At 50.0% G+C, this 57,671-nt stretch carries 60 protein-coding genes (1 of these 60 running past the window's edge); 27 read left to right on the forward strand and 33 right to left on the reverse strand.

What is annotated here, in order from left to right:
* Window positions 1-440: 440 nt before the first annotated feature.
* Window positions 441-1,358, reverse strand: coding sequence for a hypothetical protein (locus HZB62_11700; protein MBI5075812.1), 918 nt, complete (start codon window positions 1,356-1,358; stop codon window positions 441-443).
* Window positions 1,346-1,699: a hypothetical protein gene (locus tag HZB62_11705; GenBank protein ID MBI5075813.1), complete on the reverse strand. Its 354-nt coding sequence runs from the start codon at window positions 1,697-1,699 to the stop codon at window positions 1,346-1,348. Before HZB62_11705 ends, HZB62_11700 begins: the two co-directional genes overlap by 13 nt.
* Window positions 1,700-2,073: 374 nt before the next feature.
* Here HZB62_11705 and HZB62_11710 point away from each other — a divergent pair, with 374 nt between their 5' ends.
* The 6 genes from HZB62_11710 (at window position 2,074) to HZB62_11735 (ending at window position 7,753) form a co-directional block, all read left to right on the forward strand.
* Window positions 2,074-3,075 (forward strand): chromate resistance protein, encoded by a 1,002-nt coding sequence (locus tag HZB62_11710; GenBank protein MBI5075814.1) that lies wholly within the window; start codon window positions 2,074-2,076, stop codon window positions 3,073-3,075.
* Between the two features lie 12 nt (window positions 3,076-3,087).
* Entirely contained in the window at window positions 3,088-4,362 is a 1,275-nt protein-coding gene (gene chrA, locus HZB62_11715; GenBank protein MBI5075815.1) for a chromate efflux transporter, read from the forward strand.
* A 27-nt stretch (window positions 4,363-4,389) separates the two neighbouring features.
* A complete protein-coding gene (locus tag HZB62_11720; protein MBI5075816.1) occupies window positions 4,390-5,244 on the forward strand; it encodes a universal stress protein in 855 nt (284 codons plus the stop codon).
* Window positions 5,245-5,256: 12 nt separating this feature from the next.
* A complete protein-coding gene (locus HZB62_11725; protein ID MBI5075817.1) occupies window positions 5,257-5,811 on the forward strand; it encodes a hypothetical protein in 555 nt (184 codons plus the stop codon).
* A gap of 152 nt (window positions 5,812-5,963) precedes the next feature.
* Window positions 5,964-7,166 (forward strand): MFS transporter, encoded by a 1,203-nt coding sequence (locus tag HZB62_11730; GenBank protein MBI5075818.1) that lies wholly within the window; start codon window positions 5,964-5,966, stop codon window positions 7,164-7,166.
* Window positions 7,167-7,177: 11 nt separating this feature from the next.
* A complete protein-coding gene (locus HZB62_11735; GenBank protein MBI5075819.1) occupies window positions 7,178-7,753 on the forward strand; it encodes an HDIG domain-containing protein in 576 nt (191 codons plus the stop codon).
* 95 nt (window positions 7,754-7,848) lie between these two features.
* Here the strand turns inward: HZB62_11735 and HZB62_11740 are convergent, their stop codons facing one another.
* Both HZB62_11740 and HZB62_11745 read right to left on the reverse strand, forming a co-directional pair.
* Entirely contained in the window at window positions 7,849-8,220 is a 372-nt protein-coding gene (locus HZB62_11740) for a pyridoxamine 5'-phosphate oxidase family protein (protein MBI5075820.1), read from the reverse strand.
* Between the two features lie 386 nt (window positions 8,221-8,606).
* The gene (locus HZB62_11745) at window positions 8,607-8,825 is read right to left on the reverse strand and encodes a hypothetical protein (GenBank protein MBI5075821.1); all 219 of its coding nucleotides are present in this window, start codon (window positions 8,823-8,825) and stop codon (window positions 8,607-8,609) included.
* Between the two features lie 127 nt (window positions 8,826-8,952).
* On the opposite strand from HZB62_11745, the gene HZB62_11750 reads away from it, so the two are divergent.
* The gene (locus HZB62_11750) at window positions 8,953-10,155 is read left to right on the forward strand and encodes an MFS transporter (protein ID MBI5075822.1); all 1,203 of its coding nucleotides are present in this window, start codon (window positions 8,953-8,955) and stop codon (window positions 10,153-10,155) included.
* On the opposite strand, the gene HZB62_11755 is transcribed toward HZB62_11750, so the two are convergent.
* On the reverse strand, window positions 10,156-10,821 hold the full coding sequence (locus HZB62_11755; protein MBI5075823.1) for a cation transporter: 666 nt from the start codon (window positions 10,819-10,821) through the stop codon (window positions 10,156-10,158). It lies immediately after the preceding gene.
* Between the two features lie 562 nt (window positions 10,822-11,383).
* On the opposite strand from HZB62_11755, the gene HZB62_11760 reads away from it, so the two are divergent.
* From HZB62_11760 to HZB62_11790, 7 genes are all read left to right on the forward strand, one after another.
* Window positions 11,384-12,637 (forward strand): TolC family protein, encoded by a 1,254-nt coding sequence (locus HZB62_11760; protein ID MBI5075824.1) that lies wholly within the window; start codon window positions 11,384-11,386, stop codon window positions 12,635-12,637.
* 101 nt (window positions 12,638-12,738) lie between these two features.
* Entirely contained in the window at window positions 12,739-14,055 is a 1,317-nt protein-coding gene (locus tag HZB62_11765) for an efflux RND transporter periplasmic adaptor subunit (GenBank protein ID MBI5075825.1), read from the forward strand.
* A gap of 139 nt (window positions 14,056-14,194) precedes the next feature.
* On the forward strand, window positions 14,195-17,299 hold the full coding sequence (locus HZB62_11770) for an efflux RND transporter permease subunit (protein MBI5075826.1): 3,105 nt from the start codon (window positions 14,195-14,197) through the stop codon (window positions 17,297-17,299).
* Window positions 17,300-17,354: 55 nt separating this feature from the next.
* Entirely contained in the window at window positions 17,355-17,696 is a 342-nt protein-coding gene (locus HZB62_11775; protein MBI5075827.1) for a P-II family nitrogen regulator, read from the forward strand.
* Between the two features lie 25 nt (window positions 17,697-17,721).
* A complete protein-coding gene (locus tag HZB62_11780; GenBank protein MBI5075828.1) occupies window positions 17,722-18,327 on the forward strand; it encodes a hypothetical protein in 606 nt (201 codons plus the stop codon).
* A gap of 29 nt (window positions 18,328-18,356) precedes the next feature.
* The gene (locus HZB62_11785; GenBank protein MBI5075829.1) at window positions 18,357-20,270 is read left to right on the forward strand and encodes an NAD(P)-binding protein; all 1,914 of its coding nucleotides are present in this window, start codon (window positions 18,357-18,359) and stop codon (window positions 20,268-20,270) included.
* A gap of 183 nt (window positions 20,271-20,453) precedes the next feature.
* The gene (locus HZB62_11790; GenBank protein ID MBI5075830.1) at window positions 20,454-22,322 is read left to right on the forward strand and encodes an NAD(P)-binding protein; all 1,869 of its coding nucleotides are present in this window, start codon (window positions 20,454-20,456) and stop codon (window positions 22,320-22,322) included.
* Window positions 22,323-22,430: 108 nt separating this feature from the next.
* Here the strand turns inward: HZB62_11790 and HZB62_11795 are convergent, their stop codons facing one another.
* The 3 genes from HZB62_11795 to HZB62_11805 all read right to left on the reverse strand — a co-directional run bounded on the left by HZB62_11795 (window position 22,431) and on the right by HZB62_11805 (window position 24,661).
* The gene (locus tag HZB62_11795; GenBank protein MBI5075831.1) at window positions 22,431-22,778 is read right to left on the reverse strand and encodes a hypothetical protein; all 348 of its coding nucleotides are present in this window, start codon (window positions 22,776-22,778) and stop codon (window positions 22,431-22,433) included.
* 17 nt (window positions 22,779-22,795) lie between these two features.
* Window positions 22,796-23,968 (reverse strand): HupE/UreJ family protein, encoded by a 1,173-nt coding sequence (locus HZB62_11800; protein MBI5075832.1) that lies wholly within the window; start codon window positions 23,966-23,968, stop codon window positions 22,796-22,798.
* A 267-nt stretch (window positions 23,969-24,235) separates the two neighbouring features.
* On the reverse strand, window positions 24,236-24,661 hold the full coding sequence (locus tag HZB62_11805; GenBank protein MBI5075833.1) for a hypothetical protein: 426 nt from the start codon (window positions 24,659-24,661) through the stop codon (window positions 24,236-24,238).
* A gap of 115 nt (window positions 24,662-24,776) precedes the next feature.
* Between HZB62_11805 and HZB62_11810 the strand changes: the two genes are divergently transcribed.
* The 6 genes from HZB62_11810 to HZB62_11835 all read left to right on the forward strand — a co-directional run bounded on the left by HZB62_11810 (window position 24,777) and on the right by HZB62_11835 (window position 31,522).
* The gene (locus HZB62_11810) at window positions 24,777-25,187 is read left to right on the forward strand and encodes a hypothetical protein (protein MBI5075834.1); all 411 of its coding nucleotides are present in this window, start codon (window positions 24,777-24,779) and stop codon (window positions 25,185-25,187) included.
* Between the two features lie 71 nt (window positions 25,188-25,258).
* Entirely contained in the window at window positions 25,259-26,179 is a 921-nt protein-coding gene (locus HZB62_11815; protein MBI5075835.1) for a fused MFS/spermidine synthase, read from the forward strand.
* A gap of 12 nt (window positions 26,180-26,191) precedes the next feature.
* Window positions 26,192-26,797, forward strand: a complete 606-nt coding sequence (locus tag HZB62_11820) for a fused MFS/spermidine synthase (GenBank protein MBI5075836.1) — start codon at window positions 26,192-26,194, stop codon at window positions 26,795-26,797.
* Window positions 26,798-26,956: 159 nt separating this feature from the next.
* The gene (locus HZB62_11825) at window positions 26,957-29,830 is read left to right on the forward strand and encodes a PAS domain S-box protein (GenBank protein ID MBI5075837.1); all 2,874 of its coding nucleotides are present in this window, start codon (window positions 26,957-26,959) and stop codon (window positions 29,828-29,830) included.
* 10 nt (window positions 29,831-29,840) lie between these two features.
* Entirely contained in the window at window positions 29,841-30,782 is a 942-nt protein-coding gene (locus HZB62_11830; protein ID MBI5075838.1) for an ABC transporter substrate-binding protein, read from the forward strand.
* 137 nt (window positions 30,783-30,919) lie between these two features.
* Window positions 30,920-31,522, forward strand: coding sequence for a hypothetical protein (locus HZB62_11835; protein ID MBI5075839.1), 603 nt, complete (start codon window positions 30,920-30,922; stop codon window positions 31,520-31,522).
* Between the two features lie 57 nt (window positions 31,523-31,579).
* Here the strand turns inward: HZB62_11835 and HZB62_11840 are convergent, their stop codons facing one another.
* The 14 genes from HZB62_11840 to HZB62_11905 form a co-directional block, all read right to left on the reverse strand.
* Complete coding sequence (locus HZB62_11840; GenBank protein ID MBI5075840.1) at window positions 31,580-31,966, reverse strand: hypothetical protein; 387 nt, start codon at window positions 31,964-31,966, stop codon at window positions 31,580-31,582.
* Window positions 31,967-32,088: 122 nt separating this feature from the next.
* Entirely contained in the window at window positions 32,089-32,976 is an 888-nt protein-coding gene (locus tag HZB62_11845) for a nitrous oxide reductase accessory protein NosL (protein ID MBI5075841.1), read from the reverse strand.
* Entirely contained in the window at window positions 32,973-33,527 is a 555-nt protein-coding gene (locus tag HZB62_11850; protein MBI5075842.1) for a nucleotidyltransferase family protein, read from the reverse strand. Before HZB62_11850 ends, HZB62_11845 begins: the two co-directional genes overlap by 4 nt.
* Window positions 33,478-34,335: an XdhC family protein gene (locus HZB62_11855; GenBank protein ID MBI5075843.1), complete on the reverse strand. Its 858-nt coding sequence runs from the start codon at window positions 34,333-34,335 to the stop codon at window positions 33,478-33,480. The genes HZB62_11850 and HZB62_11855 overlap by 50 nt, the downstream gene beginning before the upstream one ends.
* A gap of 91 nt (window positions 34,336-34,426) precedes the next feature.
* A complete protein-coding gene (locus tag HZB62_11860; GenBank protein ID MBI5075844.1) occupies window positions 34,427-36,589 on the reverse strand; it encodes a xanthine dehydrogenase family protein molybdopterin-binding subunit in 2,163 nt (720 codons plus the stop codon).
* Window positions 36,586-37,038, reverse strand: a complete 453-nt coding sequence (locus HZB62_11865) for a (2Fe-2S)-binding protein (GenBank protein ID MBI5075845.1) — start codon at window positions 37,036-37,038, stop codon at window positions 36,586-36,588. The genes HZB62_11860 and HZB62_11865 overlap by 4 nt, the downstream gene beginning before the upstream one ends.
* 317 nt (window positions 37,039-37,355) lie before the next feature.
* Window positions 37,356-38,009, reverse strand: coding sequence for a cysteine hydrolase (locus HZB62_11870; protein ID MBI5075846.1), 654 nt, complete (start codon window positions 38,007-38,009; stop codon window positions 37,356-37,358).
* 86 nt (window positions 38,010-38,095) lie between these two features.
* Window positions 38,096-38,407 carry a hypothetical protein gene (locus HZB62_11875; protein ID MBI5075847.1) on the reverse strand — a complete coding sequence of 104 codons (312 nt, stop codon included), beginning with the start codon at window positions 38,405-38,407 and terminating at the stop codon, window positions 38,096-38,098.
* Between the two features lie 212 nt (window positions 38,408-38,619).
* Window positions 38,620-39,021 (reverse strand): putative toxin-antitoxin system toxin component, PIN family, encoded by a 402-nt coding sequence (locus HZB62_11880; protein ID MBI5075848.1) that lies wholly within the window; start codon window positions 39,019-39,021, stop codon window positions 38,620-38,622.
* Window positions 39,018-39,236: a ribbon-helix-helix protein, CopG family gene (locus tag HZB62_11885; GenBank protein MBI5075849.1), complete on the reverse strand. Its 219-nt coding sequence runs from the start codon at window positions 39,234-39,236 to the stop codon at window positions 39,018-39,020. The genes HZB62_11880 and HZB62_11885 overlap by 4 nt, the downstream gene beginning before the upstream one ends.
* Window positions 39,237-39,286: 50 nt before the next feature.
* Window positions 39,287-40,159 carry an RluA family pseudouridine synthase gene (locus HZB62_11890; GenBank protein MBI5075850.1) on the reverse strand — a complete coding sequence of 291 codons (873 nt, stop codon included), beginning with the start codon at window positions 40,157-40,159 and terminating at the stop codon, window positions 39,287-39,289.
* Window positions 40,156-41,205 (reverse strand): 23S rRNA (adenine(2503)-C(2))-methyltransferase RlmN, encoded by a 1,050-nt coding sequence (gene rlmN / locus HZB62_11895; protein ID MBI5075851.1) that lies wholly within the window; start codon window positions 41,203-41,205, stop codon window positions 40,156-40,158. The genes HZB62_11890 and rlmN overlap by 4 nt, the downstream gene beginning before the upstream one ends.
* A 17-nt stretch (window positions 41,206-41,222) precedes the next feature.
* On the reverse strand, window positions 41,223-41,804 hold the full coding sequence (locus HZB62_11900) for a response regulator (GenBank protein ID MBI5075852.1): 582 nt from the start codon (window positions 41,802-41,804) through the stop codon (window positions 41,223-41,225).
* 44 nt (window positions 41,805-41,848) lie between these two features.
* Window positions 41,849-42,289, reverse strand: coding sequence for an FKBP-type peptidyl-prolyl cis-trans isomerase (locus HZB62_11905; GenBank protein ID MBI5075853.1), 441 nt, complete (start codon window positions 42,287-42,289; stop codon window positions 41,849-41,851).
* A 326-nt stretch (window positions 42,290-42,615) separates the two neighbouring features.
* Here HZB62_11905 and HZB62_11910 point away from each other — a divergent pair, with 326 nt between their 5' ends.
* From HZB62_11910 to HZB62_11940, 7 genes are read left to right on the forward strand one after another with little or no spacing between them, the layout of a single operon-like run.
* The gene (locus HZB62_11910; protein MBI5075854.1) at window positions 42,616-43,515 is read left to right on the forward strand and encodes an ACP S-malonyltransferase; all 900 of its coding nucleotides are present in this window, start codon (window positions 42,616-42,618) and stop codon (window positions 43,513-43,515) included.
* Window positions 43,500-44,234, forward strand: coding sequence for a 3-oxoacyl-[acyl-carrier-protein] reductase (gene fabG / locus HZB62_11915; GenBank protein ID MBI5075855.1), 735 nt, complete (start codon window positions 43,500-43,502; stop codon window positions 44,232-44,234). Before HZB62_11910 ends, fabG begins: the two co-directional genes overlap by 16 nt.
* Window positions 44,234-44,494 (forward strand): acyl carrier protein, encoded by a 261-nt coding sequence (locus tag HZB62_11920; GenBank protein MBI5075856.1) that lies wholly within the window; start codon window positions 44,234-44,236, stop codon window positions 44,492-44,494. The genes fabG and HZB62_11920 overlap by 1 nt, the downstream gene beginning before the upstream one ends.
* 7 nt (window positions 44,495-44,501) lie before the next feature.
* Window positions 44,502-44,900, forward strand: coding sequence for a hypothetical protein (locus HZB62_11925; GenBank protein MBI5075857.1), 399 nt, complete (start codon window positions 44,502-44,504; stop codon window positions 44,898-44,900).
* Window positions 44,878-47,265 (forward strand): MMPL family transporter, encoded by a 2,388-nt coding sequence (locus HZB62_11930; GenBank protein MBI5075858.1) that lies wholly within the window; start codon window positions 44,878-44,880, stop codon window positions 47,263-47,265. Before HZB62_11925 ends, HZB62_11930 begins: the two co-directional genes overlap by 23 nt.
* Window positions 47,262-47,945: a glycosyltransferase family 2 protein gene (locus tag HZB62_11935; GenBank protein MBI5075859.1), complete on the forward strand. Its 684-nt coding sequence runs from the start codon at window positions 47,262-47,264 to the stop codon at window positions 47,943-47,945. Before HZB62_11930 ends, HZB62_11935 begins: the two co-directional genes overlap by 4 nt.
* Window positions 47,942-48,373, forward strand: a complete 432-nt coding sequence (locus HZB62_11940) for a hypothetical protein (protein MBI5075860.1) — start codon at window positions 47,942-47,944, stop codon at window positions 48,371-48,373. The genes HZB62_11935 and HZB62_11940 overlap by 4 nt, the downstream gene beginning before the upstream one ends.
* 109 nt (window positions 48,374-48,482) lie before the next feature.
* Here HZB62_11940 and HZB62_11945 read toward each other — a convergent pair whose 3' ends face one another.
* The 11 genes from HZB62_11945 to HZB62_11995 form a co-directional block, all read right to left on the reverse strand.
* Window positions 48,483-48,737 carry a type II toxin-antitoxin system RelE/ParE family toxin gene (locus tag HZB62_11945; protein MBI5075861.1) on the reverse strand — a complete coding sequence of 85 codons (255 nt, stop codon included), beginning with the start codon at window positions 48,735-48,737 and terminating at the stop codon, window positions 48,483-48,485.
* Complete coding sequence (locus tag HZB62_11950) at window positions 48,730-48,957, reverse strand: hypothetical protein (protein ID MBI5075862.1); 228 nt, start codon at window positions 48,955-48,957, stop codon at window positions 48,730-48,732. The genes HZB62_11945 and HZB62_11950 overlap by 8 nt, the downstream gene beginning before the upstream one ends.
* 670 nt (window positions 48,958-49,627) lie before the next feature.
* Window positions 49,628-50,785 carry a hypothetical protein gene (locus tag HZB62_11955; protein MBI5075863.1) on the reverse strand — a complete coding sequence of 386 codons (1,158 nt, stop codon included), beginning with the start codon at window positions 50,783-50,785 and terminating at the stop codon, window positions 49,628-49,630.
* Window positions 50,786-50,889: 104 nt separating this feature from the next.
* Entirely contained in the window at window positions 50,890-51,651 is a 762-nt protein-coding gene (locus HZB62_11960; protein ID MBI5075864.1) for a hypothetical protein, read from the reverse strand.
* 14 nt (window positions 51,652-51,665) lie between these two features.
* Window positions 51,666-51,875 (reverse strand): RNA-binding S4 domain-containing protein, encoded by a 210-nt coding sequence (locus tag HZB62_11965; GenBank protein ID MBI5075865.1) that lies wholly within the window; start codon window positions 51,873-51,875, stop codon window positions 51,666-51,668.
* A 25-nt stretch (window positions 51,876-51,900) separates the two neighbouring features.
* Window positions 51,901-52,671 carry a GDYXXLXY domain-containing protein gene (locus HZB62_11970; GenBank protein MBI5075866.1) on the reverse strand — a complete coding sequence of 257 codons (771 nt, stop codon included), beginning with the start codon at window positions 52,669-52,671 and terminating at the stop codon, window positions 51,901-51,903.
* Complete coding sequence (locus tag HZB62_11975) at window positions 52,671-53,945, reverse strand: DUF2157 domain-containing protein (GenBank protein MBI5075867.1); 1,275 nt, start codon at window positions 53,943-53,945, stop codon at window positions 52,671-52,673. The genes HZB62_11970 and HZB62_11975 overlap by 1 nt, the downstream gene beginning before the upstream one ends.
* 45 nt (window positions 53,946-53,990) lie before the next feature.
* Complete coding sequence (locus HZB62_11980) at window positions 53,991-54,185, reverse strand: YwbE family protein (protein MBI5075868.1); 195 nt, start codon at window positions 54,183-54,185, stop codon at window positions 53,991-53,993.
* A 14-nt stretch (window positions 54,186-54,199) separates the two neighbouring features.
* Window positions 54,200-54,952, reverse strand: coding sequence for a PilZ domain-containing protein (locus tag HZB62_11985; protein MBI5075869.1), 753 nt, complete (start codon window positions 54,950-54,952; stop codon window positions 54,200-54,202).
* A 35-nt stretch (window positions 54,953-54,987) separates the two neighbouring features.
* Window positions 54,988-55,740, reverse strand: coding sequence for a sulfite exporter TauE/SafE family protein (locus HZB62_11990; protein MBI5075870.1), 753 nt, complete (start codon window positions 55,738-55,740; stop codon window positions 54,988-54,990).
* A gap of 152 nt (window positions 55,741-55,892) precedes the next feature.
* On the reverse strand, window positions 55,893-57,671 hold the final stretch of the coding sequence (locus tag HZB62_11995) for a hypothetical protein (GenBank protein MBI5075871.1). 7,131 nt of this gene lie beyond the right edge of the window; only the last 1,779 of its 8,910 coding nucleotides appear in the window; the start codon falls outside the window, past its right edge — the gene reads right to left on this strand; the stop codon is at window positions 55,893-55,895.

Raw genomic sequence — 57,671 nt, forward strand, 5'->3', positions numbered from 1 at the left:
ACGTCATACGTTGCTCTTGACTGCTTCTCTGTCTCGGTGATACCCTTCTTCATGGTGGTGGCTCCTTCCTTTGTTGTTTGGTCGCAACTTGAAAGGATACACCGCCTTCTATCTATTTACACACTTTTTGATTGTATCTCCCCGTAGATGCTTTTATGGTATCTACCTGTATATGCTTTTCCAGCACTGCTCACCATAATCCCACCCGTTGCGTCTGTTACTAAGCAGTTCATAAGTATGAAGAAATTCAATTATAAAATCCCTCCTTCCCTCCCTTTGCTAAAGGGAGGAACTATTCCCCTCTTTGGCAAAGAGGGATGAGGGGAGATTTGTGAATAATGTCCACTTACTTTTGAACTTATCAGTAAGTCAAAATTAATTAACTCTATCAAGATGTTATCGTGAGGTCAAGGGGAAATTGCCTGGAGTTTCCTGAGTTTTCATCCGAACTCGAACTGGAGCTGGAAATCATCCATGCCGGCAGGGGACAATCCTCGTAATGCTGTTTTGTCAGGGAACAAGAGATTGAATATTCCGTCAGCTATGGCATAGTTGAAGAAGCTCGGCACACCGAAGAACCGTTTGGATATCAAAAAGACCCTCTCTACCAGCAATTTCAGTTTTATATTCTGCCCAAGATACACTGCTGCAAAATACGACACTGCAAGCACCAGCACCACGATGTTTCGTATGCTGATATAGCTCCTTACCCGTATATCCTCAAGGTTATAGCACTGCTTGATATACCGGAACGACTCATCACATTTCCACCGGGCCAGATAGTATTCAACGATCTTCCAGATGCTTTCCTTCTTCCGCATATTCACCTGACAGCTTGTCAGCAGCATCATAGGCTTCAGGCCAAACCCCTTTACCACAACAAGAAAGAGCTTATGATCATAGTCGGGAAGTTTTATCGCAACGGCATTGTATCGGACAGCCCGCCGCTTTTCTTTGCCGTCGTCGTAGACAACGATAACACTCTCATGAGGCATAGGCAATGTCATAGCCATATCCAGACAGTGTTTCCGCTTTCCCTTATGAATAAGGTCCCGTTCCTTCAGGCGGATCACAAATCTTGCTGGGGTATCCTTGCTCAGGTAATGCTTGTAGATCACTCCCCGATCGCCGCCGCGGTCTATGGCATGAATGCCCTTGTCCCCGATATGACTCTCTACTGTCCTTATCGCATGAAGGAGTTCAGTGTTTTCGCTCTTGACCGCATCATAGGCATACGCCTCACAATACAGCGGAATCACACGGGTGCTTTCGATATCCGCTGCCACGATCTTGCACAGATGATATCCATTGCCTACTTCATGCTCACTGCCGTCATACACCTTCCCTAAAAACTCCATTTTCCTGGCATATTTCTTCCGGATGTCGCCGGGTCTATGGCTATGACCATGTCATCGCTTACCTTTGCTGCTCCAAGGCGGCATATCTGTTCGTTGATCTCTTCGGTAAAATCCTCGTCATCAAGATTCCGTGACAACCGGTCTTCCGTCTTGATCAAGGCCTGCTCTTCTTTGAGAGTCCTGGCTATATTGCTCAGCTTTACGTCTTTTGCTGCCTGTATCCCATACAGCATCTCCTTGATAAGCTTCCGCTTGGCTTTGTTGAATCCCGTAGAGATGATTCCTGAGTATTTCGATAGCTGTCCCTTCAGATTGGCTGCTGTCTTAGAGTTATCGCTCATGGCTCCTCCATCTCAGCCACAGTCAAGGCTTTCCTTATGATAGAGCATCTGAAACTCAGGAATCTCCATTTTTACAAAAAATGCATCAGGCAAGATGCTGATTCAGTGTTTACCCTTCTATTTCAACAGCTTAGACCTTTGTGACAGGAAAAACTCAGGAAACTCCAGGAAATTGCAGACCCGAGGAACCCGTCAGTTATGAGGGGTCTTTTTCAAGAAACCCCTCCTTGCCAAGGAGGGGAATGGGGAGGTTTTGATTGATTTCCCAATACCCCTCCCAACCTCCCCTTGCAAAGGAGAGGAGGCGCACCCCTCATAACTGAAGCGTTTATATTTTGCTTGACATGCCATGTAACACGTGTTACCTTTGTATCATGAATAACACAAAACGAAAGACCAAGCAAACACCCTGCTGGCTCCTCTTCTTCTACAGCGTCCCTTCCCGGCCGGTGAGCAACAGGATGAGGATATGGAGAAAGCTGGCAAAGGCCGGGGCTGTCCAGATGAAGGGGGCTGTGTACATACTGCCTTTCAATGAGGAGCACTATGAGTTCCTTCAGTGGCTCGTCTCTGAGATCGCCGGCATGCAGGGTGAGGCCGCGGTCGTCAGCATCGAGAAGATCGATACCATGAAGGATGAAGAAATTATAGCCTCTTTCGATCAGCAGAGGGCAGGCGAGTACAGATCTTTGCAGAAGTCCCTTGATGATCTTGGCCGAAGGCTGAGCAGCATACAAAAGGGCTCAAGGTCCCAGAACGTGAAAGGGATATCAGATCAATTTGCAAAGCTCAAAAAAGAGTATGAAGAAATTAAAAAGATCGATTTCTTTTCCTCTCAGGAGGGGGCAACCTTAGGCGAAAAGATAAAGCGCATCCATGCTGATCTCAAGAGTGTTTCAGGCGCTGAAATAAAGCCGGAAAGGCCTGCCGCGCTGATAGTAAGATCGCCTGCTGATTATCACGGCAGAACGTGGATAACGAGAAAACGGCCGTTCATCGACAGAATGGCATCAGCCTGGCTCATCAAGAGGTTTATAGACCGTGCTGCTGCCTTTGATTTTATTGATGAAAAGGATATGGAGGCGGTCAGCAAAAGCTTTGTAACCTTTGATATCCGCGGAGGAGAGTTCACCCACAGCAATGACATGTGCACCTTTGAGGTGCTCATGAGATCCTTTGGCCTCAGGGATAAAACACTCAAAAAGATGTCTGAAATCATCCACGATCTCGACATGAAGGATGACAAGTTCCACGCGGTCGAGGCAAAAGGCATGGAGAATATCCTTGAAGGCATACGCCGCACCGCAAAGAATGACCGTGATGCTCTTGAGAAGGGCATGACCGTGTTCGAGATGCTGTATGCATCAAAAGGCTGAGGAGAAAGACAAATGAGCCTGGTTCAGAAACCGTCTTTCAAAGAGGCATTTTTCTACTGGCTGAAACTCGGCTTCATAAGTTTCGGCGGACCGACCGGCCAGATCGCGATGATGCACAAGGAAGTGGTTGAGAAAAAGAGATGGATGCCGGAAGACCAGTTTCTGCACGCTCTGAACTTCTGCATGCTCCTGCCCGGTCCTGAGGCACAGCAGCTGGCAACGTACATAGGCTGGACACTCAACAGGACCCGGGGCGCCCTTACCGCCGGGATACTCTTTGTGCTGCCGTCGGTCTTTCTTCTCTGGGGACTGAGCTGGGTTTACACTGTATACGGGACCATACCGTCCGTTGCAGCCCTCCTGTACGGCCTGAAACCTGCTGTGATGGCTATCGTAGCAGAGGCAGTGATCAGGATAGGCAGGAAGTCCCTGAAGAGCAGCGGACTTGTTCTTCTTGGTGCGCTGTCTTTTATTGCCATCTATTTTATAAATGTCCCGTTCCCGGTGATCGTCTTCGGCGCCGGTGTAATCGGATATCTGTTGAATAAGCAATTAACCGGCAGTTCAAAAGCACCCGGCCCCGCAGCTGCCGAGACTGTTTTGCCAGCTGCGTCAGGAGGCTGGTCCAGAACGCTCAGAATCGCGACCTTCGGGATTATCCTCTGGTTCTCCCCGGTCATTCTGCTCGGTACATGGCTTGGATGGGACTCGATCCTTGTTAATATCGGCATCCTCTTCAGCAAGGCAGCCCTCGTGACCTTTGGAGGCGCATACGCAGTGCTCGGATATATCGGCCAGCAGGCGGTGACCCACTATGCCTGGCTCACACCGGAGCAGATGATGGACGGTCTTGCACTTGCCGAGACCACGCCCGGTCCGCTCATCATGGTGAATCAGTTCGTGGCCTATGTTACTGCGTACCTTCACGCGCCCGGGATATCCCCTGCCATAGCAGGTGCGATCGGAGGGCTGTTAGCCACATGGGTGACGTTTGTGCCCTCGATGCTCTGGATATTCATCGGTGCGCCCTATATAGAGGCCTTGCGCCAAAATGCAAAGCTCTCATCCGCCCTGACAGCCATAACAGCGGCAGTTGTCGGCGTAGTGCTCAATCTGGGAGTGAACTTTTCTCACCACACGCTCGTCTCTGATGCCGGACGTTTCGAGTGGTATGCACTTGCAGCATCGATCGTCACCTTCATCGGTATGACAAAGTTCAAGTGGGGAATGATCCCGGTGATCATCGGCTCTGCGCTGGCCGGATATGTATGGAAAGCAGTTTTATGAAAACCCTAATAATCAGGAGGAATTACCATGGATAGTGCAAAAATGTGTCCTATCGTAAGCGAAAGGATTCTGGTTGCAACAGACGGCTCCGAATATAGCAAGGGAGCTATTCGGGAGGCCATCGGCTTTGCGAAGATATGTTCAAGCAGGCTTTACATCATGTCTGTTGTGGAAGTGATAGCAGATGGAGAAACATCAACACAGCAGGTTGAGCAGGAGATGGAGGCAGCGGCCCAGAAACATCTTGATGCAGTGAAGGCTCAGGCGCTGAATGATGGTGTAACGTGTGAAACATTCATTTCTTATGGCGATCCCCATCAGAACATCGTGGACGAAGCTGCAAGGAGAAAGATCGATCTGATATTTATCGGCAGGCGCGGGACAACAGGGATGAAAAAACTGCTTATGGGAGAAGTGGCTTCAAAGGTGATCGGCCATGCCGATTGCAAGGTCATTGTTGTGCCAAAGGCTGCTGTAATCGGCCCCAGGACTCTCCTCATTGCAACAGACGGTTCTGGACACAGTATCGCCGCTGCTCGCGAAACGGTCAAGATCGCGAAGAGATGCGGCAGTAACATTATTGTGCTCTCCTCCATGCGCTCAGAAGACGAACTGCCGGCTGCAAAGGCCAACATTGACCAGGTCCTCTCAATGGCAAAGCAGGAGGAGATTCCAGCTGAAGGTATAACACCCCTGGGCCGGTCTAAAGATGTGATTGTCGAAACTGCCGGAGGTCGGGGCGCAGATCTGATCGTTATGGGCATACCGGTGAAGTCGGCCTTTCAGAAGATTTTTTCCGGGAGTGCCACGGAACAGGTGATAGGCAAGGCTGGATGTGCTGTATTGATCGTAAAAGGCGATGACTCGCCGGCTACCAACTAAAGGAGGCTTATTATGAAAGAAGTGACCGAGATGGCAGTAAAACTGATGGCAGCGTCGGCGCGGACAGCGCCGAAGGCTGGCGGCAAGGACTTTCTCGAGATCGTGGTGATCACAAAGGATGAGGACCTGAAAGCAATCGCAGAGTCGATGAAGGCATACGCGCCGAAGAGCACGAACGAGGCCTTCTGGCTGAGGGACGCCTCGAACATCGAAAATTCCCAGGCACTCCTCCTGGTCGGTCTGGCAAAACCGGTGACTGCGGGATATGACTGCGGCGCCTGCGGTTATCCAACCTGCGGTGAATTTGCAAAGAACAAGCAGATGACAGACAAGGAGATGGGGTACACCGGTCCGCACTGCGTGATGAGGATGATTGACATCGGCGTTGCCCTCTCGTCAGCAGCAAAGACCGCGAGCATATTGAATGTGGACAACCGGGTGCAGCAGCGGGTCGGAGCTGCGGCACGTGCGATCGGCCTGATCAAGGGTGAGGTGGTCATGGGCATTCCGGTCAGCATAACCGGCAAGAGCATCTATTACGACCGGCAGACAGCAGCGAAACACTGAGATGAAATGACCAAGCCGAAAATGATGAAGTCATTTATTTTTATAATCCCTCCTAACCTCCCTTTGCTAAAGGGAGGCACTGCCCCTCTTGGGCAAAGAGGGGCAAGGGGAGATTTATTGATTAATGCAAACTCGACTATGAGAATCCTGTCATGAACATACTCTCGCCATTTACTGCACTCTGCACGGTCGGCTTCTTTGCCCGGCTTTCCTATGCCCTTGCAAGGAGCCCGGTGCTCCCCCTCTTCGCGCTCTATTTAGGCGCTGGGCCTGAAGCGATCGGCTTTGCGGTCGGCATCTCAACCGTTACCGGGATATTTTTCAAGCTGCCGGCAGGAGCTCTTTCAGACGTGATCGGCCGGAAGCGCACCATGTTGATCGGCCTGGTCTTCTTTGCTGTGATGCCCTTCACCTATCTTCTGGTGAAAGATTACAGCCTGCTGGTCATCATCAGGTTCATACACGGCCTTGCAACCGCTATCTATGGCCCCGTAGCCATGGCAGTTGTCGCAGATATAGCAGGCAAAAACAAAGGCGAGATGCTTTCATGGTTTTCGTCAGTGACCATTATCGGCAATCTTCTGGGAGCACCGCTTGGAGGCTTTATCCTTCATAGCGCATTAGGCGCTGCCGGACCATCCCTGCTCGAATTTCGCTATGCTTATCTTGCAAGCGGCATCGCCGGAGTGCTTTCCCTTGTCGTGGCCCTGTCAGTGCTGAGGGGAGACAAGGTGCAGGAGAAAGGCAGGGGATTGAAGGAGGCATACAAGAAATTCACTTCAGGCATAAAAGAGGTGATCAGCGACAGGAATGTTGTGATCACCTCCGCGATGGAGGGTCTCCAGAACCTGACCGTCGGAGCATTAGAGGCCTTTCTGCCCATCTATGCGGTGACAGTAGCAGGACTGAATGAGTTTCAGGCCGGGCTTCTCTGGGGAGTTCAGGTTATTGTGACCATACTCTCAAAGCCGATCATGGGAAAGACTTCTGACAGGCACGGAAGAAAATCCCTTATATCAGTCGGGATGGTCCTCTGTGCAGTTTCGTTTGGTGCAATACCCCTGCTTCAGAGCTTTTACTCACTCATGCTTGCGGCCATCATCTTCGGACTCGGAGAATCCTTTGTGACATCATCCTCTGCCGCACTTGTTGCGGATATCTGCAAAGAAAAACATTTCGGAACGGCCATGGGAACCTTCGGAACGATCTTTGATATCGGCCATGCAGCTGGTCCCATACTCGCCGGATTTCTCCTGGCCAGCCACAGTTATCTCTTTTCGTTCTGGGTGATGGCAGCGCTGCTGCTTCTGGCAACACCTGTATTTGTGATGACCGTCAAGGTTCAAGAATCATAGAGGAGGTATATATGACAGATCGTGTACTGGCATCAGACATCGAGATACTGAAAAAGACAGGAGTTTCCGAAGATGACATTCAGCACTGCATCAAGGTGGCACAAAAGGCCATGGAGATAGCAGTAAAAACCGGGGCAGAGATAAGCATGGATCTTGTCGCCAGGGGCGCACTGTTCCATGACCTCGGCAAAGCCAGGACCCACGGTATGGACCACGGAATGATCGGGGCAGAGATCGGAAAAGAGCTTGGTCTTCCGAAACCCCTGACCGACATCATGGAAAAGCATATCCGCGGGGGCCTTACCGAGCCTGAGGCAAGAGAACTGAACCTGCCAATAAAAGACTATACCCTCAGAAAACTGGAAGAACGGATCGTGATCTATGCTGACCGGCTGGTGGATATCATAACCGATGGGATTGTCCAGATCAATGAGGAAAAAGAGGCTGAGGACCGGTTCGAGGAGATACTGAAGACCATCCCGAAATACGGCAAGAACGAGATAACCCTTGAACGGTATCTTAGGTATCACCGGGAGATACAGGGGTTGATAGAGAAAAAGGATACGCCAGGTTCAGGCCAGGATTAAGATATCAGGATTAATACTATTCAGAATGCAGACCGGATCAGTGCTGATTCAATATTGGCTAACCCGCTCACATAGTACAGACTGTCCAGACACGTTCACCAGGTTTGAGTAGCAGAATCGATGGTAACGGCCAAAGTGGCTCGCAGCCAACTGAACTTCTCTTTCATGAAATCATAATCAGGTCCGGATGTTATGAAGGCGGCCTTTCCCTTGATCAGGAAGCCGGCACCTGCCCCGTGCAAGCCCTCAACCTTGCTGCTCCCCAGCGTAATCAGCACATTAGGGTTGTGGACAATGTTAGCCTCTGTCTTATGCATGTAACCCGCAGGAATGAACAATCGTCCGTCTGATGATATTCTGATGTAGCTGTTCCAGGTGTTGACCATATGCGGCCCATCCTTTCCCAATGTCGCAATGGCAACTACCCCATCTTTTTTCATAATTTCCAGCAGTTTTTCCGGGATCATCGTGACTACCTCCTGTTTGTTGGGTTTGTTGTTCTGTTTAACGTTAAGGTAAGCGGCTTGACCGCTTGTACGCTTGGTTGGGATCTCATATGTGCGCCGCGAATGATCCCAATTGTCGTATCACAGTTGTCGCAATAGTTTATCGTAATCAGAATGAATGCCAATCCAGAACCAGATTATATCTGCTTCCTGAATGATCCCGATGGCTCTATAGTCTTTGGAAATTCTTACTGAATAGACAGGGCGTGTAGAATGGACTTGTTTGAAATGCAAACTTGGATAATACGGGTCTTCCTGAAATTGTTTATAAGCCTCCTTTGCCTGTTTTTGTATAAGTTCCGGCAATGTGGCATAGCACTTCCAAAAAGCCTCTGTAGTTCTTGAGTTCACAGGCTATCAATGTTCAGCGATCTTGTTTTGCCTTTCTTGTGCGCTGCCAGAGCCTCGTCAGCGAGTTTATCAAGGACATCCTCCGATTCGGCAAACATTAGCTCCCACTTCTTTTCTGCCTCTAATTCTTCAAGCAGCCATTTTGCAATCGCGTTCTGATCCACAACCGGCAATCTGGACGCTTCTTTAAAGGCTTTTTCAAGCATTTTAGTCATTTGTTCACCTCCTGCTCTTGTTTTTATTCTATCACGCCTTTCTCGTTCAATAATAGGTCCTCAAGCCGAGTATCTATTAACCTAACGCCTTTGCCGCCTTGAATGTATCAATATGATATCCTTAATAATGCATAAAGACCATGAGCTTGCCACTCCCTTCTTCATACTCTGCATCACCGGCTTTCTGGCGATCTTCAGCTCGACGATCTCAAAGAGCCCGGTGCTGCCGCTCTTTGCGACGCATCTCGGCGCAGGGCCCTCAGGGGTCGGCATGGTGGCCGCTGTCTCTGCCTTCACCGGGATCATTGCGAGCATCCCTGCAGGCATGCTCTCTGACCGATGGGGCAGGAAGCGGATGCTGGTCATCTCATCCGTGGTATTTGGCACAGCGCCTTTTCTCTATCTGTTCGTTACCACTATATGGCAATTGGCGATCGTCCGGTTTTATCACGGCTTTGCAACAGCCTTATTTATCCCTGTCTCTATGGCCCTCATCTCGGACATGTTCAGCAATAAACGTGGAGAACGACTCGGCTGGTTCTCGACATCAACACTTCTTGGCAGATTTGGAGCTCCGATCGCAGGAGGGACCCTATTGGGCGTCTTTGCTGGTGATCCTGATGTCAGTTTCAGGGCAGTCTATCTTGTCTGCGGAGCTGCAGGGGCATTAACACTGCTGCTTTCTTTCAGGATACCGGCAACTCATGAGAAAAGCAGAACTCAGCAGAGCTGGACTGAAACCCTGCTGGCCTTCAGGTCAGTGGTATCCCATCGCGCCATACTTATTACCGCTTTGGTCGAGGCAGCGATCCTCTTTGCGTACGGCACCTTCGAGACATTTATCCCTCTTTATGCGAGAGAGCATGGCATCAGCACATACGAGATCGGCATATTTCTCTCATCCCAGGTTATCACGCTGGCGATCACAAAACCCGTCATGGGGAGATTTTCAGACAGGCATGGAAGGAGACCTCAGATCATCGCAGGAGCGCTGTTAGGTGCACTCTCCATAGCAGCCTTTTCCCTTGCCTCATCATTTCTGCCCATGCTCGCCTTCAGCATACTCTTCGGCCTGAGCCTTTCTGTTGTCACATCCGCGACGTCCGCATATATAGCAGATCTTTCCCGAAAAGAGACCCACGGTTCAGCCATGGGCCTCCTCGGATCTGTCATGGACATCGGCCACACCACAGGGCCTCTTGCAGCAGGGATCGTAGCCTCATCCTTTGGCTACAGGATCTCTTTTGTGAGCGCTTCCGTTGTTTTGATCCTGGCCTCTTCATTATTCTCAGTTACGATGCTTAACTCCCGTCACGAAACTAACCCGTAATTATTCGCAGCCGCCCTGACACGAGCACGTTAAAATACCCTTTGACTTTTCGAGCGCCTCACGTCCTTCTCTGAACGACAGAAGAGCGATGCCGAGTGCACCGAAGGAATCGAGCATGCCTATGCCTGTGAGTTCATAACCTATGCTTGAAATTAGGAGAACACCGGAAAGGTACATGCATGCCCGCGTACAATTGGCATCAGCGATAAGCGCCTGGGAATTGAACTGTCTGCCGATCTTCAACTTATAATGAATGAGCAGCCACATCGAAAGGATCGAGATGCCTGCTACTATTATGCCCCAGAAAGTGGTCACAGGCCTGTTCCCCTGGTAGAGATTGACAGAGGCAGTTGCGATCAGTCCGGCAGTCAGGATATAGAAAGCAGCCCCGGTGACCCTCAGTGCTGTTCTTTCAAAGGCATCATGACTTTCACTGCCCGTCTGCCTCATCCGACGGATCATGTGCCAAATCCCGAACCCTGAGATCACTTCAACAAAGGAATCGATGCCGAAGCCGAAAAGTGCGATCGTTCCGTCTTCATACCCGAAGAAGACAGAGACAATGCCTTCGATGAGATTATAGAAAATAGTAATGAGTGCGAGGGCGTTTGCCCAGCGGTAAAAAGTGTTTTGCTGTGCGTCCGGACGGAATGTAATTGTTTCCATACAGTTATCGTAACATATGACTTTGCATGCGGATCCGGATATTGACTGTTTGTTCAAGATTCCGTTAGATTAAACCATGAACAGGGCACTGCATCTGAGATCTATACCGGCAGGAATTATACTGATATTATTCCTCGTCGCGTCGTTCTTTGGGTCCGAGGGAACGCTCCTCTGCTTCGGAAAAGACGGGCATGTTGCGGTAGAGTTCGTTGATACCTGCAATGGGTCGGGATTCGGATCGCAGCTTGCGGAAACGGAAAGCGATTCCTGCGGACCCTGTAAAGATGTCCAATTCTTCAGCAGCCCGGCTTATACAAGAAGTGCTTCACATAGTACGCAGACACTCCCACTGATCTCTTCATCTCCAGTGTTGCCATCATTGCCGCTGGATGAGTATTCCAATAACCCTGTAATTCTTCCATTATCTTCTCATCATAAAGCTCTCGCCAGTCTGCATTCCGTTATTCTTCTGATCTGAGAAGCCTCCTTTCCCCGTCCCGCTATATTTGAACGGGGACGTCTGTTTTTTATTCGCTTAGTCCACTAAGGAGGCTACTATCTCATGAATCGAATTTACTCTATTGTTATTGTTTTATATGCGTTATGCATCAGCGCATCGCCTGCTGCTGCAATCGAACCAAAAGACTTGACGCTTGAGCAGGCGGTCGCCCTCGCCCTTGGGAAAAACCCTGACCTCCAGAATCTCAGGCTCGAAGAAGAATCCGCAAAGGGTCTAAATGAAAGGGCGCGGCTTCTGCTCATCAATAACCCTACAATCGAAGGCAATGTCTCGAAGAAAGACAGGCCAGAAGAGGAAGGCGGCGGCAAGTTCACAAACTATGGATTCAAACTCTCCCAGGAATTCGAGGTCGCAGGGCAACGCGGGACAAGGATCGATGTTGCTGAAAAAGAGCTTGCAAAAGTGAAGTCGGAAATAAGGGACAGAGTGAGAATTTTGATTGCAGATGTGAAAGACGCCTTCACTAAGACGCTCGCGCTAACGAAAAAGGGTAGCCTTGCGCGGGAGATCGTAAACTTGCAGGAGGAACTCCTCGGATACACAAAGATCAAGTTCCAGGCCGGAGATGTCTCGGGACTGGATGTTAATCTTGCAGAAGTTGAACTGAGCAAGGCAAAAAAAGAGCTTCTTCTGGCGCAGCGGGAATACAGGGAATCTCTGCTTGCGTTGCAGGGGATCATCGGCTTATCGCCTGATATGTCCTTTGCTATACAAGGCGATCTGCCATCAGAAGTCCCGCAGCTGCCTGACAGAGACGCCCTGAAAACGTTGGCTCTTTCCCATCGGCCTGACTCAAAGGCGAGTGTATTTGAGATGGAAAAGACAGAGTCTGCGCTGAAACTGGTAAAGAAGGAAGCCTTTCCGAATATAACGCTGTCAGGGTTTTATGACAGAGATGAACGTCGAAATGTTGCAGGCCTGGAGATTTCGATCCCCCTTCCCTTCTTTGACAGGAAGCAGGCTGAAAAGAAGGAGGCCTTTGCAAAAGCAGAAGGGGCAAAGATAAAAGCAGCGGGCCTGAAAAAGACCATTGAGAGAGAGATTGATCAGGCCTTCAATGACATCACATCTGCCATCGAGGAACTGTCACTCTTTAGAAAAGAGATACTGGTGAAAGCAGCCGAAAACCTTAAGCTGCTGAACCTCGCATTCAGGGAAGGGAAGATCGGTTTCTTTGAAGTGCGGCTCGCGCAGAAGGACACCAACGAGGCACAGTTAGCCTATATTGAAGCACAGACGAGAACACAACTCGCTCTAAATGCGATTGAAAAGACCACGGGAGGTGCAGTGAAATGATTATACGGAAAAAAACTAAAGGGCCGAGAATTAAAACTACATCAATTCATAAAATCCCTCCTATCCTCCCTTTGTCAAAGGGAGGAATTAGTGACCCCTCTTTGACAAAGAGGGGCGAGGAGAGATTTGTTCAATGCAAATCCTATGTCAAGACTGTCAATAACTTTAGATACAATCTGCTTGCGATACTTCTTATTGTTCTGGGTGCAGCGGTATTGACCGCAGGATGCGGAAAAAAGGAAGCGCCAAAAGAAGATAAAAAAGCAGCGGTCGAGGAGAAGAAAGAAGCCGGACACGAAGGCGAACGCAAAGATGAACATGAGGGTGAGCACGAAGGCGAAGGGCCCGACGTTGTGACGCTGTCGCCTGAAAAGCAGAAGACCTCGGGAATAGAGGTAAAGCAAGTTGCGCTTGAACATGCTGCTGTTCCCTTATCCGCAACTGCTGCTATTGAGATGAATATGGACCGGTCTGCGAAGATCAGCCCAAGGGTGACAGGAAAGGCTGTCAGGATCATCGCATCACAGGGCGACAGGGTAAAGGCAGGACAGGCCCTTGCCTGGCTCGACAGCGTGGAGCTTGACCAGACCTGGGCAGATCATATCAAGGCACAAGGCAGGGTTGAGCTTGCGAAGAGGAACCTCCAGCGCGAGGAAACCCTGTTTGAGAAGAAGGTATCGCCTGAAAAGGATGTCCTGAAAGCGAGGCAGGAACTGGGAGAGGCAGAGGCTGACCTCAACCTTGCAAAGGAACGCTTCAGGCTGCTCGGCGTCGAGGTCTCCCAGTTCGGAACTGCAAAGGGCAATGGAAACCACCCTCTTATTCCGGTCACGAGTCCAGTGAGCGGTGTGGTGCTTGAAAAGACAGTCGCCCAGGGAGAGATGGTCAATTCCGAAAAAACGCTCTTTACGATTGCTGACCTTTCAACGCTATGGGTGGTGATCGATATCTACGAAAAAGACATTTCCCATCTCAGGCTCGGTACCGGGGTAAAGGTGTCAGTTACGGCGTTTCCTGACAAGACCTTCAGAGGTAAGATCGCCTATATCAGCGACGTAGTCGACGAAAAGACAAGGACCGAAAAAGCGAGGGTAACAATAGACAACTCAAGTGGACTACTCAAACCCGGCATGTTTGCGACCGTGCTGACCGAGGCCACAAGCGGCGGGACCGAAGAACTTATTGCTCTTCCTGAAGAGGCAGTCGTTGTCGACGGGACAAAGAGATATGTTTTTATTCAAACCGCTCCGGCGCAGTTCAAAAGAAGAGAGATAGTTACGGGAAGGACACTTGGAAACCGGATGGAAGTTACATCAGGACTCAAGGTGGGAGAAATAGTTGCCGTCAAAGGGGCCTTTATCCTCAAATCGGAACTGAAGAAAGGCGAAATCGTCGACGAACATGGCCATGGCAAGTGAATGGACAGCAAGCGCATTACCCGTGGTCTTACCACGAGGTTAGCGAGCGCATAACAATGAAAGCATTCCTTACATTAGATTCCCTGCAGTCTTGGTGCAGGGAAGATCAATTATGCATTATTAACGGGAGATATTCGCTATGTTAGAAAAACTTATCACATATACGTTAAAGCAGAAAGGAATGGTCATATTTCTTTCGCTGCTGATTATAATCTTTGGACTGTATTCATATCTGCAATTGCCGATCGACGCCTTCCCGGATGTAACAAACATTCAGGTTGAAGTAGTAAGTCATGCGGATGGCCTCTCTGCCGCAGAAATCGAGAGAAATGTAACATACCCGATTGAAATGGCAATGCGCGGCTTGCCGGACCTTGAACAGATGCGTTCCGTTACAAAATTTGGGCTCTCAATCGTTACAATCGTATTTAAAGATAATGTTGATATTTATTTTGCGCGGCAATTGGTATTCGAACGCCTGGCGGAGGCGAGAGAAAAGGTCCCCAAAGGCGTTGAAATTGCTATGGGACCGATCGGTACGGCAATGGGTGAAATTTATCAATATACCCTTGAAGGAAAAATGCCGAACGATCCGCTTCAGAAAATAGCTTACCTTACAAACCTCAGAACAATTCAGGAGTGGATTATCACACCGCAGTTGAAAAATGTTCCAGGAGTAAATGAAATAAATTCTTTTGGGGGGTATTTTAAACAATACCAGGTAATCGTATCGCCGTACAAAATGCTGCAACATGCAGTGACCGTAGACGATGTTTACTCGGCCATTGGCAGCAACAATGAGAACGTCGGAGGTAACATTCTCGAGCGAGGCACTGATCAATACATTGTCCGCGGTGTCGGCTTGATCAAGAATGTCAGCGACATAGAAAATATTCTCCTGAAATCCCAACACGGCACGCCTACATACATACGCGATGTCGCCCAAGTGAAGATTGGCGAGGCCGTACGTATGGGCGCGGCCATTAAAAACGGCAAAGATGAAGCTGTTGGTGGAATCGTCATGATGCTGCGCGGAGAAAACAGCCGTGACGTAGTGCGCCGGGTGAAGGAAAAAGTCAGAGAAATCAATGAAAACAATGTCCTTCCCGAGGGCATCAAACTCGTTTCCTATTACGATAGAAGCGATATTGTGAACGCAAGCGTCAGCACGGTAAACAAAGCGCTGATTGAAGGCTCTCTTCTTGTCCTTATTGTGCTTTATTTAATGCTGAACAGTTTCAGGGGAAGTCTTGTAGTTCTTATTGCCTTACCTCTTTCGCTGCTGGGTACATTTATTGTGATGAAGCTCGTTGGAATAAGCGCAAATCTGATGTCTCTCGGTGGTCTGGCAATTTCGATCGGCATGATAATAGACACGACCATAATCCAGGTTGAAAACGTGCAGCGACACTTAAGCGAAGAGGGCAATCGACATCCTGAATTATTCACCGTGCTGAAAGCAGTGATGGAAGTCAGAAAACCGAGCATATTCGGCGAACTTATTATTGCGATCACGTTTATACCTATTATTTCTCTGGAAGGGATTGAAGGGAAGATGTTCAGCCCTCTGGCCATAACCGTAGCGATTGCGCTTCTTGCGTCCCTGTTCCTTTCCGTATTCGTTATTCCGGTCCTCTGCATACTGTTTTTGAAACCGCAGCCCGAAAAAGAAAGCTTTATCATGAAGCATGCAAACAGGCTGTATCTGCCTCTTCTTGAATATGCCATGCAGAAGAAAAAAGTAATACTGGGTATAGCCGGTGTTCTATTGATAGCGTCTCTCTTTCTTGCAACAAGATTAGGGACTGAGTTTATACCGATAATGGATGAAGGCTCATTTGATATGGATGTGTCCATGCTGCCCGGTGTTTCCCTTGCAACGGCGATGGAAGTGAATCGACAAGCTGCCGAAAAACTTAAGCAGTTTGATGAGCTGGATGTGGTGGTGTCCCGGACGGGACAGACCGGTGTTGCCCTAGATACCAGGGGGGCGGACAAGACTGGTTATGTCGGGATATTCAAACCAAAGAGCGAATGGAAACGGAATGTTTCGAAGGAAGAATTGACCAATGAGATGAGAGAGTCTCTGGAGTCAATAGCCGGTATCACCTTCGGATTCAGCCAGCCGATTCAGTGCCGGATTGATGAGCTTGTTGCTGGAACACGCGCGCAGCTGATTCTCAAGCTGTTTGGTGAAGATATTGACGTGTTGAGTGATAAATCGGCTGAAATTGCAAAAGTGCTTTCAACCATTAAGGGTGGGACCGATTTAAATGCGGAAAAGGTTTCAGGGCAGCCCTATCTGACAGTAAACATAGACCGAGCTAACATAGCACGGTATGGCTTGAATATCAGCGATGTTCAGAATGTAATCGAAATTGCTGTTGCCGGAAAATCAGCTACCAGGTTTTACGAAGAAAACCGCAGCTTCGATATATCGGTCCGCCTGCCTGAAGAAAAAAGGAATTCTCTGGAAGCTATCAGAAATCTGCTGGTCACCACAAAATCCGGGATGAATATTCCGCTCGAACAGTTAGCCGAAGTAAAAATGATCGAAGGCCCTGTCCAGATAAGCCGCCAGGACGGGGTAAGAAGGATCGGGATCGAGATGAATATAAGCGGCAGGGACATCGGCGGTTTTGTTGCTGAAGCAAAACAGAAGATAAAAGAGAAGGTCAAATTGCCGGCAGGTTATTACCTTACCTGGGGCGGACAGTTTGAGAACCAGCAGCGTGCCATGAAAAAACTGATGATCATCGGGCCGGTTGCGATAGGGTTGATCCTGCTCCTCCTGTATGTCACCTTCCGCTCGATCCGCCTGGCGCTGCTGGTCATCTCCAACCTGCCATTTGCCCTGATCGGCGGTGTATTCGCGCTCTTCATATCCGGACAGTATCTCTCCGTTCCTGCGTCTGTGGGGTTTGTAGTCCTGTTTGGTGTTGCCGTGTTAAACGGACTGGTGCTGGTATCGCGCATCTCTCAGCTGCGGGAAGAAGGGCTTGATCTGCAGGGAGCCATCAGGAAGGGAAGTCTTGACAGATTACGCCCGGTGTTGATGACCGCATCTATAGCAATTTTCAGCTTGATCCCGATGCTGCTCGCCGGCGGAACAGGTTCTGAAATTCAAAAACCGCTTGCTACAGTCGTCGTGGGAGGATTGATTACTTCGACTCTGCTGACGCTGTTAATCATTCCTTCGGTTTACAGTTGGTTTGAAAAGAGAAAGATCGAAGCAGAAATGTAGAAGCATTGGCCTATCTGTATAAGGCCTGTCAACAAAAACTCATAAGGAGAATTGCATGAAAGAGATAAAAGCAATAATAAGGCCGTCTAAATTGCTGGAAGTAACCGAGGCGCTTCATGAAATTAACGGGTTGCCGGGTGTAACGGTATCAGAGATCAAGGGATTCGGCAAAGGCAGGGCGAGGAACGCAAAAGACAAGATAGTTTATGAGATGGTGGAATTTATACCACGCATACAACTGGAAGTCGTTGTCGATGATGAGATGGTTGACGAAGTTGTCAACGTGATTCAGAAATTCTCTCATACCGGCAATACCGGCGACGGGAAAATATTTGTGATCAGTGTTGAGGAGACAATAAAGATAAGGACAAATGAAAGGGGTAACGATGCGATTTAAACGCATACTCAAAGGAGATTGGATTATGAACCGACTGTTGATATTTATTGTGGTCATGCTCACCGAACTATCACTTCTTGGATGCGGAACTGCCGCAAACAAGATTCAGGCAGGATCACAGAGCGTAAGGACCGATGTTTTCATGGAAGTAAAAGATGGGGGCACAATTCCAAAAGGCTTTGCTGACCTCGTTATAAAGGCAACTATTAAAACGCACATCGAGGGATACTATGTCCTCGAATCTAAGGAGTCTCGGCATGGCAAACAAAAGTATCCCTTCCTGGTGAATATCGACGGTCAGGCCGCACAATGGGAAGTTGACGGTATAAAGGACGTCAAGCCTGCTTATGCTGCCGACGGCAAGACAAGCCGCGATCCTGAAGCACGGGAAGGTTTCAAGTATGTTCTTGAGAAAAAGTTAAGACTGAATGCAGGGCCACACAAGGTGTTCTTCGGCCTACCTGAAGATAACTATTCCACTGAGGTGAAAATATCTCTGATGGAAGGTGAAATGAACATATTGGAATTCAGGCCTATGTATAAGACAAAGAGCATTCCGACAAGGAGCCCGACCTTTATGAAGGGGATAGACAAATATGAGGTGTTCTTGAATAATAAAACAATCTGGTAAGACCTCTATCTTGCTATAATTAAGCCAGGATGCCTATAACCCGCAGGGATTTTCTTAACGGAACATTGCTTGGCGCAGGTGCTCTTCTGCTCGAACTGCCTGCTCCTTTACGGTTGTTTGCGCAGACCTCTCAGGGTGGAGGCTTAGGAGATATTGGAGATTATGTCGGGCACAACGGAAACACAGAGGACGTGATTCGCGCAGCGCACGGCTTGAGAGATGATCGATATAAGCGCATTCCGCCGTCGGAGGTTGTGGACACAGGCGAAGTCTATGAACTGGTTGTAATAGGCGGCGGCCTGAGCGGGTTGGGGGCAGCACATCAATTCAAAAAAGCGAGAGAAAAAACATGGAAGTGCCTCATGCTCGAAAATCATTCTATCTTCGGCGGAGTAGCAAAGCGGAACGAGTTTATGGTGAATGGCCATAAATTAATAGGCCCGCAGGGGTCGAATTCGTTTGCGGTTATCAACACTCCAGATACCGAGGGTTATGAAATCTATGCCGAATTGGGAATTCCACGGAGTTTTGAGCATCAGGAATTGATTAACACCGACAAAAAACTCTTCTTTGACCATACGAACTACGGGTTTATGCTCTGGCACGACAATGCCCCAACCTTCGGATATTTTTTCGATGAACGTAAAGACAGTGCGGATTCCGGGTGGGTGATCGATATGTGGGGAAAAAATCTCGAAAGAACGCCTTTTCCGGAGAAGATCAAAAATGACTTCTACAAATGGAGGCGTGCCGACAAGAGATATTATGAAGGTGAGGATTTCGAGAATTGGCTCGACAGCATGACCTACAAAGATTACCTGGAAAAGATTATGGGACTTAGCCCAGAAATAACGAAGTTCGTCGACCCAGTGCTCGCAAGCAGTATAGGTTTGGGCTCGGATGTGATCTCCGCCTTTGGCGCGTACCAGGTTGCCATGCCGGGGTTCCAGGGTTTCCCTCGGGGGTTTACAAGAGGGGGATGGCTGGGTGAGAGCAGCTGGCACTCATTTCCTGGCGGAAACGACGGCTTTGTCCGCCATCTCGTTAAGATGATAATCCCAGGGGCTATATCTGGCAGTAGTAATTTTGAGGATATAATGAATCGTCAAATCAATTTTGAAGCCCTTGACCGGCTCGGCAATAACATTCGTATAAGGCTGGGGGCGCTTGCAGTAAGCGTTGAACATTCCTCTGATCCGGAAAAATCGGATTTCGTATGGGTAACTTATCTAAAAGGCGGAAAAATCTACCGCCTGAAGGCACGCGGCGTGGTGATGGCCTGCGGCAGTTTCGTAAATCGCCGGATCGTAATAGGTCTTCCAGGAGGGTACAAAGAGGCTTACGCTCAGTTCCAGCATGCGCCTTTTATGATCGCAAATGTCGCGGTCACCAACTGGAACTTTCTGCACAAGCTCGGCATAACGGCCGGTCGTTGGTTTAAGGGTTTCGGTTTTTCATGCAATATCCGGAGACCCATGATGATCGGCAATTTCAAACCGCCCCTCGACCCGAACAAGCCGGCCCTTATAACATTCTATGTGCCTTTTTATTACCCCGGTCTGCCGCTCCGCGAACAGTGCATAAAGGGCCGCACCGAGTTGCTTTCAACCAGCTTTTCCGATTATGAGGTGATGATCAGGGAACAGATGGTCAAGCTTTTCGGGAAGGCGGGATTTGATCCCAAAAAAGATATTGCCGGGATCATCCTCAATCGCTGGGGTCACGCCTATGTTGCCCCGCAACCCGGGTTCTATTTTGACAGAGCTGGGCGCTCCGCACCGCGCCATCTCATCAGAAAGCGCTTCGGACGTATCGCTTTTGCACATTCAGAACTTAACGGCCACCAGCACTGGATCGGGGCGATAGGCGAGGGCAGCAGGGCTGCAAAACAGACTATGGGAGCTCTATTCAGCATCAAAGCAATTAAACCAGATAGCACGTAGAGCTCCAACGTGAGGAAGCCGCGTAGGGCACCTTCTTATGTAGGGTACAGGGAGAAAGACACAAATCCCTGCCTGTGAAAATAGAGAAGCACTTACAAAAGAGTTGAGAGGGAAGAGTCATTGCTGGAAGTATTGTTTGATAGGGGTATTTCCTTCGCTACTGTATAATAAAGAAGTGAAATCATGACCATCCACATAACCCGCAGGGATTTTCTTAACGGAACATTGCTTGGCGCAGGTGCTCTTCTGCTCGAACTGCCTGCTCCTTTACGGTTGTTTGCGCAATCCCGGCCAGACTACGGCTTCTCCGGCATAGGCGACTATGCGTCTTCGAATGGTAACACTGCTGCTGTGATCGCTGCATTCAAAGCTATAGAAAATGGGAACTTAACCTCCCCGATTCTGGATGCAATCGATACGGGGGAAACATATGATCTCGTCATAGTGGGAGGAGGTCTGAGCGGCCTGGGAGCTGCATATGAGTTTAATAAGTCCTCTTCCAGGAAGGCAAAATGCCTTATTCTCGAAAATCATCAGATCTTCGGCGGTGCGGCAAAAAGAAATGAGTTCATGGTGCAGGGAGAACGGCTGATAGGACCGCAGGCATCAAATGCCTTTGGCGTCATAGACCGTCCGGGCATCCCTGGATATGATATTTACAGCGGGCTGGGCATACCAACAGAGTTTGATTACGCTGAAATGCCGTCAGGACTGAAGCCCCTGGATTTTGATGCTACAAATTTTGGGTACAGGCTCTGGTTCGATTCAAAGAGTATCGGCCATTATTATGGTGATCTGAAAGAGGGGACTTCTGCCAAATGGTCGGCAGGTTTCTGGGAAAGCGGGCTTGCAGGGACGCCCTATCCTGAAAAGGTCAGAAAAGATTTCCTTCGCTGGCGGAATACTACGGACCGCGAGTATGAGGGTAATGATTACGGCCGCTGGCTCGATAGCATGACCTATAAGGCTTATCTGGAAAAGGTTCTGAAGCTCGATCCGGAAATTACGCGATATGCTGATCCGGTGCTTGCCAGTGTGGTGGGGCTTGGCTGTGACGTTATCAGCGCCTATGCAGCCCGGCAGGTCTCTATGCCGGGGTTCCCTGAATTTCAGGGCCATCGTTCTCTGAAGAACAGTCATTGGCATTCATTCCCCGGCGGCAATGATGGCTTCTCCCGGCATTTTATTAAGGCACTTATCCCGGACGCCATTGAAGGCAGCAGGAGCTTTGCAGATATACACAATGGACGAGTGCACTTTTCCGCTCTGGATCGCGAGAATAACAAGGTGCGTGTAAGGCTTGGTTCTTCCGTTGTCCGGGTTGATCAGGAGAAGACCACTGCAAATGGGAAGACCTCAGTTATCACCTATCTTCGCGACGGAAAACATTACCGCGTTAAGGCGCGCAGTGTTGTAATGGCATGCGGCAGCCGCCTGTCACGGAATGTTATATCCGGCCTGCCGGTCAGTCATGCTGAAGCCTGTGATCAGTTCTATACCTCGCCCATCCTCGTAGCAAATGTGGCACTTACCAACTGGCGTTTTCTTTACCAGTTGGGCTTTACAGCCTGCAAATGGTCCAACGGGTTCGGCTTTGCCTGTAACATCCGCAAACCCATGTATGCCGGCAATTACCGGCCACCGCTCCATCCTGACAAACCCATTGTGCTGACCTTTTACATCTCCTTTCATCAGCCTGGACTGCCGGTTAAAGAGCAGGGAGAAAAGGGGCGGGAAAGACTTCTCGGCACAAGCTATGCCCAGTTCGAGTCTCAGCTGATCGGCCAGATGGAACAGCTCTTTTCAGACGCAGGATTTCATGCGGCTAAAGATGTCGCCGGCATTATTCTGAACAGATGGACCTATGCCTATGTAAATCCGCAGCCGGGCTTCTACTTCGGCAAAGACGGCAAGCCTGCGGCGCGGGACGTCATCCGCAAGGCCGTCGGACGTATTGCCTTTGCTCATGCCGAACTCAACGGACATCAGCACTGGGTTGCTGCGGTGGATGAAGGCAGAAGAGCGGCAAGACAGGCAAGGGAAGGCATGTGAAAAATATGTATCTGAACCTCCCAAAGCTCTGTCTGTTTTCAGACACGAGCTTCAGGAGGCTGTAGGCTAAAGTCGTCAGTATTAATACACGCTCAATATCCCTTGAGACTAATTTCCGGTGTGATTGGCCCCAAGATAATCTCCATACAGGCTGAGAAATACATATAGTTTCTGTTTTGCCGATTCCTTTTCCCTGGGATTGTTAAAAGTAATGACCCACTCGGGATTGTTTTTCAGGGTTTTCTTTTTGACTTCTGCAGGTTGCACCTGAGCCCATGAGGCATCCAGCTTACCGTTTGCAACTATATCAGCAACTAATTTTGTCGCCTGTTCACCAGCCCGGATTTCCGTGATCTCGGTTTTTTGAACATGACCAGCACCTTCGGGGCCATGAGCGTACAATCCGGTTGCTGAAAAGGCTGACAAAAGCACTAAACCAATAATAATTCTATACATAGCTTCCTCCTGATAAATTAGTATATGCTCTCGCGAGTTGTTGGAACTTTCGGGATTTGTATTGATGTGTCATTTTGCAACTTCTTCTCAGCTATAACCTGATAAGTGCCTCTGGTTTGCAATACGATACTAACAGGAGCATGGCTTGTGTTTTTCCAGTACCAACCGATAGTCCCTTCAAAAGGGGCAGTTAGCGAACCATTTGACTGTCTGTTAGTGCCCTGCTTAAAGCTCTCGAAATAGCCCGTTTTATCACCTTTTGGTTCACCGTGAAAATCATAATATAGCTTTTCACCGTCCGTCTTCCACAGGTATTCAAGTGATGCACCTTTCACAAGATGAAATTTATATTCCTTATCGCTTCCTGCCGGAATCGTGATAGTAATTGAATCTTTCCACGCAGATAGTTGAGATTCTTCAGGATTGCCAGCAGCAGCAACCGCTTCAGCAACCACTATTTCTTTAAAAGAGTCTGCACTGGCCGTAAGTTCCTTAGGCTGGCTGCTGTGTGAATAGCCGTGTGTCTGCACCAGGAACAGCAGCAGGCCAGCCATAATCAAAGAGTAATTTGCAATTCTGCTATGAGCACCGAATGACTGGGATTTTCGCCACAATGCCACAAGCGCCAGCATGGCTACAAGCGCGGAAATCTGACCCAGTTCAATGCCGGCATTAAATGAAATAATGTTCATCAACAGACTATCTTTACTCAATGGCAATGCCTGTAATCGGGTGGACAAACCAAAGCCGTGTATCAGACCGAGACCAACGATCATCAGCATCATGTTCGGTGGTTTTATTGCAAAATATTTGCGGAAGCCGTCAAGATTTGCAAAGGCTATATAACACACGCTCAAAGCAATAACCGCATCAATCAGAAAATAGTTTAACTGTATGCCATTGTAGGTGGCATAAATCAGCGTGACACTGTGACCCAGGGTAAAGGCAGACACATACTTCACAATATCACGGAAGTTAGTCAGAAAAAAAATAATACCGAAAACAAACATCAAGTGATCATAGCCACTCAACATATGGGTTGCTCCAATCCACAAATACTTCAGATTGCCGCCCTCTATAATCGCCTGTTTTTCTGCTTCAGACATGCCATGCCCAAAAGCAACTTGCGATAGCAGTGTAAATACGAATATGCCAACCATCAGAGAAATAAACTTTGGTTTTGCTAACATCATGTAATTGACTCCTTAATTATTGATTAGTTTTATTGCCTTGCCAAGCTAATAGTCTTGAGAATGTTCATTCAACAAAAAATAGGAGAATCAAATTTCTCATTAATAGGCCTCTAAATAATTCCGATACTAATTATAAGAACGCCGCAAGATCTCTTGGCGGATATACCGCAGGAAAACAGATTATACGCGTTCTTGAAGGCCGCGTTTTTCAACCCCTTGCCTATAGCGCAGGGGGTGATAAACTCGTTGAGGCCGACTAGGGAACTAAACGATAGGAGGAGAAAGGCCCGATGAATACGAACGAAGTACATCTTGATAAAAGTCAGCGGTTGAGAAAACAAAGCCGATGCCCCGGGACAAAAAATGTTTAAGATGTATCTCGCCGATGGCTGCATGAAACTGCGGGGCAAGAGACGTATCGGTCTGATTATGTCTGGTCGCACGACCTTGGTCGTCCAGGAGAAAATGGATATGGTGATTAACGCTGTTCGCATGATTATTTTCGTGTATCTCGCAGCATTGAATGGCAGATGAAAATGGCAGATGTTCCATGCCATGTCCTGTGTCGCAGGGGATATTATCGGATAGTGCATCAGCAGCGTGGCCGTGGGTGATAGGAATGAGAGCAACAAGGCATAAATAGACGATAAACGTAATATGCCCGAAATTTCTTGTTATTCTTTTTTCCATGTTATAGTTTAACCTCACTTAGTAGCCGAAAGCAAGACGTTCATCACATCCAGATATGGAGGCATTGTTAACAAAAATGTTTCCTAACCTTAAGGAATTTTTGTAAACTAGGAATATGCCGCTCAAGAGTTCACATAGATCAGGATCAACTTTAACGCGGTGTCTCATATTTGTTCTCAGTATTGTTTTTCTTGCACCGCTTTATCACAGCCACGACCACGCCGCCGACCATCACCCGGCGGTCAGCGATGATCATGTTTCACTCGATGCCGGACCGGCACAGGATGACCTGGCCGCAGATCAGCGGCATAGCGATTCGCACCTGCATATCAAACATAATATCGGCAGGACTGATACGACCCTGCGTCTAAAGAACCCTCCATGGAGGCCGGGCTTGTCTACTCTGGCCGAATCGCCTGTCACGACCGAAGACCTTGCAACTACGATAATAATCCGCGCTCAAACCTGTGTTTTCCAATGTAACACTCCCAAGCACCTTTCCGGTCTTTCTCCTCCGGCTGCCTGAACATCAGCACTCGTTCAGATCTCAGATGCCGGCATTACTTTGACCGGCAGAAATGCAACTAAGGAGTCATTATGCTAAGAATATATATTTTATTATCCTTATGTCTTGCGTTATTTCCCCTGAAAGGGTTTGCTCTCGAACCGTCAGAAAAATTGCTCTTTGAGAAGAATTCCCTGTACCAATATATTCAGGTTATTGAGGATACAGTCAAGAAAGAGCGCTATGTGCGAAACCAGAAAAGAGAATTTACGCAAGGTGGTATTTACGTAAATGCTCCGGACAAGCTCCTCCTTGAATTCACACAGATGAGCTTTGTCTCTCTTGCATTTCTGGACAGAGATCCGAAAGACGTGCTTTTCGTCGGCCTCGGTGCCGGCGCCATGCCAAAGTATTTCACCAGCCGTTATCCGGACGCCAGCATTGATATAGCCGAGATAGACCCGGATATGCTGGTTGTTGCACAGAAGTATTTTTACTTCAAAGAGAACGAAAGGATGAAAGTGCATGTCGATGACGGCAGGCTTTTCGTCAAGAGAACAAAGAAAAAATATGACTGGATCATCCTTGACGCATACCAGAATGACTATATACCTTTCCATCTCACAACGCTTGAGTTCCTCAGGGAGGTCAAGAGCAAGCTCAAAGAGAACGGCGTTGTTGTTGCCAATATTACTTCATCTTTTAAAAACAAGTTTTTCGATTCCATGGTCATGACGTACAAGAAGGCATTCCCCCACCTCGCCATTTTCAGGGGGAAGACATCGGGCAATTTCATCTTCGTCGCAACAACGGGCAGTATCATGAAAGACAAAGAGAATGTCGTGGTAAGGGCACGCAAGATTCAGTCTGTCAGGAAATTCGATTTCGATCTTGAGGACTTTGCCACAAGGTGTGAAGCCTGTGAAGCATACGAATGGGAGGGCGCCAAAATCCTGACAGACGACTTTGCGCCGGTAAATCTCTACCAACACCAGAAGTCAGATGCACGATAAGGAGGAGAGGCTATGATAAGATTTGTGGTTTTCATTTGCGGTGCGATCGTCATGTCATTTGAAATTCTGGGCAGCCGGGTACTCGCTCCGAACTTCGGCAGTTCTGTCTTTGTCTGGGGAAGTCTGATCAGCGTCTTTTTAGCCGGTCTCTCTGGCGGATATTATTTGGGCGGGGGACTCGCTGATATCAGTCCTTCTTCCAGAAAACTGAGTTTTATCATAGCCGCCCCTGGCCTCCTCCTGTTGACATTCCCTCTGTACAGCGGACCGATATCAGACTGGATATTCATGAAAGATCTCGGTGTAAGGATGAGCCCCCTGATCGCCTCCTCGGTCCTCTTTCTGGTCCCAGCAGTATTCCTCGGAATCGTGAGCCCCTATACAGCAAAACTTATGATCTGCAGCCTGCATACATCCGGGAAGACTATCGGGACACTTTATGCCCTTTCCACCTTCGGCAGCATCATCGGGACACTGATCACCTCCTTTTATCTGATCACTCTTGCAGGGGTAAATGCTCTCATCATGGGCCAGGGAGTCCTGCTTATCGTCCTGGCGATCCCGCTTTACTTCATGAATATGAGCTGCAAAGTTGGTGAGGATTCAGTGCCGGTTTAATAAGGGCGATTGTGGACACGAATAATCTGGACGACGCAATGCCCTATAAGTCATACTCAGAAGTGCAAAGTGTCTGCTGCAGCAGGCGTCATAACGGAGACATGATAAAGCCGGCAGAGGTTGAGATGGAACCACTGACTGAATGAAATGAAATAATGTATGGAAGCTGAGAAACATTCTATCCTTACAAGAAAATCTCATGTCATTGCGTTAATAACAGCGCTGAGTCTGTTAATCGCCTTTGCAGGGTACTTCTACTACCGCAATGAAGAAAGGACCATACGGCAGGAAAAAGAGAGCGAACTTAAATCTATAGCCGAACTGAAGATAAAGCAGATCTCGGACTGGTATAAAGATGAATTAAATGATGCAGGCGTTATCTCCAGAAATCCGTTCCTTATGGAGGTCGTTCATAAATACCTCAACAGCAATAGCGACAAATCCCACCTCGTTACATACCTTAATCAGATAAAGGCGGAACACGGGTACAGCGATATTATCCTTACAGCAGCAGAGGGAAAACTCCTCTCTTCCTCGGATAAGGCATTGCAACATGTAGAGCCAGCCATTGCAAAGGCTGCCAAGCAGGCTGTAAGGCAGAAATCAGCTGTTTCGACCGACGTCTACAGGGGCTCTGTCCATAATGTAACTCGGATTGATTTTATCTCTCCAATTTCGGACAACAACAATTCAGTAGTTGCTGCGCTGGTGTTCCGTATGGACCCGGATGATTTCCTGTATCCACTCCTCGAATCCTGGCCGACATCGAGCAGAACTTCCGAAACCTATATCGCCCGAAAGGAAGAGGATAGCGTAATAGTATTAAACAAACTGCGGCATCTTGAAACACCTGCCCTTAGCCACAGATACTCTGCAAATGACAGGGAAGCGGCAATCGTAAGAGCTGCTAAAGGATATAAGGGCTTCCTCGATGCCATAGATTACCGCGGCGTCAAGGTGGTCGCATACGCAAGCCCCATTCCAGACACGCCCTGGTTCATGGTTGCCAAGGTAGACAGGACCGAACTTTTTGAAGATCTTTATTTTAGAGTCGGGATTGCGCTTGTCCTTGCTGTCTGCTTAATTCTGCTGGTAGGAGTCAGCCTGTCGTATCTATATAGCAGACGTTCTGAGAAATTACTACGGAAGAGTGAGACTCTATTCAGGAATCTTTTTGAAAACCATACCGCTGTCAAACTGATTCTCGATCCTGATACCGGGGCTATAATTGATGCGAACAATGCAGCAGCCAATTTCTACGGTTGGTCGCGTGAGCAGCTCAAACAGATGAAGATTCAGGATATCAACACGCTTTCGGCAGAGGAAGTCCAACGGGATATGAAAAAGGCCGGAACCCTGGAGCAGACGTCCTTTGAATTCCGTCACAGGAAGGCCGACGGATCCATCCGCAATGTTGAGGTGTTCAGCAGCCAAATAGTGGCAAACGGGAAAAACCTCCTCCATTCCATTATCCACGACATCACTGACCGCAAACAGGCGGAAGAGCGGCTCTCCCAAAGCGAAGCAGAATTCCGCAGGCTCTCGCAGGAATTCAACGGACTGCTCGATGCTATCCCGGACATACTCCTGCTTCTTGATAAAAACTTGAAAGTTCTCTGGGCCAATAGAGCCGCAGCTGAAAGCATCGGCGAGAAGCCGGAAGCGCTTGCAGGCAGGTTCTGTCATACCCTATGGTACGGGCGCGCTACTCCCTGTGAGCCCTGTCCGGTCGCAGAGAGCTTGCTCTCCGGAAAGCGCAGAAACGCAACTGTTACGAGGCCTGATGGCCGCATTTGGGACGTTCGGACCGTTCCGCTGACTGATGAACAGGGGCGAATTACCAATGTTATAGAAGTTGAACGCGATATCACCGTACATCGCCAGATGGAAGACCAGCTCAGACATTCCCAGAAGCTCGAAGGCGTTGGACAGCTTGCAGGAGGTATTGCCCATGACTTTAATAATGTGCTTACAGCAGTAGTCGGCTTTGCCGGACTGCTTCAGGTGAAGATGGACATGTCCGATCCCCTCAGGCACTATGCGGATGAGATCATGGCAGCAGGCCAGCGCGGCGCTTCGCTTACGCACCAGATCCTTGCATTCAGCAGAAAGCAGGTGCTCGACATGAAACCTGTTAATCTGAATGAGATTATCAGAAACCTCGAAAAGATGCTGCACCGGCTCCTCAGGGAAGACATCCGCATTGAATTAAATCTCTTCAGCAAAGACCTTCCTATCTTTGCAGACGCAAGCCAGATAGACCAGGTTATGATAAATCTCGCTACAAATGCCCGCGACGCCATGCCTGACGGCGGCAAACTCAGTATCGCGACAGAGCCATTTGAAATGGATAGAGAGTATAGCGAAATGCATGGATACGGCAGCCCCGGCAAATATGCCTTGCTGACGATTTCGGACAGTGGCTGTGGCATGGACCCTGAGACAAAGTCACGCATATTCGAGCCCTTCTTCACCACAAAGGAAGTGGGCAAAGGAACAGGGCTTGGTCTCGCTGTTGTTCATGGGATAGTAAAACAGCATAACGGCTATATCAATATATATAGCGAAGTCAGAAATGGAACTATCTTTAAAATCTATCTGCCGCTGACTGAATATGCGGCTAAAGAGACAAAAGAAGAAACTGAAGACCAAATCAGGGGCGGAACCGAAACGATCCTGATCGCCGAAGATGACGCCTCCCTCAGAACACTCTCCAGAACGGTGCTGAGTCACTATGGGTACAAAGTGCTCGACGCTGTTGACGGAGATGACGCAGTAATTAAATTCAGCAGGGACAAGGAGTCTATTAAACTGGTTATACTCGACGGCATAATGCCTAATAAAAACGGCAGGGAGGCGTTTGACGAAATTCTCAAACTCTGCCCTGACATGAAAGCCATTTTTATGAGCGGCTATGCAGAGGATATTTTTACCCATGACGGCATACCGGACACAACTGCAGTCTTCATCCAAAAACCGGTGACGCCCGATAAACTGCTCCGGACGGTGCGTGCAGTGCTGGACGGACAATAACCGGCTCCCTATGACCTTCCGCATCGGCCATCTATCGACTTTCTATCACACTGCCATGCTTCTTATGGCTGACAAAGGCCTCTGTTCCGGTATCGGCGCTGATATCGAATGGAAGCTTTTCGGCACAGGCCCTGCTATCGTGAATGCCTTTGAGAAAAAGGAGATCGACCTTGCATACATCGGTCTGCCTCCGGCAATCATCGGTATTGAGCGCGGCGTGCAGATCGTCTGCATTTCAGGCGGGCATGTAGAAGGCACGGTCTTCTGCGGTAAGGCTCAATACCGCGGCTATCCTGAGATCAGGGAATTGGACGATATCCTGAAGCAGTTCAAAGGCATGACGATCGGTGTACCGGGTAAAGGCTCCATACATGATGTGATACTCCAGGACAGCCTAAGAAAAGCAGGGCTTGCTGGTGATATTGAGGTCAGAAATTTTCCGTGGGCAGATATGGTCACCGAGGCGATGGTCAGGGATGAGGTGGCTGCTGCATTCGGCACTCCTGCCCTTGCTGTTTCCGTAAAGCACTATGCAGGCGGAAAGCTCCTCTATCCTGCTTCAAAGCTCTGGCCGAATAATCCGAGCTACGGCATTGTCATTGATAAACAATTCCTTGCCGGCAACCCGAGCCTTACAGAACAGTTCCTCCTTGCCCACGAGAAGGCAGCTGCATTGTTAAGGAATAAGCCGTCACAGGCGGCAGAGATCATAGCGTCCCATGTCGGTTTTATTGAGCCCGGTTTTGTGCTCGAAACTCTGAGGGTTTCGCCGAAATACTGCGCTCAGCTTTCTGATGGGTATCTTGCATGCACCATGGATTTTGTGAAGACCCTGAAAGACCTTGCATATATCAGACGTCTGCTGATACCTGAGGAGATCTTCGACCGATCGCTTATAAGCAGGGTCCATCCGGAAAAACATCATTATGATGACGGCATTCGTATATACTGAATATGCAGCAGTAGTGACTATTCAGCAATCCCTTCCCTTACCAAGGGGAGGCCAGGTGGGGTTATGCTTATTTGTCGTAACCTCCCCAATCCCTCCTTGGTAAGGAGGGGTTAAAACATAATTCAAGGAGACGCCTTATGTCAGATAGTGAAAAACCGTTACCAAAACCGCCGAAGACACCCTTTGGGAAAAAGCGGATGAGCGAAGAAGAACAGGAGGGACAGGCCCCTCTGATGGCAGACCAGATGGCAATGGCTGCAGCAACCGGAAATCTCGACCGGTTCATGCAGCAGAATATCCCTGACAATGAGCATGCGCGCAAACTGGCCATGATGATGATGGGTATGACCGGTATGATGCCGCCCGGAGCCTTTCCCGGAAAGAGCGCAGAGGCTATGCAGCCGCCTCCTGCGGCAGCACAGCCGGAGCAGTCAGGAGAAGCAGCGCCCGAAACAGAGGTTCCTGAGGATGTGAGGCAGGCGATCATGTCAGGCAATATGGAGGAACTGAAAGGACTGCTGATCCGTGAGCATCAGAGGCGAACCGGCTCAATCATCTCAGAAGTTCCTCCTGCTCCAGAGGCAGAGGCTGGATTCAATACAGCGCCTTCAGGCATCGAAAAAGAGATATTGGACGAAATGATCAGGATCGCCGCGGCCAACAGCGTCACTCTTGACTGGCTCATCATGAGGGCATTGAAGGTCTTCATCCAGGAGTATCAGAAAACCGGCAGGCTTTAAATACAGAGAGGACAGGAACTATCCTGTCCTCTCTGTGCTGAAACTTGAATCCGTCTCTTAGATCTTCTTCATCTCGTTCTTGCAGGTACATTTGCCAGGGTTCTGGCTTATCGTGTCGCATTTGCACTCAGGCCCGCATGCACATGCATACTTGCCGGTTGCCTTGAAGGCCCGCTCTTTTTCCCACTTTTCTGCCTTGAGCATTACCTTTTCACCGTCAATCTTTGTCACCTTTGCCTTGACCATCTCCTTGTCGCAGGTGCAGTTGCCGGCATTTCTGGACATGGTCTTGCACGTGCAGCTGTCGCCGCAGTTGCAGGCAAATATCTCATCGCCGACCTTCAGATCCATCTTTGCCTTTGCAGCAGCAAAAGAGAGTGCAACAAAAGCCGCCATCACCATCACCATCACCATTACCATTGCCATAAGAATCAGCTTCTTCATCGTCTATCACCTCCTTTCTCCGTCAACCCTAAACTTATGATTATCAGGCTGTATCTAAAATCTATTGCATTTCGTCAAAACTGTCAAGAAGAACTTTTCCTCTTGTCTGACGGTCAGCACTGCTATTTCAGGATCTCCCACATATCTTCAAAAGCTGCCTGAAGTGCAACGTCAAAGCTCCCGACAGCCCCGCCATGAGCCCTGACAAATTCTTCTGCGTCCTTTCTCATTTCAAAGGCCCACTTGCCCCGTATGGACATAACACCCTGCCTGTCGCCGCCGATCACCCAAAAGGCCTTCCTGGCATTGATCAGCTTTTTTGTCCCATAATCTCCTGCACCGATAAAACCCGCTGGCACGCCATAATTCAGTGCAAGATCTATTGCAGTGCAGTGGATGCTGCAGGTCCCGGTTTCGCCCGGTCCTTTCTTCTGCACGACAAGCATTCTGCTGAAATCGAATTTTCTCCTGTCCATACCGCAGTATTTACAGTCAGGATGGACCTGTATGTCGTTCTTTTTTGAATAGGCTGCATGTTTTCTGCCCTGCGGCATGGTCACGTCACCGGCCATATCGCTGAATACAGTCTTCATCGCCTCGTCATAAGAAGCCAGCTTGCCGCCATGTTCCGCGATGAATTTTTCAGCGGCAGTCCTCTCCGCAAACGCCCACTTTGCGCGCCTTGACATAATGCCTGTCCTGCCCCCTCCGATAACCCAGACCGCCTTCCCGGCATCAACAAGTTTTCCTGTAGCATAGTCAGCCACCATCATGCCGGTTATCGTCTTTTCCCTGTGTGCAGCCATATCCACAGCCGTACAGCGAATACTGCATGTCCCGCCCTTTGAGCCGCCGTCGTAAGCAAGCAGCATGCGGCCCATCAGATGCTTCTGCCTGTCCATACCGCAAATCAGACAGGCGGGATACTCCTTCAGATCATCGGGATGATTGTCGTTAACTGCAGCGATAAGGAGGCTGGCGATGCACAGAAGAAGCACGATCTTTCTCATTCATGTTCCTTTCGCAGGGCATATTCCCAAAGGATCAGGTCATAGTCTTCAGGCGTGTCCATATCAAGCACGACACCCCGGTCCTCTACTGACAGATAGTCTATTAATGAGTCGTGACTGCTGACGATATCCCTCAGGTTTCTTTTTTCGAATATCTCCTGAATGATCACGTGCGGAAAAAGCGTAGGATGTCCCCGTCGTCTGTTATAGCTTGGAATAATTATGGCCTCCAGATTTTTCTGATGCCTGGCAAGCAGCGCTTTTATTGTATCAGGCAGAACAAGGGGATGATCAACAGGAAAGACCAGGACAGAAGATGCTCTGTCTTTCAGTGCATTCAGGCCAACCCGAACTGACGCTGCCATGTCACTGCCCGTGTCAGGATTCCTCGCCAGCGTTACAGGCAGATATCCGATCGCAGCAGATACTTCGTCTCCATGCCGACCGGTCACCACAACAATGTCAGTGACTCCTGCAGAAAGAATGGTATTGATACAGTGCTCAATTGCTGTGAGACTGCCCAGGGGAAGGAGCTGCTTCAACTGCTCCATTCTCCTGGCCGAGCCTGCTGCAAGAAGAACGGCTGATACCTGATGCTGCATTCTCCCTCCTCTTCCCGATGATCTGGGCCATGATGCTGATCGCGATCTCCTCAGGCGTAACCGAGTTGATCGGGAGGCCTACGGGTATATGCACCCTGCTGATCTGGTCCTCGGAAAAACCTGCCTCTGACAGCGCCTTGAAGAGCAGCGCTTTTTTCCTTCTGCTGCCGAGCAGACCGATATAACGGGCTGTCGTCCTGAGCGCTGCGATGACTGCGTCAAGATCATGGTTATGCCCGCGCGTTGCAACAACGATATAGGCATTGTCAGGAACGATCATACGGTAAAACATGCCGGGAAAATCATTGACCACGATGTCATGAGCATCAGGCAGGTTCTCAGGATTGGCATATTCAGGACGGTCATCACAGGCCATCACACGGAAACCGCTGAACCGCGCAGCCTTTGTGAGCGCCTTACCCACATGACCGGCACCCAGAATGATCAGGGTTGGGTCAGGGATGACAGGATCGATGAAGACCGAAACCCTGCCGCCGCAGACAAGGCCGCCCTGCTTCTCGGTCAGGTCAAAGGGCAGGGTCACTGACTGTTCATCTCGGATTGCCATAAGCGCAGCCTGTACAACCTCAGCCTCAAGACAGCCGCCGCCCAAGGTTCCGACGATCGTGCCGTCATCACGGATCAGCATCTTTGAACCGGTCTTCTGCGGCGCAGACCCCGCAGACTGCACGATCGTTGCAAGCGCAGACGACCTGCCTTCTTTCTTCAGCCTCAAAAGTTCTTCGTATAGTTCCATAAAATACCCTCGCACATGTTTTTAACCCCACCTACCCTCCCCTTGCTAAGGAGAGGGATCAAGACCAACGACCTCATTACATTTTCTACCCCTAACCTTTCAATGCCTGCATCACCGCCTCAGGGGTCATCGGCAGGGTTCGCATTCTCACCCCTGCGATATTAAACAGGGCATTCGCAACCGCTGGTGCCACAGGCGGCACACCCGGCTCTCCAATGCCACCCAGTTTACCGTTGCTCTTCACGATATGGACCTCAATCTCAGGCGTCTCGCTCATGGTCAGAAGCGGGTATGTATCAAAGTTCTCAGTCTTGACCCCACCCTCTGCAAATTCTATCTTCTCTTTCAGCGCAGACGAAAGCCCCATCACAATACCGCCCATCATCTGGGCCTTCACGGTATCCGGATTCACCACATTGCCGCAATCAACAGCGCATACAACCTTGTGGACCTTAATTGTGCCGTCTTTTTTATTCACGGATATATCCGCGACCTGAGCAACATAACTGTCAAAGGAAAGGTGATAGGCTATGCCCCTGCCCATGCCTTTCTTGAGCGGCTTTCCCCAGCCCGCCTTTTCCGCAGCCACCTCAAGAACCTTTTGTGCCCTTGGGTGCTTCCTGAGAAGGTCCAAGCGGAACTTGAGAGGGTCTTTCTTTGCCAGATGGGCCATCTCATCAATAAAGCTCTCGACCGTAAAGGCATTATGCGAGCTTCCTACCGAGCGCCAGAAGCCGACCGGCACAGGAGTATCGATCCTCACATATTCGACCGAGATGTTCGGGATATCGTATTCCATATTGCTCAGGCCTTCTACCGCTGCATTGTCTATGCCGTTCTTCACCGTAGCAGGAAACACCCGTGCGAAGATCGAAGGGCAGACGATCTTGTGTGACCATGCGGTGAGCTTGCCCTTTTCATCCAGGCCGCCCTGTATGCGGGACAGGGTGCCGGGTCTGAAATAGTCGTGATGGAAATCATCTTCACGTGTCCATATCACCTTGACCGGTTTACTAACAGCCTTTGATATCTGGACCGCCTCTTCCACAAAGTCCTGCTCGAACCGCCTGCCAAAGCCTCCGCCAAGATAGGTGGTATGGACATGGATCTGTTCAGGCTTCAGTCCGGTGATCTTCTGCGCTGTCGAGAGCGTACCGGTCTGGTTCTGTGTCGGAGCCCAGATATCACATCTGTCCTTCTGCACAAAGGCTGTGCAGTTCATCGGCTCCATGGTCGCATGACTGAGATACGGCAGAGAATATGCAGCATCGATCTTCGCGGCTGCCGCAGCATATGCCTTCTGCGAATCGCCATCCTTGCGGGCGATAACGCCGTCCTTGCCGAGATGACTTTGAAAGTCCCTCGCAAGACTTTCGGTTGACAGTGCCTCATCCGTGCCCTTGTCCCAGACAATATGTATGGCAGCCCTGCCCTTCAGCGCAGCATCGAAGGTCTCGGCGCAGACCGCAACTCCCCGGTCAATCCGAACCACCTCTTTTACCCCTTTGATCTTCGTCGCAATGGCAGAACCATGCACAGCCTGCGCCTTTGCACCAAATATCGGGGGACGCAGCACAACAGCAACGAGCATATCAGGCACCGTAACATCCAGACCGAAAATGGCAGAGCCATCTGTTTTTTCCACGATATCGAGCCTCGGCATGGTCTTTCCGATAAACCTGAGCTCTGAATCTTTTTTCAGGCGCGGCTCTTTTGGCACAGGAATAACGGATGCCGCTTTGCTGAGTCTGCCGTATGAAAGCGTGCGCTTGCTTGATACATGCTTCACCTTGCCTGCAACAGCTTCACATTCTTTTGCAGGGACCTTCCAGGTCTCGGCCGCAGCAGCAACAAGCATCTCCCTTGCGGCAGCGCCTGCCTTTCTGAGGGGCTCATACATATGCCTGATGCTTGAACTTCCGCCTGTTGCCTGAGCTCCCCAGACAGGGTCTTTATAACCGTCAGCAGCAGGAGCGACTTCGAACTTCACCTTTTTCCAGTCAGCCTCCAGTTCATCGGCAACGATCATAGGAATGGAGGTGTAAATACCCTGCCCCATCTCGGACTTATTCACAATGACCACAACCGTGTCGTCAGGCATTATCCGCAGCCAGATGCTGGGGCTGAAACCCTTTGCCGCGGCGTCTTCCGCCTCTTTTGCGGAAAGGATATGGTATCCGGAAGGTGTGATCGCGATCGCAAGGGTAAAACCGGCAATTTTAAGAAACTCCCGCCGTGTGATGGATGAGCTCATTTTCCACCCTCCTTTGCCGCGACCTTGATCGCAGTCTTGATCCTCGGGTACGTGCCGCAGCGGCAGAGATTGCCGTCCATAGCCTTTATGATCTTTGCCTCGGAAAGATTCTTGCCCTGGGACAGGAGCTCCGCCGCCTGCATGATCTGGCCGGGCTGGCAGAACCCGCACTGGGCGACCTGCTCCTTTACCCATGCTTTTTTGAGAGGATGGCCTTCAGGCACGCCTTCGATCGTTGTGATGCTTTTGCCCTGCGCCTCGCCTGCTGATGTCTGGCAGGACCTTACTGCCTTTCCGTCCAGATGGACAGTGCAGGAGCCGCAGAGACCTTTGCCGCAGCTGTATTTGGTCCCTGTCAGTTTGAGGTGTTCCCTGATCACCCATACCAGCGGCACGTCAGGGCTTATGTCCAGTGAATGCATTTTCCCGTTGACCTTAAGAGATATCATTGTCTCCTCCTGTAATGGAAAGCGTAGCTTATGAAATTCGTTGCGGATCGTTTATCGGCTGCTAAGCAAATGCTACCCCATGATAAGGGGACTGTCAATCGGAAATTTGGGATTATGAAGCATCTAAAATAATGCAGGCATTGATGTATAAATCCCTCCTGCCCTCCCTTTGCCAAAGGGAGGCAATTACCCCTCTTTGGCAAAGAGGGGTGAGGGGAGATTTTATGAATAATGCATATTCATTAATGAGATGCTCACTATAAAATAAGCCTGACTGAACAGAAAAAACGACGAAAACGAATTTTTATCTCAGACGTTCAGACTTCGCTGATCAGTTCTTCGCTCGTAATAACCCCAATGCCTTTGCGTCTGTATCGCTCTATGACATTTGCCATCTTCTTGCGTGACAGGACAGCGTCCTCGACAACAGTCACCTTGTACCCGCGGTTCAGAGCACCGAGGGCCGTGTAATAGACGCAGTACGCAGCATCGACTCCCACAAGGTAGAGTTCATTAACGTGGTTATCGATCAGGAACTGCTCGAACTGCCTGGACGAAAATGCATCAGTTCTGTTCTTCTCGAAATCGTTTTCATTGATCTTCTTTATCCTGCGGTCGATAATGACCTTTCCCTGCCTCCTGCCACCATGAAGCCGCACGAACAGGTTATTGCTGAAGACCTGCCTGATATATGCCACCTCCATGCCCGACTCCGCAGCCTTGTCTATGAGAGAGTTGACGATGAAGAGCATGCCGCCCGTCGGCGGTCTCGTGACCGGCTGTCTGGTAGTTGTTCCCACATAGCCTTCCTGAATGTCCAACACTACCAGCGCCTTCCGCGGCTCAGGATACGCAGCTATCTTCCTTCCCCTCGTGGCCATGAACATACTACGGAGCATCATTAAGCCAGCTGCAAGAGCAATGGCAATGATTACCACAAGGGCCATGACTGCAAAGAATTTTATGGACATGGATTAAATCTCCTAATAGCTATGAAGGGAAGAGAACGATTCGGCTGACCCGCCGGGGTTAGACATTTATGGATTATTACCCATTATTATTTCCATTTTCGAGGGCTTAGTTCGCCTGAAATAAATAACGTCAGAAGTGCACCTAACCCTACACCCCCAAAGAAAGTTTTGAAATGGCTAATTTTGTATAAGGTTCCTGTATCGAGACTCGAACCGAAGCCAAGCCGAACAAAAAATAACAGCCCGCCGATAATAGCTGATAAACCGGTGATGAAAAGCGCCGTTAATACCCATCGAGGTCTTTCATAATTTTTTAATCTCGGGACGATGGCAAGAGCTAACCCTCCTATAATCTTTATTATTGCAGAGACAATTTCACCTATTGACCAAGTATCCATAGTTTATTATCACCAAAAATAATTATATACTGGTAATGGCTCTTCGTTATGGATCATGTCGTCAACGACATTCTTCACAAGCTTACGGATACCTCTTAACGCTGCATCCGGAGAATGCGCAAGCCAGCTTAGGCTCGGGAATTCAGCGCAAAGACCGACGTAATCGTTGTCTTCCTCTGACCATGTGACCCGATAAGTATACTTGTCTCTTTTCATTGTCCTTTGAGGCTACTCCACAACTGGCGCGGCGTTACAATCTTTATCCCCTTGTAAGCCTTCAGAACGAGAAGATCATCATCGCCGGTTACGATATAGTCTGCTAAACCGGCTAATGCAGTACCGATAATTTGAACGTCATCCTTGTCCCGGCAGAGAGATTCGTCAAGGGGCACAGGCGTTGTTATCGCTGCAACATCCCTAAGATACTGAATAATGTCGAGCACTGACTTTTTTGGCAACTTGATCTTCTTTATAAGTTTCTCCTGAGTCTCTGCAAGGATATACTCACTGAGCACAATGGTATGGCCGGAAATTGATACTTCAAGTATTTCTGCACAGAGTCCACGGGCTGCAAATGCAGCTATTATGACGTTCGTATCGAGGACAAACCTCACGAAATGGCCTTGAAGACATCCTCGTCAGTAAGTAAGCCCTGAGCCTCTGCAAAGGGGAGGGTCTTTTTTCTCAGCTGCCTGAATCTTTTCAATGCAAGATATCTCTCAATAGCGACCCTGATGATCTCACTTCTTGATGCATGTTCTTCGCTGACAACTGCATCGAGTTCCTTCTGAAGCTTCTCAGGCAACCGTATGGTGATAGTATCCTTCATATCCAATCCTCCTTGCACTTCGTAAGACATTGTAACACATTTTAAGGCGCTCACACCATATGCTTTACAAGCGAGCCGAAGGCAGGCGGTATGGGGGTGGTGAACTCCATTTTTTTCTTTGTGAGCGGATGGGGGAAAGAGAGGCTGTATGCATGGAGCGCAATGCGGCGGATCGGGTTCGACAATGCCCCGTATTTTTTGTCGCCGACGATCGGGTATCCCATATCAGACAGATGCACGCGGATCTGGTGTTTGCGGCCGGTATCGAGGATCAGCTCAAGCAGCGCATGCGCCTTGTCCGCCTTGATGACCTTATACCGCGTGACTGCATGTTTGGTCTCCTCGGACATTGCCGCTGAATAGACCTTGAACGCCTTTGTTTCATTCAGATAGCTCTCGATCTTCCCTTCCCTCTTCTTTGGCACGCCTTCGACAACCGCATAGTATTTCTTCTCTGCATGCTCCCAGGCTTCCTGGAGCTTTTTCTTTGCTGCCTCGTTCTTTGCAAATACGAGCAGGCCGGAGGTCTCCCGGTCAAGCCGGTGGACAATAAAGATGCGGTCAGGCCTTGAAGGGTTGCGCTCCTTGAAATACGCGTTCAGCAGGTAGTATGCAGTTTCTCTTTTTTCATTTTCTGTTGCTATGCTGAGCAGGCCTGAAGGCTTGTTGATCACCATAACAGCATCATCCTCATGCAATACCTCTATGTCATGTTTCACGAGGATATCCCTGCCCGGCTCAGGCTTGGTATCAAGAGCGAGAATATCACCTGCTGACAGAAGATGGTCATGCCCGGTCACGAGCTTCCCGTTGACCGCTATGGCCCGGTGCTTCAGAAGCTGCCTGATCTTCGTCTTCGTGTACCCCATGCGCACAAGAAGCTCGATCAGACCCGAGGCTGTTTTAACGTTGATCGGTTTCATAATAACGCGTTGTCCTTTTCTCCTGACAGTTTTCCCCTCAATTGTCCGCAGGCTGCAAGGATGTCCTGGCCCTTGCTCTCCCTGACAAGCGCTGTCATGCGGTTCTCCTTCAGCACCTGCTGAAACGCAAGCACCCTTTCCTGCAAAGGTCTTTTCAGGCTGCTCCCCTCATGAGGGTTATACGGGATCAGGTTTATCTTGCAGGGTATGTTCTTGAGCTTTCTGACCAGCCTCTCCGCATCCTCGATAGTGTCATTAACCCCGTCGATCAGCACATATTCAAACGTGATCAAACGCTGCGGCTGAAGCGGATACCTCCTGCAGGCGTCAAGAAGCATCTTGAGCGGATATTTCTTATTGATCGGCATGATCTGGTCCCGGACCGCGTCGGTCGTTGCATTCAGCGAAATGGCAAGATTAACGCCAGGCGCCTTCTGCGGCAGTTCCATCATCTTCGGCACCAGACCGGAGGTCGAAAGCGTGATCTTTCGTTTTGATATGCCGAGGATATCCGTGATCCTCCAGAGCGCATCGACCACTTCATCGAAATTGGCAAGCGGCTCTCCCATACCCATAAGCACGATGTTCGAGACCCTCTCAGGCCTGATCAGCCTGTTGACCGACAGGATCTGGTCAACGATCTCATGGGCCTTCAAATTTCTGATTAAGCCCGTCTCTCCGGTAAGGCAGAAGCTGCAGGCCATGGCGCAGCCGACCTGCGACGATATACAGAGCGTGCGGCGGTCATCGTCCGGGATCAGCACACTCTCGATCGTCCGGCCGTCTTCGAGTCCAAAGAGATATTTCTCTGTGCCGTCCTTTGACCGCTGGCGCGTGACAAGCTCAAGGCTGCTGATATACGCGGTCCTGCCGAGGTCCTCGCGCATGGCCTTTGAGAATTCGGTGATCTCCTGCAGATCCTGAACATATTTTTCATACATCCAGTGCATAAGCTGACCAACGCGGTATTTGGGCAGACCCTGCGCCTTTGCAAAACTGAACAGTTCTTCCCGGGAGAGGGACTTCAGATCTATCTTTTGTGGCATTTCAGAAAATGGCTGTATTACTTGTTGGCATGGCACCGCGGGCAGAAAAACTTTGCGGTGAACCACGGGGTATCATGGGAAAAGTCAGGGATCAGATCAAGGAGCATCGGCACATTGCAGGATGGGCAGACAAAGCCATTGAGCTTGAAATCCTCCGAAAGCTTCTTTGCATCATAGAGAGATTCCTTGATCTCAATATTATAATGCGCGACCGCCTGTTCAGCAGGTTTCTGGGTCAGGGCTGCGCGGATCTTCTCTACGACCTCGTTCGGCTTGGTGATGGACTTCACAATGTAACCGGCAGCGCCGAGACTCAGCGCCTTCTCGACCTCGTCGGGCTGGCCCTTGGCCGAAAAGACAATTACCGGGATATCCTTGAACTTCTGGTCGGTCTTGACGACCTGGAGCACCTTGTATCCGTCCATGATCGGCATCATAAGGTCAAGGAGGATAATGTCCGGCTTGCTCAGCGAGAGGGCCTTGATCGCTTCCATGCCGTTGTCAGCAGTGACCACCGCAAACTGCTCCAGCATAAGCTTATTGCGGTACATCTGCTGTATCGCTTTTGAGTCTTCTACAAGAAGTACCTGGTATTTCACGGTTTAAATGTAATATGCCCTGTTCGCTGATGTCAAGAAAGAGGCTATGCCTCTTCTGTCACGATCTCTTCGAGAATAACATCGAAGATAAGGTTCTGCCCGGCAAGGGCATGGTTCGCATCCATAATGTACCCGGTTTCTGTCTTCTCGATGACCTTTACCGCAATGGGCATCCCGTCAGCACGGTACAGCTGCATCTGCTGGCCGACCTCAGGCATAATTCCCTCGCTGATCCTGTCCTTATGAAACTCAAAGATCTTCTCCTTCATGCATGGGCCATATGCCTTGTCAGGGGTCATCGAGATCGACCGCGTCTCGCCCGGCACCATGCCGATAACGCCTTCTTCGAGACCTTTAATGAACTCGCCCCTGCCGATCTTCATCTCAAGCGAAGCGCCTCCTTCAGAAGAATCAAAGACCGATCCATCTTCAAGCCTCCCAACATAGTGAATCCTTATTGTATCGCCTTCTTTAACCTGTGCCATCTGTTTCCTTCCTTTTTGATTGATTGTATATTTTACCACAGCTGTTCATAAAAGGTTTTTCAGCGTAGTAAGCATTCAGTTATGCGAGATGCGGCTCCTCTCCTTTACAAGGGGAGGTCGGGTGGGGTATCGGATAAAGTAATCAAAACCTCTGCCTAAAGCACCTACTTTTGGCCCATACCCCTCCTTGGTAAGGAGGGGATTCTTGAATCCATCCACCCATAACTGAAGCGCAACGCAGCATACGGACTTTTTACGAAGCCGTCACAATTGGCTAATGGTCCGCCGGCATGGCATAATATGAAGTCAAAAATCATGGAGAGACCTTGTTAAGAACAGCTGCCATATTCCCCGGTCAGGGGTCCGAGTATCCGGGAATGCTCGCTTCCATAAAGAAGGCGCCGGTGACCGCTGAGATCTTCAGCAGGATCGGGCATGTTGCCAAAAGGGATATCCTTGAGGCTGCGCTGAAACATACGAACCATGGACTGAGCGATCCTGTGGTCTCCCAGCTCTCGGTCTTCGGTGCAAGCGCCTGCTACTGGCAGCTGCTCAGAAAACAGGAGGACTTTCAGTGTGTCACCGGCCACAGCCTCGGCTTTTATGCAGCGCTCTATGCATCCGGCGCTGTCACCCTGGAAGATTGTGCTGCCGTCATCATACATGTTCAGAAGGCAATAGAGGCGGTATCGAATAACAGGGCCGGGCTGATGGCATCGATCATGGGGCTGCGAACAGAACAGGTTGAAGAGATCTGCGCAGGGCTTGACGATGTTTATGTTTCCAACGTGAACTCCGTTACTCAGACGGTCATTTCAGGCTGGAAAGACGCGGTTCGGTCAGCATGCAGCATGGCACTTGAGGACGGTGCACTTTCCGTAAAAGAGCTGTCCATAGCCTATCCCCTGCACAGTCCTCTTATGCACGGCATAGAAGATTTGATCGGACGGGCTGTAACCATGCTGGGGATCAGAGAGCCGGAGATCCCGGTCATAAGCCACATTGACGGCGACGTATTGCAGAGCGAAGGCATTGCCCGCGTGCTCGCTACACAGCTTACCCAAAAAGTGCTCTGGAGAGACACGGTAAAGGCTATCCGGCAGAGAGGCATCAACCGTTTTGTCGAAGTCGGCCCCTCTGATGTTCTCTCAAAACTGGTCAGATGGATTGAACGCGACGCGGAATCTTTCAGGGCAGAGGAGCTGGTGCCGTGTCCGTTCTCGTAGCACTCGTCACGGGCGGCACAAAAGGCATCGGCAGGGCCATTGCCCGCTCGCTTGCAGGCAAAGACATTCGGGTCTATATGAACTTTGCCTCTGACTCGCAGGCCGCTGAGGCAGCGCTCAGTGAACTGAATACTGACGGCAGTTCCGCGGCCGTCATACAGGCTGATGTGTCAGATCAGGAACAGGTAAATGCCATGATCGGGACGATCGTGCAGAACGAAGGCAGGCTCGATATCCTTGTGAATAACGCTGGCATCATCAGGGACGGCCTCCTCATGCTGATGCCGGACAGGAATTGGCACAAGGTCATAGAAGTGAACCTGAACAGCGTATACTACTGTTCAAAGTCAGTGCTGAGGCCCATGATCGGCAACAAATGGGGCAGGATCATCAATATCATTTCGCCGAGCGCTCTTATGGGCAGGGCAGGACAGACGAACTATGCGGCATCAAAGGGAGGCATACTCAGTTTTACCCGGTCATTGGCGCGCGAGGTCGGCCGGTACAACATCACGGTGAATGCAGTCTCTCCGGGTGTGATAGCAACAGAACTCACCAGAGACATGGATGAGAAGATCAGACAGGAGTTCATCTCCATGATCCCGGCAGGCAGGTTCGGAACTCCTGAAGAAGTGGCACAGGCAGTTTCATTTCTTGCTTCGCCTGAGGCAGGATATATTACCGGTGAATATATATCAGTTGACGGAGGACTTACCTGATGGAAAGAGCAGCACTTGTTGAAGAACTGAAGGCATTGATTATAAAGAACCTGAAGCTGGAGGATATGAGCCCTGAAGATATCGATGCTTCAGCGCCGCTCTTCGGGAGCGGACTCGGCCTGGACTCTATCGATGCCCTTGAACTGGTCGTCGGCCTCGAAAAGACCTACGGCATCAGTATCCCTGATGAAGATGTCGGCAAAGAGGCCTTTGCATCAGTGAATGCCCTCGCTGACTACGTTATCAAGAGCAGAACATAGCCCTTCCATGCGGCCTTCTGAGTATCTTCCGCACCGGTATCCTTTTATCATGCTCGATACGGCAGAGGTGATCGAAGAAGGCCGGCGGGCAAAGGGTTCCCGGCAGATAACCATCAATGACCCCATCGTGCTTCCTGACGGCACACTGCCCCAGGTCTATATTATTGAATCCATGGCTCAGGTGTCAGGCATTGCAAGCGGCAGAAAAGGACGCTCACTCTTCGCAGCCATCAGCGGCCTGAACTTCCACGGGACGGTCAGGGCAGGCGATACGCTTGAGGTGGAGAGTATCGTAGAGCGCAGCATAGGCGGCATGTATATTTTTATTGCCCGCGCCTCTGCTTCAGGGAAGGTTATTGCAGACGGGGGGATAGTTCTTCACTTTGATGAGAACCAGAGAGGATAAGCTTCCGTTCATCTGGGCCCTTGCCAGGAGGTTTCCGATCATCACCGTGCTGGCATCGGCCATTGCCGTGCTGGCATCTGTCGGCGCAATACTCGGCGCGAACTTCAATACCGATGTCACACGCCTGATCCCTGCAGACGCCCCAAAGACCTCGCTCTATTTTGATCTTGTCGATAAGACCGGCGGCATGGATAAGGCATATATCGTCTTCAGTTCCGACCGGATAATGGACCATGTCGAAAAGATAGAAGCGATCGGCCGGGAGATCGGCTCATCCCCTATGGTGACAAAGGTCTCCTGGAAAATATCCGGAGAGGCAAAGACATTTCTGAGAGACGTCTATGCAAAAAAAGCCCCCCTGCTTCTGTCACCGGGCGAGATGGAGGAGTTCACCAGGAAACTCAGTCCCGGGGGCATGGAACGGGAACTCGAAAAGACCCGCCAGAGGCTGCTGCTGCCCGGCAGCCAGGAAGGCCTGACCATGGCCGATCCCCTGAACTTCTTTGAGATGTTCCTGCCGCATATGCGCCTTGCTGATGGTTCCTTTGATCCCTCTTCAGGCTATTTTCTGACCCCTGATAAAAAAAATCTGATCATGATCCTTACGCCTGCCGGCTCGCCGCGCGATATTGCATTCTCGGAGAAGTTCATCAAGAGCACGGGATCAATATTGGAACGATACAGGGGCACTGACCTCACTGCGGAGATAACCGGCAGCCACGCTATCACACTCCATGAGGCATCTGCCATGAAGAGGGAGATCGTCATGAATACGGTTTCCTCTCTCGCGGGCGTAATGCTCATATTTCTGATATTTTTCAGGTCGCTGAAAGGACTGCTCTATGTGATGTTCCCGGTCGTTACCGCGATGATCATGACCCTCGGCATAACGCTTCTCTTTTCCAATGCCCTTTCAGAGGTGACCGGCGCATTCGCCGGCATGCTCGCCGGACTGAGCGACGATCTGGGCATTGTGCTTTACGTCAGATACCTCGTGACCGCAGAAGAACATACAAACCCTGCCGAACGCATGGACAGGACCATCAAGGCCGTGTACCGCGGCATAACCACCGGCGCCCTTACCACCGCAATAACTTTTCTGCCGATGGTCTTCTCGTCCTTCAGGGGGATCCGTGAACTCGGCCTTCTGACCGGCATCGGCATGCTCCTCTGCTGGCTCCTGCTCTTCACCCTGGCATCGCTCACCATAAAGCCGTCCTCAGGCAGGTTTATCGAGATCCGTGCGCTCAGGAATATTGCCTTATATGCGTACCAGAGGCCTTTGCGCATCATCTGCCTGTTCTTCTTCTCAACCTTAGCCCTGGCCTTTTTCATCCCCCGCATCCAGTTCATGGGAGATATCACCAAACTCGGTACTGATGACAACAGACCGCGTCAGGCATTTGAGCGGCTGAAGGATACCTACATCAAAGAACAGGGCGTCTTTATTACAGACATCTCCATGGAGATGGAATCAGCTCTGGTAAGAAGTGTTGAGATAAAGGAGGCACTTGCAAAGAATTTAGAACATATAACAACAGCAGGAGATATCCTGCCGCCGCAAGCACGGCAGAAAAAGAATCTCGCAGCTCTTGCTGAGCTTGATCCGCAGAGGGTCGTCCGGGATTTTCAGAAGATCGCCGCAGAAAAAGGGTTTGATGTTTCAGAGTTCCGGGTATTCACGGAAGGTCTGCATACCATACTGCGCAACAGGGAGACGATCACGCTCAGGGATGTTGCGCCGATCAAAGACGTGCTTGAAAGGCTGCTGATCAATGAGGACGACCAGTGGAGGATCATTGTTACGGGCAATCTGAGAAAGGACGCGCCCCTGTCAGCGCTGGACGGATACACGCATACCGGGCCTGCCTTCATACGGCAGGAGCTTATTTCGATCCTGAAAAAAGATACGGCACTCATCGGCCTTATTGCGCTGGCATTCGTGAACATCGTCCTGTTCGTCGATTTCAGAAAGCTGGGCCTTGTGCTGCTCTGCCAGGTCCCGGTCATTGTCAGCATCATCTGCACACTCGGCATCATGGGCATGACCGGCATAAGCCTCAACTTCATGAATGCAATCATCTTTGTGCTGCTCTTCGGCATCAGCACAGACTATACGGTCCACCTTTTGCATCAGTATCGTGCTGACAGGGACATCGGCACGACCTTTCTCCAGACCGGCAAGGCTGTACTCGTAGCAGGTCTTACAACCGTTGCTGGAATCGGTTCTATCGGTTTTTCCACATACAAGGGACTGGCGACCATGGGCCAGGTGGCATCCATCGGCATTACCCTCTCTATCGTCCTCTCACTGACCCTTATTCCGGCACTGCTCAGACTGTATGAAGGCAGAACAAACCGATGAGCAGCAAGTTCTGCTGCCTGATCCCTGCCTTTAATGAAGAGAAGAGGATCAGCGAAGTTATCGCAGGTGTTCGGAAAGTCATCCCTGAGGTGATCGTGGTCGATGACGGCTCGCATGACACCACTGCCGAACTGGCCGAGAAAGCAGGCGCTCATGTGATCAGACATGAGCAGAATTGCGGCAAAGGTATGGCTCTCAGGACCGGCATCAGCCATGTGCTCAAACAGGGATATGATGCTGTCATGACGGTTGACGGCGACGGCCAGCATGCACCTGCCGAAATAGCAGATTTTCTTGCTGCATTTGCATCCGACAGAGGTGATATAATAATAGGTACAAGGCTCTGGGACAGGGCGGCAATGCCGTTGTATCGTTATATCCCGAACCGGATCGGAGTATTCTGCATCTCGATGGCTGCGGGCTGCCGGATCGATGACACACAGTCAGGCTTTCGCCTTTACAAAAGGGAGGTGCTGGAGACAGTGCAGCTCGAGACAACCGGCTTTGAGACAGAGACAGAGATACTGATCAAGGCAGGACAGGCCGGGTTTCGGATCTACAGCATGCCTGTCTCGGCGATCTATGACAGCGACTATACTACAAACTTCAGACCGATTCGGGACTTTTACCGGATCAGCATACTTTTTTTGAAACTGACCATCTTCGGAGGTGTGAAATGAAAAAGATCTTCAGGACAGCACTCATGCTGGCAATTGCGATCGGACTTACAGCCACTGCGTCATGGACAGCGGACACGGCGACAAAAGGAGCAGATGTCTATTTCTGCGACTGCGAAGAAGGCTGCCCCTGCCCTTCACCCTATCTTGAGCCGGGTACCTGCGAATGCGGCCTTGCGCTTGCAAAGGGAAAGGTGATCAGGATCGACAGGGAGAAGGACAGGATATATCTCTGCAAGTGCGACGACGACAAGTGCCCATGCGCATTCGATCCGAAAGACCAGACCAAATGCGGCTGTAACTATAAGGTGAAGGAATATCCTCTCAAGGGCAAGTATGTCTGCAACTGCGGCCCTGACTGCAAATGCAACACGGTTTCGGTCAGTCCCGGCAAATGCTCCTGCGGCGTACCGCTGAAGAAGGTGGAGTAAAGAATCGTATCTGGCGATTTTGTGCTGTTTAGATTTTAGTTGCAGATTTGTTTCGGCTTGAATGCGGCTATAGCTGCAATGGGGCAACTTGTCAAATGCAGCCTTTTTTCTATCTGTAGACGTCCTTTCTATGCCTTATACGGAAAATAGTGATGATCCTTTGATTTTCATCTACAGAATAAACAACCCTGTAATCGCCAACGCGAAGCCTGCATCTGTCTTCACCTTTAAGTTTCTTTGCATGCGGATAAGGGAAAGGCTCTCCTCTCAGCGACAATATGGCCGTATCAATCTTGAGAAATATCTGGTCTGGCAGGCTGTCGAGTTCTTTTTTCGCGGATTTCTTAAGAGAAATCCTATACATGAAGGCGAGCTTTTCTCTTGCGGCTGTATGCTTCGTAATCTTCTGACGGCTCTGCTACACGGTCTTCAATTGCCTTCAGATCAAGGAGGTCCTCCAGCAGATCATTGACCCTTGCGAGTTCCCGCATGTCGAGGACTGCGGCGACCTTTTGGCCCTTCACATCGGTTAAATACTGTTTGACTTTGATCTGTTCTTCCTTTTGCTTCATCGCAACAGACATTGTTTCCCCCTTTTTGTAACCCGAATTTATTATATCACAGGGATTACTACGCCTGCAGCGTGCCTCTGAAGAAGGTGGAGTAGCAGGTCTCATTTGATGCCAGCATAAGCTGAAAAATCCTGGGTGATAATAGCTCCACCTCATTGTTGTAATGGGCGTCTCCTCCCCTTTCCAAGGGGAGGCCGGGCGGGGTATCGAATAATGAATCAGACCTTGCGCAGTTCACCTACAACTCAACACGTTTCAGGAAGATGCAACGATGAAGGTTATGAGAAGAAAGGCGCAACGACAGATTTTATCAATTCCTCCACCGTTTTAATCCGAGCTATTCCCAACTGGAGCAGAGCAATGCTTACAAACTTTTGTTATTCCTCTAAAATTTAAACACGAACAATATTCGCATTCAATAATTAGAGTGAAATATGCTGCAAGCGGCATAGATAACATTCCAATGCCGAAGAAGTATATTTCAAATGCTTTACTTATTGGCACATGATCTCTGTCGAGAATAAAAACAGAAACCATGTTCGCAATAAAAAGCAGCATAAATTGAGTCCCAAGGACGCGCCGCTTTGCGTTAAGTTGACCGTATCTCGGAACAGGGCAATTATTTGAATTAGCTGTTGACTTCAGAAAGCACTCCTCATTTTCCATAAACCTTTTCCCAGCGTTACGCTTCCTGAACAATGACCGTATCCAGCAGATGGGAAAATGACTTCAGAACTTCTTTTTCAAAGACATCGGGAACACGGTCTTTTTTCATTTCAAGCGACTGATTCACGACCACCAGGCTGTCAAAATCAAAACCCTTCACACGCAGATACTCCCGCCCCAGGTGAATGGCAGTCTCTTTTTCGATCTCCTGCATTTTTTTCTTGTCGAACAATTTCCGGAAAAAGCCGGCCTCTTTTTTTCTCTTCTCCACTTCATTCTGTATCGCTTCTGCCTTGCGCTTGATCCTCTTCTTCACTTCCCTGAACCCCTCGTAACCCCAGTCCGGCAGAGTCATGCCCGGCGGCACCTCAATGCCGAAATTCCTCTCCATGGCAGCCGGCTGCCTGAACTCATCCGTATCGCGCAGGTTCTTTTTTTCCATGGTGTCGCAGAGCCCTGTCCAGAGCTGAGAGATCTGCTTATATTCCGAGGTCAGTTTCGCGATCAGAGGGTCTTTCTCGGTCTTGCGGGCTGATATGCCCTGCAGTTTATCCCGCTCCCTGAATTCAAGGGTCTTCTCCCTCACCATCTTTGCAATTTCGCCGATCACAATCACCCTCTCCTGAACAAGGACATCGGTAAGGCTGACCCGCCGTTCTACGCCCTCTGCGTCCCTGATGTTCAGGTCGATATTACAGAGAGAGGTGGCCACGCTCAGGGCCTTGCCCAGATACTGCTTGGCATTGCCATAGCCTTTCAGAGCCTTCTTGAGATCGGTCCCCGGCAGCGCAGCCTTCACAACCACGCCATCAAGAGGGTTGGACGAAATATGATCGTCAGACAGTCTTCTGAAGACCATGAATTTTGTCCCTTTTTGCCAGAACGTGAACGTTCCCTTTCTTAACATATCTTCCACCGTGCGGTTCCGTGATTCGAGGAGCAATTCTTTGAGTGAACTCCTCTGCTCCTCGCTGAGCCCGAAATCCGGAGCAGTAAAATCTGCAAGATCATTATTTGCAACAAAATGCGCAATCATATTCTTTATCAGCAGCTTCCTGTTGACGCCCTTGGGTATCGTGATGCCGCTATATCCTGTGCCGACCGGCGGCTTTTCCTGTCTGCCGGCCTCTTCGACATTAACCTCATCCCGTAACTGCGAAACTGCGATCTTCATCTTCTTTTACCCGCCCCTTGAGTGAACCCTTTTTTCTGCTCCATCCGAGCCACGTTATTATATCATGCACCAGGAGGTGTTTCTGCCTGCAACTCAGTCAGTGTCTACGAAAGTGTCTTTGCCAACAGCGCTGTGGCCACGCTCAGATGCTCCTCCGGATTAAGCGTCGGACCAAGGAGAGCAATCTGGGCAGGCCGGGTCAGAAGGCGCTCGTCATATTGAGCACCCGGACACCGGCTGCGCAGCTCAGCTATAAGACAGGTAAAGTTAAGCGCACGCGACGGCTGAAGCATCGGACCGAGCGAATCATAGACAAGCGCATTCTCGCGAAAAACCAGTAAGGGGTTGTCTCCGGCATAGAGGTTGAAGAACGCTGTACGCTCCTCGACCGCGACTTCCTGAACAGTCTTGGTGGTCCTGGTAAGCATCAAACCTCCGGACATTACTGCACGGCCCAGGCTCACTGATCGGCTCTTCACCGTCTCTGTGGTTGTGCCCCTGACGATCCCTATGCCCCGCAGGATAAGACGGACATTCTGGAACGGGATACTCAGACTCTGACCGGTCTCTGTTACCACAGCAAGACCAGTCACGCTGAGCGCAAATTTTCTGACGATCAGAGGAGAAAGTTCTGCAACAATCTCGCCCTCTGTAAGGAGAACAGCACTGAACCCTGCTGACTGCAGCTTTGCTTTCATCTGCATTGCCCGTTCCTGATCAGCGAATACGCCGACGGTAAAGGGACCATTTCCCGGCGAGCGGAGACGGGAAAGAACCTCATACATGGTCTTGTCCAGGGCCAGGGCAAGGGCAGAGGCATGCGTTTCCCTGTCCTGCCCCAGACTATGGATTGCAACAACATGCATCGCTTATAGCCAGGTCATGCAACAATGATCTCATGACCTTCGAATTCAACCTTGTCCCCCCTGCGCAGTTTGCAGCGCTTGCGCAGTTCAACACTGCCGTTGACCCTGACGTGGCCCTCGGCAACAGCAGCCTTTGCCATGCCTCCGGTATCACAGAGTCCAAGCACCTTCAGGAGGTTGTTCAATTCGATATATTCCCGATTGTTCAGGGCAAACTCTTCCATAGATTGGTTCAGAACCTTTCGGTCCCTACTTTACCTCCCTGTTGTCGATGAAGATCCGTGAAATAAGCGCCTTGCCATCCCTGCGCAAGGCAGCCTCGACATGCAGTCTGCTTTGGTCTCTGACCTGCGGCTGAGCCTGCGGGACATTCTGCTGTTTCGCCAGTGCATCAATGCTGCCCCTTCCCTCCTCGACAAAATAGTGTTCAACGCCATACTCCACGCTGAGTATCTTCTCTCTGATCTCTCGGGACCCGGCAACCGTACCAACAAATGACAGATCTTCCTTGCTGCATTGAGGCGTGTTTTTTTCCGTAAACAGCTGAAAATCCACCTGGCCGTTCCTGTGCGTGCAGAAGAGAACCTTATCATTGCTTCTCGCCCCGGAGAACCACCGCAGTTCAAACTGTCTTGTCTCGCCGGCCTCTCCCGCTGCTGTCACCATCCAGCGTGACTCGTCAAATACATTCGTCACCCTTCCCTGGATAAAAGTCCCTCTTTCCGGTTTCATATGAGATATGCCTGAATATTCGAAGGTATTGTCAGGCTGCTTCCGAAGAAGCACAAAGACATTATCATTCCTGCGATATTCATCCCTGATGCCAAGTTTGGTGAGGTTGATCCGCGAAATGTCATAGCTCAGGACCATGTAGTCGCCGCGGAACATATTCCAGGGATCGACCGGGACTGTTTTGAGCAGAACTTTTTCACCCGTGCTCACCCAGTAATGACGGTAGGCTATAATGCCCGCGAGAAGAATGGTCTGGATAAGCACGATGGCGATGAATTTCTTTGTCATCACAGTTCCTCCTTCATATTGAACGATGCAAGCACCCGCTTGCGTTTTCGCTCAAGAAGCAGACTGCCGAAGATAAGCATAAGCCCGCCGATGACAAAAAAGAGCGACCGCGGCAGCATCTTCCAGAAGAAATCGAAATACCTCGCAAAAACGTCCAGGACGAAAAAAAGCAGGCCAACATTGATATAGAAGGCCGCTTTTCTGGCAAACCCGAGCGCTATCATGCCGATGATCGCAGCAGCAAACAGGAGGTTGGATGACAGGGAGAGGAAAGTCACAACACCGCTTTTTATGGCTGAGCCATAATGCCTGGCAACACCCTGGGCAGCCTCATCGATCGCCGGATTATTGAAGGCAAGTAGCAGTATCACCGCCATAAGAAAGACAAGAGATGCAGCCTCTGCAATAAACCACGTTGTCTTTTTCTGCCGGTCAAACAGAAATGCAACGGTAAGGGCGCATGCAAAAATAACGAGCATCCCGCCATAGAACAGCATCAGTGAAGGGGCGCTGAAGTCAGACCTGAACATGTCGCCAAAGGTAAAGATATACCATGAGGACATGGTCACGATCGTGCCGAGCCAGAGGTAGGGACCATGAAAATGGGAAAAGCGTTCTGAGCCCCTGTGGGCAAGCCCCACGGCAGTCAGCGTGAGACCTGCAGACAGGTAAAGAGGGATAAATGCTGTTACTGAAGAAAAGAACTGCGGTTCACGCATCCAGAAGCTCGCTTCCATGCCGAGCCAGATGAGAAGGTTGACAAGAGCAAGGGTCAGGATCGTCCTGAACCTGAGCAGATAGGCAAGCGGAAGCGTACCGAGGACCCAGAGAAGTTCGCCGTTAGGATAATGAACGCTTATATTATAGATCTGCGCTATCAGGTAGATATTGGCGCCGTACGCCATGGTGCCAAGGAAAATGAGTGATGCGCCGACCTTTACATAATTCTGCCTGACATACCGCATGTAATATCCTGCGCCGTATGCCCCGATCATGGTGCTGAACAGGAGTGCAAGCTTGCCGATCTTCGGGATGAGGTGCCAGTTCGACGCGACAAAAAGGATAATGCCGAGACCAACCAGGATTGATCCCAATACAGAGACCACCGTTATAAGTCTGCCTGAACCGGCCTTTGTCTGGACCTCTGAAACAGTATTGTAGTGGGAAAGGATCTTGTCCCGCTGCTCATAGCTTATGAATCCCTTCTCTATCCATGAGCCCATTTCAACCCGCAGTTTCCTGAGGAACCCGGCATAATCTTCGTTATAGTTCATTTCCCCTCCCCCAAAATTACCCTGCATGAAAAACAGAACTCATTGTCACCCCATTATCTCTTTCACTCTTCCCACTTCCCCGCTCTGGAGGCGGACCTTGATGCCATGGGGATGGACCGGCGAATTCGTCAGGATATCTTTCACCATACCTTTGGTAAGCGTGCCGGTGCGCTGATCTTTTTTCAGTATAACCGCAACGCTGAGGCCCGGCTTTATATCACTGCGTCTTGTCCCGTCCATGCCTTGTTCTCCCGTTACTTGTCAGCTTCCGGGATCATGCCTTCGACAGAAAAACCGGCATCCTCAAGATAGAGACGGCGAATAAACTCCTTCAGCGTTATCCTGTCAGGCTCGGACATCTCCATGAATTCAACGCCGACCTCAAAGCTGGAGACTGTATCAGGAGATACGATACAGGATGCAACCCTCCCGGTGAATGAAAGATGCATGCTCCCCGGAAGGGTTATCCCCATATGTATCCTCGTGTCAGACTCGAAGCTGTGGCTGCTTTCTATCAGCAGACCGCCGAGGCTCAGCTTTTTCACCCTGTATGTCTCGGCAACATCAAGCACAGCCATCTCCTTTGCGTCTACATGGAACCTGATGTTGCACCTGAGCCCGCTCATCTCATGCACCTTCACCTGTCTGTGCTTCTCGATGAGATGGGAAGAGATGAACTTGATCAGGCTTGCAACGATTTCCTGCGGAAGATCGGCGAACTGCAGGCCTGCAGCATATTTCAGATGACTGTACGCATCCGCAACCCCTGCTGACTCGTTCTCCATGCACCAGATAACCGTGCCCCGGACAGGCAGATCAAGATCGTTGTCGAGGATCCTCAAAGAATATTCCCTGCCCATGTCCAGTTTCCGGTCTGTTACCAGGGAAACACCGGTAATGCTGATGTCATTGATAATGACTTCGCTGGCAAATACTGCGTTGCCCTTTATATCCATGACATCTACGCTGAACCGCCTGTGCCGCCTCATATTGCTGAATGGTGTCATATTGTTATTCTCCCATGAATTATGAAAACGCTCAATTATTTTTTCTCTGCAGGAGCCTTTGCCCCCAGATAACGGCCGCCTGTCCAGATGAGGACCGCAGCAAAAACGATCCGTAAAGCCGCTTCAGGCAGATTATGAGCAAGGGTTCCGCCCAGGTACGTGCCGATAAGAATTCCGGGAATGAGCCCTGCAAGCAGTCCACCCTCAACATTCCCGAGCCTCCAGTGCGTATAGGCGCCAACCCCGCCGGCCGGCGCCATGGCAAGAAGCGATGTGCCCTGGCTTATATGCTGGCCCATCCCTGCAAGCAGGACCATTGCCGGTACCATGATCGTGCCGCCGCCGACTCCCATCATACCTGAAAGGAAACCGGTAAAAACACCGGTAAGCAGAAGTATGCCTGCTTTGTACCAACCCGCGGTCGAAAGCACAAGACCGGGCAGATGGGGCTTTATAAGCAGAAGGAGAGAGACAACGATCAGAAATCCGCCAAAAGAGCGCTTCAGTTTCCATTCAGGCAGCGCATGGGCAAACTTCGCGCCTTCTCTTGCCGTGAAGACAGCAGTGACGGCAAGGAGCACAGACGCAGCCCCATCAACCGAACCCTTCAGGAAATAGGTTATTGCACCTGCAATGCCGGTGAAGACGAGTGCGACAAGACTGGTGCCGTGCGCCTTGTGCTGGGTAAGCTTTCTGATGCCGACCATAAGCGGGATCATGATCACCCCGCCGCCAAGGCCGACCAATCCTCCGAACATCCCTGCTACAAGACCGATAAAGAAATTCATCATGGTACGGGAAATTATAACAGAAGGGCATTTCTGTTATATTTTTTTCCCGGACTCATATCTAATTTCTGCAACAAAAAAGACCCCGTAGATCTCGGCAGTGTCTTGATGATCTCAAACGCTTTCAGACCATGTAATCGCTATATCGCCTTCTAATGTATCACCCTGATGTAGTCCACACCCTCAAAGGTCGTAGCCCCCACCCTGCCGGTCACATGCACCGGGACATGCGTCCCGTTCGGCAGAAGGGTGATCACCGCATTGCGGTCGAACTTGACCATCAGATCAGGTATTCCGTCATGATCATAGTCGCCAAGCGCATAGGGCCATGTAACCGCAGGGATCGATCCGCCCAGCCGCAGCGAGGACATATCGATATCATCGACATTATATCCAGCGGGCAGCTCAATATAGACCGTCACCCAGTTGCCCTGACTCTTTTGATTAAGCGTGTTTGGATCGAAATCAATTGTTGCTGTTATGTTTGTAGACGGCAGATGAATCGAGAAGGTCGCCATATCCATCCATGCGCCGTAACGGTCGCCGTCATACGCCCTGGCCCTCCAGGTGTACGTCGTATTGTCTGAAAGAGCGCTCAGGGTCACTGACGTTATGCCTGAGGCGCTCCGGGGGATCGCTGTCATGGAGCTGACAGGCGTTGTTCCCGTGTATATCTCAAAGTCATAGGTCAGGCTGTCGCTGTCAGGGTCAGTGGCATTGTTTATCGAAAGCGTGGGCGTAAGAGTGCTCAGACTGCTTCCCTGTACAGGCTCATACAGCGACGGTGCAGTTGGGGCATCGTTTGCCGTATTAACCGTAAACGAAGAAAGGTCCATCCATGGGCTGTAGAGTTCTCCGTCAAATGCCCGTGCCCGCCAGAAATAAGTGCTGTTTTCTGTAAGACTGGTCGAGACAGTCCAGCCGGTTATCTGTGGGGTCTCCTGTAGCCCTGATGCGCTGCTTACAAGGCTTGTCATGGCAGTATCCGTATAGACCTCGAATTCATAGGTAAGGATATCTCCATCCATATCTGTTGCATTATGCACAGACAGGAGAGGATTGAAGCTGTTCACCCCTGAACCGATTGACGGGTTCGAAAGCACAGGGGCTGTGGGTGCGTCGTTAGCTGTGTTGACGAAGAAGCCGACAACAGCAGACAATGAACTTTCTGCGCTGCCGTCACTTGCCTTGACCCTTGCGTAATAGTATGTGTTGTCTTTCAGACCTGATGCGAGCCATGAGGTGCTGTTTTGACCCTGCGGCACATATCCGGAGATTATCCTCTCAGGCGAGTCAAAGGTCAAGGCTGTATCCACTTCAAAGAGATAGGTAATTACGGCTGAGTCAGGATCTGTGCTGTTTGAGATTGTTATAATCAGATCTCTGGATACTGTCTCGCTATTGTCCGGCGGATCGATGATCATTGGGACAGTCGGCGCCTCGTTGGCTGTATTAACAAAGAATGATGCTGTCGCCATCCATGGTCCTGTGATCAGCCAGTCGTCTGCCTGGGCCTTCCAGTAGTACCATCTGTTTTCCTGGAGTGAGATGGTGACCTGCCATGAGGTGCTGCCTGAACCTGAGAATATACCGATCTGCTGGTCAACGATATTCACAAAGTCAGGATCGAGCGCAACCATGAAGTTATAGGTAAGGTTATCGCTGTCAGGATCTGAAGCGTTGTTGACTGTCAGAATCGGCAACGAGGTATCGACAAATGCGTTATTGGCAGGCGCTGACAGGGTCGGCGCTGCAGGAGGCTCATTGGTCACGTTCACCCTGAAGGCAGCCGGGGTCATCCACTGCCCATATAACCTGCTGTCAAAGGCCCTTGCCCGCCAGAAGTACAAACTATTTTCCTGAAGGGTTATCGGAAGCTGCCATGAGGTTATGGAAGTTCCTTCCTGCTGCAGGGTTGATTCAGCCACAAG

Source organism: Nitrospirota bacterium, assembly GCA_016214855.1.
Lineage (GTDB): Bacteria > Nitrospirota > Thermodesulfovibrionia > Thermodesulfovibrionales > UBA6898 > UBA6898.

Coding starts and splice junctions, on each gene's coding strand:
- HZB62_11700 (MBI5075812.1), bottom strand. CDS start 1,358: ATGGAGTTTTTAGGGAAGGTGTATGACGGCAGTGAGCATGAAGTAGGC.
- HZB62_11705 (MBI5075813.1), bottom strand. CDS start 1,699: ATGAGCGATAACTCTAAGACAGCAGCCAATCTGAAGGGACAGCTATCG.
- HZB62_11710 (MBI5075814.1), top strand. CDS start 2,074: ATGAATAACACAAAACGAAAGACCAAGCAAACACCCTGCTGGCTCCTC.
- chrA (MBI5075815.1), top strand. CDS start 3,088: ATGAGCCTGGTTCAGAAACCGTCTTTCAAAGAGGCATTTTTCTACTGG.
- HZB62_11720 (MBI5075816.1), top strand. CDS start 4,390: ATGGATAGTGCAAAAATGTGTCCTATCGTAAGCGAAAGGATTCTGGTT.
- HZB62_11725 (MBI5075817.1), top strand. CDS start 5,257: ATGAAAGAAGTGACCGAGATGGCAGTAAAACTGATGGCAGCGTCGGCG.
- HZB62_11730 (MBI5075818.1), top strand. CDS start 5,964: ATGAACATACTCTCGCCATTTACTGCACTCTGCACGGTCGGCTTCTTT.
- HZB62_11735 (MBI5075819.1), top strand. CDS start 7,178: ATGACAGATCGTGTACTGGCATCAGACATCGAGATACTGAAAAAGACA.
- HZB62_11740 (MBI5075820.1), bottom strand. CDS start 8,220: ATGATCCCGGAAAAACTGCTGGAAATTATGAAAAAAGATGGGGTAGTT.
- HZB62_11745 (MBI5075821.1), bottom strand. CDS start 8,825: ATGACTAAAATGCTTGAAAAAGCCTTTAAAGAAGCGTCCAGATTGCCG.
- HZB62_11750 (MBI5075822.1), top strand. CDS start 8,953: ATGCATAAAGACCATGAGCTTGCCACTCCCTTCTTCATACTCTGCATC.
- HZB62_11755 (MBI5075823.1), bottom strand. CDS start 10,821: ATGGAAACAATTACATTCCGTCCGGACGCACAGCAAAACACTTTTTAC.
- HZB62_11760 (MBI5075824.1), top strand. CDS start 11,384: ATGAATCGAATTTACTCTATTGTTATTGTTTTATATGCGTTATGCATC.
- HZB62_11770 (MBI5075826.1), top strand. CDS start 14,195: ATGTTAGAAAAACTTATCACATATACGTTAAAGCAGAAAGGAATGGTC.
- HZB62_11775 (MBI5075827.1), top strand. CDS start 17,355: ATGAAAGAGATAAAAGCAATAATAAGGCCGTCTAAATTGCTGGAAGTA.
- HZB62_11780 (MBI5075828.1), top strand. CDS start 17,722: ATGAACCGACTGTTGATATTTATTGTGGTCATGCTCACCGAACTATCA.
- HZB62_11785 (MBI5075829.1), top strand. CDS start 18,357: ATGCCTATAACCCGCAGGGATTTTCTTAACGGAACATTGCTTGGCGCA.
- HZB62_11790 (MBI5075830.1), top strand. CDS start 20,454: ATGACCATCCACATAACCCGCAGGGATTTTCTTAACGGAACATTGCTT.
- HZB62_11795 (MBI5075831.1), bottom strand. CDS start 22,778: ATGTATAGAATTATTATTGGTTTAGTGCTTTTGTCAGCCTTTTCAGCA.
- HZB62_11800 (MBI5075832.1), bottom strand. CDS start 23,968: ATGTTAGCAAAACCAAAGTTTATTTCTCTGATGGTTGGCATATTCGTA.
- HZB62_11805 (MBI5075833.1), bottom strand. CDS start 24,661: ATGGAAAAAAGAATAACAAGAAATTTCGGGCATATTACGTTTATCGTC.
- HZB62_11810 (MBI5075834.1), top strand. CDS start 24,777: ATGCCGCTCAAGAGTTCACATAGATCAGGATCAACTTTAACGCGGTGT.
- HZB62_11815 (MBI5075835.1), top strand. CDS start 25,259: ATGCTAAGAATATATATTTTATTATCCTTATGTCTTGCGTTATTTCCC.
- HZB62_11820 (MBI5075836.1), top strand. CDS start 26,192: ATGATAAGATTTGTGGTTTTCATTTGCGGTGCGATCGTCATGTCATTT.
- HZB62_11825 (MBI5075837.1), top strand. CDS start 26,957: ATGGAAGCTGAGAAACATTCTATCCTTACAAGAAAATCTCATGTCATT.
- HZB62_11830 (MBI5075838.1), top strand. CDS start 29,841: ATGACCTTCCGCATCGGCCATCTATCGACTTTCTATCACACTGCCATG.
- HZB62_11835 (MBI5075839.1), top strand. CDS start 30,920: ATGTCAGATAGTGAAAAACCGTTACCAAAACCGCCGAAGACACCCTTT.
- HZB62_11840 (MBI5075840.1), bottom strand. CDS start 31,966: ATGAAGAAGCTGATTCTTATGGCAATGGTAATGGTGATGGTGATGGTG.
- HZB62_11845 (MBI5075841.1), bottom strand. CDS start 32,976: ATGAGAAAGATCGTGCTTCTTCTGTGCATCGCCAGCCTCCTTATCGCT.
- HZB62_11850 (MBI5075842.1), bottom strand. CDS start 33,527: ATGGAGCAGTTGAAGCAGCTCCTTCCCCTGGGCAGTCTCACAGCAATT.
- HZB62_11855 (MBI5075843.1), bottom strand. CDS start 34,335: ATGGAACTATACGAAGAACTTTTGAGGCTGAAGAAAGAAGGCAGGTCG.
- HZB62_11860 (MBI5075844.1), bottom strand. CDS start 36,589: ATGAGCTCATCCATCACACGGCGGGAGTTTCTTAAAATTGCCGGTTTT.
- HZB62_11865 (MBI5075845.1), bottom strand. CDS start 37,038: ATGATATCTCTTAAGGTCAACGGGAAAATGCATTCACTGGACATAAGC.
- HZB62_11870 (MBI5075846.1), bottom strand. CDS start 38,009: ATGTCCATAAAATTCTTTGCAGTCATGGCCCTTGTGGTAATCATTGCC.
- HZB62_11875 (MBI5075847.1), bottom strand. CDS start 38,407: ATGGATACTTGGTCAATAGGTGAAATTGTCTCTGCAATAATAAAGATT.
- HZB62_11885 (MBI5075849.1), bottom strand. CDS start 39,236: ATGAAGGATACTATCACCATACGGTTGCCTGAGAAGCTTCAGAAGGAA.
- HZB62_11890 (MBI5075850.1), bottom strand. CDS start 40,159: ATGAAACCGATCAACGTTAAAACAGCCTCGGGTCTGATCGAGCTTCTT.
- rlmN (MBI5075851.1), bottom strand. CDS start 41,205: ATGCCACAAAAGATAGATCTGAAGTCCCTCTCCCGGGAAGAACTGTTC.
- HZB62_11905 (MBI5075853.1), bottom strand. CDS start 42,289: ATGGCACAGGTTAAAGAAGGCGATACAATAAGGATTCACTATGTTGGG.
- HZB62_11920 (MBI5075856.1), top strand. CDS start 44,234: ATGGAAAGAGCAGCACTTGTTGAAGAACTGAAGGCATTGATTATAAAG.
- HZB62_11925 (MBI5075857.1), top strand. CDS start 44,502: ATGCGGCCTTCTGAGTATCTTCCGCACCGGTATCCTTTTATCATGCTC.
- HZB62_11935 (MBI5075859.1), top strand. CDS start 47,262: ATGAGCAGCAAGTTCTGCTGCCTGATCCCTGCCTTTAATGAAGAGAAG.
- HZB62_11940 (MBI5075860.1), top strand. CDS start 47,942: ATGAAAAAGATCTTCAGGACAGCACTCATGCTGGCAATTGCGATCGGA.
- HZB62_11945 (MBI5075861.1), bottom strand. CDS start 48,737: ATGTATAGGATTTCTCTTAAGAAATCCGCGAAAAAAGAACTCGACAGC.
- HZB62_11950 (MBI5075862.1), bottom strand. CDS start 48,957: ATGTCTGTTGCGATGAAGCAAAAGGAAGAACAGATCAAAGTCAAACAG.
- HZB62_11955 (MBI5075863.1), bottom strand. CDS start 50,785: ATGAAGATCGCAGTTTCGCAGTTACGGGATGAGGTTAATGTCGAAGAG.
- HZB62_11960 (MBI5075864.1), bottom strand. CDS start 51,651: ATGCATGTTGTTGCAATCCATAGTCTGGGGCAGGACAGGGAAACGCAT.
- HZB62_11965 (MBI5075865.1), bottom strand. CDS start 51,875: ATGGAAGAGTTTGCCCTGAACAATCGGGAATATATCGAATTGAACAAC.
- HZB62_11970 (MBI5075866.1), bottom strand. CDS start 52,671: ATGACAAAGAAATTCATCGCCATCGTGCTTATCCAGACCATTCTTCTC.
- HZB62_11975 (MBI5075867.1), bottom strand. CDS start 53,945: ATGAACTATAACGAAGATTATGCCGGGTTCCTCAGGAAACTGCGGGTT.
- HZB62_11980 (MBI5075868.1), bottom strand. CDS start 54,185: ATGGACGGGACAAGACGCAGTGATATAAAGCCGGGCCTCAGCGTTGCG.
- HZB62_11985 (MBI5075869.1), bottom strand. CDS start 54,952: ATGACACCATTCAGCAATATGAGGCGGCACAGGCGGTTCAGCGTAGAT.
- HZB62_11990 (MBI5075870.1), bottom strand. CDS start 55,740: ATGAATTTCTTTATCGGTCTTGTAGCAGGGATGTTCGGAGGATTGGTC.